Annotated in this window: 54 protein-coding genes, 2 tRNA genes, 1 pseudogene and 2 other annotated features (1 of these 59 running past the window's edge); of the genes and pseudogenes, 6 read left to right on the top strand and 51 right to left on the bottom strand. The window is 37.1% G+C overall.

Features of this window, described 5'->3' with window-relative positions:
• The 4 genes and pseudogenes from exsA to nadB all read right to left on the bottom strand — a co-directional run.
• Positions 1 to 1,241: pseudogene (gene exsA / locus CQ058_RS12970) on the bottom strand (spore coat assembly protein ExsA); the annotation flags it as partial.
• Between the two features lie 224 nt (positions 1,242 to 1,465).
• Positions 1,466 to 2,572, bottom strand: coding sequence for a quinolinate synthase NadA (gene nadA, locus CQ058_RS12975; RefSeq protein WP_002192476.1), 1,107 nt, complete (start codon positions 2,570 to 2,572; stop codon positions 1,466 to 1,468).
• 30 nt (positions 2,573 to 2,602) lie between these two features.
• A complete protein-coding gene (gene nadC, locus CQ058_RS12980; RefSeq protein ID WP_002034160.1) occupies positions 2,603 to 3,436 on the bottom strand; it encodes a carboxylating nicotinate-nucleotide diphosphorylase in 834 nt (277 codons plus the stop codon).
• 19 nt (positions 3,437 to 3,455) lie between these two features.
• A complete protein-coding gene (gene nadB / locus CQ058_RS12985) occupies positions 3,456 to 4,985 on the bottom strand; it encodes an L-aspartate oxidase (protein WP_002067402.1) in 1,530 nt (509 codons plus the stop codon).
• Positions 4,986 to 5,138: 153 nt separating this feature from the next.
• Between nadB and CQ058_RS12990 the strand changes: the two genes are divergently transcribed.
• The 3 genes from CQ058_RS12990 (at position 5,139) to CQ058_RS13000 (ending at position 7,555) form a co-directional block, all read left to right on the top strand.
• A complete protein-coding gene (locus tag CQ058_RS12990) occupies positions 5,139 to 6,281 on the top strand; it encodes an IscS subfamily cysteine desulfurase (protein ID WP_002192474.1) in 1,143 nt (380 codons plus the stop codon).
• Entirely contained in the window at positions 6,281 to 6,823 is a 543-nt protein-coding gene (locus CQ058_RS12995) for a transcription repressor NadR (protein WP_002034157.1), read from the top strand. The genes CQ058_RS12990 and CQ058_RS12995 overlap by 1 nt, the downstream gene beginning before the upstream one ends.
• A gap of 84 nt (positions 6,824 to 6,907) precedes the next feature.
• The gene (locus CQ058_RS13000) at positions 6,908 to 7,555 is read left to right on the top strand and encodes an MOSC domain-containing protein (protein ID WP_002088802.1); all 648 of its coding nucleotides are present in this window, start codon (positions 6,908 to 6,910) and stop codon (positions 7,553 to 7,555) included.
• 112 nt (positions 7,556 to 7,667) lie between these two features.
• Here CQ058_RS13000 and pheA read toward each other — a convergent pair whose 3' ends face one another.
• From pheA to hemA, 32 genes are all read right to left on the bottom strand, one after another.
• Positions 7,668 to 8,519, bottom strand: a complete 852-nt coding sequence (pheA, locus tag CQ058_RS13005; RefSeq protein WP_002192473.1) for a prephenate dehydratase — start codon at positions 8,517 to 8,519, stop codon at positions 7,668 to 7,670.
• Between the two features lie 97 nt (positions 8,520 to 8,616).
• Positions 8,617 to 10,530 (bottom strand): ABC transporter permease, encoded by a 1,914-nt coding sequence (locus CQ058_RS13010; protein ID WP_002192472.1) that lies wholly within the window; start codon positions 10,528 to 10,530, stop codon positions 8,617 to 8,619.
• A 49-nt stretch (positions 10,531 to 10,579) separates the two neighbouring features.
• A complete protein-coding gene (locus tag CQ058_RS13015) occupies positions 10,580 to 12,502 on the bottom strand; it encodes an ABC transporter permease (RefSeq protein WP_002192471.1) in 1,923 nt (640 codons plus the stop codon).
• Positions 12,477 to 13,253 (bottom strand): ABC transporter ATP-binding protein, encoded by a 777-nt coding sequence (locus CQ058_RS13020; RefSeq protein ID WP_000114530.1) that lies wholly within the window; start codon positions 13,251 to 13,253, stop codon positions 12,477 to 12,479. Before CQ058_RS13020 ends, CQ058_RS13015 begins: the two co-directional genes overlap by 26 nt.
• A 93-nt stretch (positions 13,254 to 13,346) precedes the next feature.
• Positions 13,347 to 14,429: a HAMP domain-containing histidine kinase gene (locus CQ058_RS13025; RefSeq protein WP_002192470.1), complete on the bottom strand. Its 1,083-nt coding sequence runs from the start codon at positions 14,427 to 14,429 to the stop codon at positions 13,347 to 13,349.
• Positions 14,419 to 15,126 carry a response regulator transcription factor gene (locus tag CQ058_RS13030; RefSeq protein ID WP_002192469.1) on the bottom strand — a complete coding sequence of 236 codons (708 nt, stop codon included), beginning with the start codon at positions 15,124 to 15,126 and terminating at the stop codon, positions 14,419 to 14,421. The genes CQ058_RS13025 and CQ058_RS13030 overlap by 11 nt, the downstream gene beginning before the upstream one ends.
• 171 nt (positions 15,127 to 15,297) lie before the next feature.
• Entirely contained in the window at positions 15,298 to 16,581 is a 1,284-nt protein-coding gene (gene obgE, locus CQ058_RS13035) for a GTPase ObgE (protein ID WP_002015378.1), read from the bottom strand.
• Positions 16,581 to 17,129, bottom strand: a complete 549-nt coding sequence (locus CQ058_RS13040; protein WP_002015377.1) for a sporulation initiation phosphotransferase B — start codon at positions 17,127 to 17,129, stop codon at positions 16,581 to 16,583. Before CQ058_RS13040 ends, obgE begins: the two co-directional genes overlap by 1 nt.
• Positions 17,130 to 17,192: 63 nt before the next feature.
• Positions 17,193 to 17,483, bottom strand: a complete 291-nt coding sequence (rpmA, locus tag CQ058_RS13045; RefSeq protein WP_000944957.1) for a 50S ribosomal protein L27 — start codon at positions 17,481 to 17,483, stop codon at positions 17,193 to 17,195.
• A 3-nt stretch (positions 17,484 to 17,486) separates the two neighbouring features.
• Positions 17,487 to 17,831, bottom strand: a complete 345-nt coding sequence (locus CQ058_RS13050; RefSeq protein WP_002192468.1) for a ribosomal-processing cysteine protease Prp — start codon at positions 17,829 to 17,831, stop codon at positions 17,487 to 17,489.
• Between the two features lie 11 nt (positions 17,832 to 17,842).
• Positions 17,843 to 18,151: a 50S ribosomal protein L21 gene (gene rplU / locus CQ058_RS13055; protein ID WP_000270907.1), complete on the bottom strand. Its 309-nt coding sequence runs from the start codon at positions 18,149 to 18,151 to the stop codon at positions 17,843 to 17,845.
• Between the two features lie 14 nt (positions 18,152 to 18,165).
• Positions 18,166 to 18,244, bottom strand: a sequence feature (ribosomal protein L21 leader region).
• 77 nt (positions 18,245 to 18,321) lie between these two features.
• On the bottom strand, positions 18,322 to 19,731 hold the full coding sequence (locus CQ058_RS13060) for an Rne/Rng family ribonuclease (RefSeq protein ID WP_002034148.1): 1,410 nt from the start codon (positions 19,729 to 19,731) through the stop codon (positions 18,322 to 18,324).
• A gap of 42 nt (positions 19,732 to 19,773) precedes the next feature.
• Complete coding sequence (locus CQ058_RS13065; protein WP_002088816.1) at positions 19,774 to 20,634, bottom strand: M50 family metallopeptidase; 861 nt, start codon at positions 20,632 to 20,634, stop codon at positions 19,774 to 19,776.
• On the bottom strand, positions 20,627 to 21,373 hold the full coding sequence (locus CQ058_RS13070; RefSeq protein WP_105589744.1) for a M23 family metallopeptidase: 747 nt from the start codon (positions 21,371 to 21,373) through the stop codon (positions 20,627 to 20,629). Before CQ058_RS13070 ends, CQ058_RS13065 begins: the two co-directional genes overlap by 8 nt.
• 133 nt (positions 21,374 to 21,506) lie before the next feature.
• Positions 21,507 to 22,304, bottom strand: a complete 798-nt coding sequence (gene minD, locus CQ058_RS13075) for a septum site-determining protein MinD (protein ID WP_000503308.1) — start codon at positions 22,302 to 22,304, stop codon at positions 21,507 to 21,509.
• A gap of 2 nt (positions 22,305 to 22,306) precedes the next feature.
• Entirely contained in the window at positions 22,307 to 22,993 is a 687-nt protein-coding gene (gene minC / locus CQ058_RS13080) for a septum site-determining protein MinC (RefSeq protein ID WP_002015372.1), read from the bottom strand.
• 35 nt (positions 22,994 to 23,028) lie between these two features.
• Positions 23,029 to 23,574: a rod shape-determining protein MreD gene (gene mreD, locus CQ058_RS13085; RefSeq protein WP_002015371.1), complete on the bottom strand. Its 546-nt coding sequence runs from the start codon at positions 23,572 to 23,574 to the stop codon at positions 23,029 to 23,031.
• Positions 23,575 to 23,588: 14 nt separating this feature from the next.
• Complete coding sequence (gene mreC / locus CQ058_RS13090; RefSeq protein ID WP_002190778.1) at positions 23,589 to 24,440, bottom strand: rod shape-determining protein MreC; 852 nt, start codon at positions 24,438 to 24,440, stop codon at positions 23,589 to 23,591.
• Positions 24,441 to 24,481: 41 nt separating this feature from the next.
• On the bottom strand, positions 24,482 to 25,501 hold the full coding sequence (mreB, locus tag CQ058_RS13095; protein WP_002015369.1) for a cell shape-determining protein MreB: 1,020 nt from the start codon (positions 25,499 to 25,501) through the stop codon (positions 24,482 to 24,484).
• A 158-nt stretch (positions 25,502 to 25,659) separates the two neighbouring features.
• Positions 25,660 to 26,337, bottom strand: a complete 678-nt coding sequence (gene radC, locus CQ058_RS13100; RefSeq protein WP_105589745.1) for a DNA repair protein RadC — start codon at positions 26,335 to 26,337, stop codon at positions 25,660 to 25,662.
• Positions 26,338 to 26,387: 50 nt separating this feature from the next.
• Positions 26,388 to 26,963 carry a Maf family protein gene (locus CQ058_RS13105; protein WP_002190779.1) on the bottom strand — a complete coding sequence of 192 codons (576 nt, stop codon included), beginning with the start codon at positions 26,961 to 26,963 and terminating at the stop codon, positions 26,388 to 26,390.
• A gap of 219 nt (positions 26,964 to 27,182) precedes the next feature.
• On the bottom strand, positions 27,183 to 28,145 hold the full coding sequence (locus CQ058_RS13115; RefSeq protein WP_002129259.1) for a hypothetical protein: 963 nt from the start codon (positions 28,143 to 28,145) through the stop codon (positions 27,183 to 27,185).
• A gap of 164 nt (positions 28,146 to 28,309) precedes the next feature.
• Positions 28,310 to 29,611 carry a bifunctional folylpolyglutamate synthase/dihydrofolate synthase gene (locus tag CQ058_RS13120; RefSeq protein WP_002190781.1) on the bottom strand — a complete coding sequence of 434 codons (1,302 nt, stop codon included), beginning with the start codon at positions 29,609 to 29,611 and terminating at the stop codon, positions 28,310 to 28,312.
• A 94-nt stretch (positions 29,612 to 29,705) separates the two neighbouring features.
• Entirely contained in the window at positions 29,706 to 32,351 is a 2,646-nt protein-coding gene (locus tag CQ058_RS13125; RefSeq protein ID WP_002192465.1) for a valine--tRNA ligase, read from the bottom strand.
• 38 nt (positions 32,352 to 32,389) lie between these two features.
• Positions 32,390 to 32,621, bottom strand: a binding site (T-box leader).
• Positions 32,622 to 32,755: 134 nt separating this feature from the next.
• On the bottom strand, positions 32,756 to 33,781 hold the full coding sequence (ysxE, locus tag CQ058_RS13130) for a spore coat protein YsxE (RefSeq protein ID WP_002190786.1): 1,026 nt from the start codon (positions 33,779 to 33,781) through the stop codon (positions 32,756 to 32,758).
• A gap of 72 nt (positions 33,782 to 33,853) precedes the next feature.
• Positions 33,854 to 34,861, bottom strand: a complete 1,008-nt coding sequence (gene spoVID / locus CQ058_RS13135) for a stage VI sporulation protein D (protein WP_181150764.1) — start codon at positions 34,859 to 34,861, stop codon at positions 33,854 to 33,856.
• A gap of 79 nt (positions 34,862 to 34,940) precedes the next feature.
• A complete protein-coding gene (gene hemL / locus CQ058_RS13140) occupies positions 34,941 to 36,230 on the bottom strand; it encodes a glutamate-1-semialdehyde 2,1-aminomutase (RefSeq protein ID WP_002034163.1) in 1,290 nt (429 codons plus the stop codon).
• Entirely contained in the window at positions 36,230 to 37,219 is a 990-nt protein-coding gene (gene hemB / locus CQ058_RS13145; RefSeq protein WP_002015358.1) for a porphobilinogen synthase, read from the bottom strand. The genes hemL and hemB overlap by 1 nt, the downstream gene beginning before the upstream one ends.
• A gap of 173 nt (positions 37,220 to 37,392) precedes the next feature.
• Positions 37,393 to 38,145 carry a uroporphyrinogen-III synthase gene (gene hemD / locus CQ058_RS13155; protein ID WP_002015357.1) on the bottom strand — a complete coding sequence of 251 codons (753 nt, stop codon included), beginning with the start codon at positions 38,143 to 38,145 and terminating at the stop codon, positions 37,393 to 37,395.
• A 2-nt stretch (positions 38,146 to 38,147) separates the two neighbouring features.
• Positions 38,148 to 39,077: a hydroxymethylbilane synthase gene (gene hemC / locus CQ058_RS13160; RefSeq protein ID WP_002034194.1), complete on the bottom strand. Its 930-nt coding sequence runs from the start codon at positions 39,075 to 39,077 to the stop codon at positions 38,148 to 38,150.
• A gap of 15 nt (positions 39,078 to 39,092) precedes the next feature.
• Positions 39,093 to 39,926, bottom strand: a complete 834-nt coding sequence (locus tag CQ058_RS13165; RefSeq protein WP_002015354.1) for a cytochrome c biogenesis protein — start codon at positions 39,924 to 39,926, stop codon at positions 39,093 to 39,095.
• Between the two features lie 17 nt (positions 39,927 to 39,943).
• Positions 39,944 to 41,275 (bottom strand): glutamyl-tRNA reductase, encoded by a 1,332-nt coding sequence (hemA, locus tag CQ058_RS13170; RefSeq protein ID WP_002015353.1) that lies wholly within the window; start codon positions 41,273 to 41,275, stop codon positions 39,944 to 39,946.
• Positions 41,276 to 41,693: 418 nt separating this feature from the next.
• Between hemA and CQ058_RS13175 the strand changes: the two genes are divergently transcribed.
• Positions 41,694 to 42,146 (top strand): MarR family winged helix-turn-helix transcriptional regulator, encoded by a 453-nt coding sequence (locus tag CQ058_RS13175; protein ID WP_105589747.1) that lies wholly within the window; start codon positions 41,694 to 41,696, stop codon positions 42,144 to 42,146.
• 2 nt (positions 42,147 to 42,148) lie between these two features.
• On the top strand, positions 42,149 to 42,565 hold the full coding sequence (locus CQ058_RS13180; protein ID WP_002015349.1) for an organic hydroperoxide resistance protein: 417 nt from the start codon (positions 42,149 to 42,151) through the stop codon (positions 42,563 to 42,565).
• 33 nt (positions 42,566 to 42,598) lie between these two features.
• On the opposite strand, the gene yihA is transcribed toward CQ058_RS13180, so the two are convergent.
• The 7 genes from yihA to CQ058_RS13215 all read right to left on the bottom strand — a co-directional run bounded on the left by yihA (position 42,599) and on the right by CQ058_RS13215 (position 52,042).
• Positions 42,599 to 43,195 carry a ribosome biogenesis GTP-binding protein YihA/YsxC gene (gene yihA / locus CQ058_RS13185; RefSeq protein WP_002088829.1) on the bottom strand — a complete coding sequence of 199 codons (597 nt, stop codon included), beginning with the start codon at positions 43,193 to 43,195 and terminating at the stop codon, positions 42,599 to 42,601.
• Positions 43,192 to 45,522, bottom strand: coding sequence for an endopeptidase La (gene lon / locus CQ058_RS13190; RefSeq protein WP_002192456.1), 2,331 nt, complete (start codon positions 45,520 to 45,522; stop codon positions 43,192 to 43,194). The genes yihA and lon overlap by 4 nt, the downstream gene beginning before the upstream one ends.
• Positions 45,523 to 45,707: 185 nt before the next feature.
• Positions 45,708 to 47,378: an ATP-dependent protease LonB gene (gene lonB, locus CQ058_RS13195; protein ID WP_142396346.1), complete on the bottom strand. Its 1,671-nt coding sequence runs from the start codon at positions 47,376 to 47,378 to the stop codon at positions 45,708 to 45,710.
• Positions 47,379 to 47,484: 106 nt separating this feature from the next.
• Positions 47,485 to 48,744, bottom strand: coding sequence for an ATP-dependent protease ATP-binding subunit ClpX (gene clpX, locus CQ058_RS13200; RefSeq protein WP_000472285.1), 1,260 nt, complete (start codon positions 48,742 to 48,744; stop codon positions 47,485 to 47,487).
• Between the two features lie 264 nt (positions 48,745 to 49,008).
• Positions 49,009 to 50,286 carry a trigger factor gene (gene tig / locus CQ058_RS13205; protein ID WP_002015345.1) on the bottom strand — a complete coding sequence of 426 codons (1,278 nt, stop codon included), beginning with the start codon at positions 50,284 to 50,286 and terminating at the stop codon, positions 49,009 to 49,011.
• 310 nt (positions 50,287 to 50,596) lie between these two features.
• A complete protein-coding gene (locus CQ058_RS13210; protein ID WP_002034206.1) occupies positions 50,597 to 51,595 on the bottom strand; it encodes a hypothetical protein in 999 nt (332 codons plus the stop codon).
• 198 nt (positions 51,596 to 51,793) lie between these two features.
• Positions 51,794 to 52,042 (bottom strand): hypothetical protein, encoded by a 249-nt coding sequence (locus CQ058_RS13215; RefSeq protein WP_001983650.1) that lies wholly within the window; start codon positions 52,040 to 52,042, stop codon positions 51,794 to 51,796.
• 315 nt (positions 52,043 to 52,357) lie between these two features.
• On the opposite strand from CQ058_RS13215, the gene CQ058_RS13220 reads away from it, so the two are divergent.
• Positions 52,358 to 52,972: a PH domain-containing protein gene (locus CQ058_RS13220; protein WP_105589749.1), complete on the top strand. Its 615-nt coding sequence runs from the start codon at positions 52,358 to 52,360 to the stop codon at positions 52,970 to 52,972.
• A 51-nt stretch (positions 52,973 to 53,023) separates the two neighbouring features.
• Here CQ058_RS13220 and CQ058_RS13225 read toward each other — a convergent pair.
• The 8 genes from CQ058_RS13225 to CQ058_RS13265 form a co-directional block, all read right to left on the bottom strand.
• A tRNA-Arg gene (locus CQ058_RS13225) sits at positions 53,024 to 53,097 on the bottom strand.
• 1 nt (position 53,098) lies between these two features.
• A tRNA-Gly gene (locus tag CQ058_RS13230) sits at positions 53,099 to 53,172 on the bottom strand.
• Positions 53,173 to 53,280: 108 nt separating this feature from the next.
• On the bottom strand, positions 53,281 to 53,784 hold the full coding sequence (locus CQ058_RS13240) for a metallophosphoesterase (protein ID WP_105589750.1): 504 nt from the start codon (positions 53,782 to 53,784) through the stop codon (positions 53,281 to 53,283).
• A 13-nt stretch (positions 53,785 to 53,797) separates the two neighbouring features.
• The gene (locus tag CQ058_RS13245) at positions 53,798 to 54,406 is read right to left on the bottom strand and encodes an XTP/dITP diphosphatase (RefSeq protein WP_002165027.1); all 609 of its coding nucleotides are present in this window, start codon (positions 54,404 to 54,406) and stop codon (positions 53,798 to 53,800) included.
• Between the two features lie 11 nt (positions 54,407 to 54,417).
• A complete protein-coding gene (rph, locus tag CQ058_RS13250) occupies positions 54,418 to 55,155 on the bottom strand; it encodes a ribonuclease PH (RefSeq protein WP_002015340.1) in 738 nt (245 codons plus the stop codon).
• A 131-nt stretch (positions 55,156 to 55,286) separates the two neighbouring features.
• Positions 55,287 to 56,336, bottom strand: a complete 1,050-nt coding sequence (locus tag CQ058_RS13255) for a GerMN domain-containing protein (protein WP_105589751.1) — start codon at positions 56,334 to 56,336, stop codon at positions 55,287 to 55,289.
• 130 nt (positions 56,337 to 56,466) lie between these two features.
• Positions 56,467 to 57,279, bottom strand: a complete 813-nt coding sequence (racE, locus tag CQ058_RS13260) for a glutamate racemase (RefSeq protein WP_002015338.1) — start codon at positions 57,277 to 57,279, stop codon at positions 56,467 to 56,469.
• A 360-nt stretch (positions 57,280 to 57,639) separates the two neighbouring features.
• Positions 57,640 to 57,671: the 3' end of an MFS transporter gene (locus tag CQ058_RS13265; protein WP_105589752.1), read on the bottom strand. Its footprint extends 1,294 nt past the window's final position; the window shows 32 of its 1,326 coding nt (coding positions 1,295–1,326); its start codon lies beyond the right edge, outside the window; it ends in the stop codon at positions 57,640 to 57,642.

Genomic DNA, 57,671 nt, shown 5'->3' on the forward strand with positions numbered 1-57,671 from the left:
TTGTTATCCATTATCGGCATCATGTTTGGCATTTGGTTGTTATCCATTATCGGCATCATATTTGGTGGTTGATTGTTATCCATTATTGGCATTATATTTGGTGGTTGATTGTTATCCATTATTGGCATTATATTTGGTGGTTGATTGTTATCCATTATTGGCATTATATTTGGTGGTTGATTGTTATCCATTATTGGCATTATATTTGGTGGTTGATTGTTATCCATTATTGGCATTATATTTGGTGGTTGATTGTTATCCATTATTGGCATTATATTCGGCACTTGAATATTAGGCGGTATTACTTGCGGGATAATAACACTTTCTTTTGATACGTTTGGTGAGACTATGCTTCCTATATTGTCTTTCTTCACTTGTGGCGACACTATATTCCCTACATTTTCTTTCTTCACTTGCGGCGACACTATATTCCCTACATTCTCTTTCTTCACTTGCGGCGACACTATATTCCCTACATTTTCTTTCTTCACTTGCGGTGACACTATATTCCCTATATTGTCTTTTTTCACTTGCGGTGACACTATGTTTCCTATATTGTCTTTTTTCGTTTGCGGAGAAATGACATTGTTAGGTTTCATTTTATTAATTTGAGGAGCAATTAACTCGCTTCCCTTTTTTATTACGTCTGAAATTTTATATTCTTTTTTCGCTTTAATTGGTGGTTGCGGCGGCTGCGGTAATACATTGATAGAAAATTTAGTGTTTTCTTTCGTAGTAGGTTTTAGTTTTTCTACTTTCTCTACAACAGGTGGTTTTTGAATGACAGGCGGCTTTTCAACTGGCTTCTCTTTTTGAATCGGAATTTCTTTTTGCACTTCTTTTTGTGGCTTCACTTGCACTTCCTTTTGCGGCTTCACCTGTATTTCTTTTTGCGGTTTTATCTGCATTTCTTTTTGCGTTTGTTGCATAGCTGGTTGTTGTGTAATAGGTGTTGATTGATACGTGATCTCATCTTCATCTTCTATTGCAAGTGGCGTTGGTGTTGATGCAAACTCTTTTTGCTGCACCTCTTTTACATATTGTTTCGGGGGCGCTGAACCCGATCCAGTTTGTTGTTTCACATGAACGCTATGCGATGGCACTTTAATTTTCATCCCTGGCATAATTAGGTCTGGATTGCTAAGCTGTGTATTTGTTTTTTTTAGCGTTTCAAAATCCACTCCGTACTTTTTTGCAATTTTCCAAAGGGTCTCCCCTTTTTGCACGATATGAATTTTCAAATTTTCCCCCTCCTGTATAACTTATCTATAAGTAAAAACACTTTGAAGTAACACTTTCTAAACAACATTAACTTCTTTTACTTTTATCACTTCTTCTATTTTCAATATGATTCGAAGTGGAATAAGCATAGAAAAACCGCAATGATTTCCTCAACACAATGTATGCCTATTTCATCCTTGTTATGATTATATGTACGAAAAAAAGCAACGGAAATCCCGCTGCTTTAAACGCGCTCTAACATACGATTTAATGCAAGAACTGCCTCTTCTGTTACTTGTTTCTCTACACGAATAACGTTAATTTGTTCTCCTCTTTCTATGTTCTCAAGTGCCCATAACAGGTGAGGTAAGTCAATTCGGTTCATCGTTAAGCAAGGACACATAAACGGATTTAGCGAAATAATTTCTTTATCTGGATGTTGCTGAATAATTCGGTTCACTAAATTCATCTCTGTACCAATCGCCCACTTACTTCCCGCCGGAGCTGCTTCAATCATATCAATAATATATTTCGTTGATCCTGCATAATCAGAAGCAGCAACCACTTCATAACAACATTCAGGGTGAACAATAATATTCATATCCGGATGATTTTTTCGCACATTTTCAATATTTTTCACAGTGAAGTTTTGATGAACAGAACAATGGCCTTTCCATAAAATCACTTGAATTTCTTCTATATCTCCATCGTACTCTAATGAATCTGTATGCGGGTTCCACACTGCCATTTTTTCTAACGGAATACCTAAATCATACGCTGTATTTCTTCCTAAATGTTGGTCTGGTAAAAAGACGAGACGCTCTTTTTGTGTAAACGCCCAAGACACCATTTGTTTTGCATTAGAAGAGGTTACTGTTGCCCCTCCATTACGACCACAAAACGCTTTGATCGCAGCTGTTGAATTTACATACGTTAATGGAATCATCGTATCCCCAAATAATTTCGCGAGCTCTTTCCACGCTCTTTCTGTTTGTTCAATATCTGCCATATCTGCCATAGAACAGCCGGCACGCATATCTGGTAAGATGACAATTTGATCATCTGTCGTTAACATATCTGCCGTTTCTGCCATAAAGTGCACACCACAAAACACAATATATTTCGCCTCTTTATTATTCGCTGCAACTTGTGCGAGTTGAAGTGAGTCCCCTGCTGCATCTGAAAATTGCACCACTTCATCTTTTTGATAATGATGTCCTGGAATAAATAGTAATGCCCCCATTTTTTCTTTAATTTCACGGACACGCTCTTCCATCTCTAATATAGACATCGTTTGATAACGCTCTGGTAACATTACTTCGATTGGCTGAACTTTCTCTAAAATACCCATTTATGATTCTCCCCCTCTAAACCACTCTCATTAGGCCTCAATATTAAAACTAATATCAAGTGCTTTCACTGAATGTGTTAACGCTCCAAGTGAAATATAATCTACCCCTGTTTTTCCGTATTTTGATAAATCTTCAATTGTAATACCACCTGAAGCCTCCGTAACGATGGCACTTGGTACAATTTTTGAAAACTCACGAATCTCTTCTGGCGTACGATTATCGAACATAATAACATCTGCGCCGGCCTCTACTGCTTCTCTTACTTGCGCCTCTGTCTCTGTTTCGACTTCTACTTTCACCATATGTCCCAATCTTTCTTTCACCGATGTAACAGCTTTTGTAATCGAGCCAGCAAAAGCAATATGATTGTCTTTAATCATGACACCATCATATAAACCGAATCTGTGGTTAAATCCGCCCCCGCATACTACAGCATATTTATCAAACATACGTAGTCCTGGCATCGTTTTTCTCGTATCACAAATGCGTGTATGACTGCTATCTAAAGCAAAAACCGCCTTACGTGTCATCGTCGCTATCCCGCTCATACGCTGAATAACGTTTAATATAACGCGCTCTGCCGTTAATAATGATGCGATTGGGCCTTGCACGGTTGCAATTATTTCGCCTTTTTCTACAAGATCCCCATCTTTTTTATGAAGTTCAACTCCAATTCTCTGATCAATTAATTTAAATCCTTCTTCAATTACTAAGCACCCTGCAAATACCCCTGTATCCTTTACAAGAAACGTTCCTTTCGCAAGTGCATTATCGGGAAAGATAAGCTGAGATGTTACATCTCTTTCTCCTATATCTTCTAGAAAAAATCGATTTAATGCTTCCTTAACTTTTAACGTATTCATAAAACCCCTCTTCCCCTTATTAAACAAGTTGTAGTTTTCTTCTCACTCGGATAATCTCTTTTTTCACGCTATTTCTTTCTGGATAATCAATGCGATAATGACCACCAATACTGTCTTCTCTTTGCAAAGCTGATACTGTTATAAGCTCACAAACTGTTAACATATTAATAAGCGTTATCTCTTCATTTGTAAGTGCATCATATTGTAAGATCATATTTCGCACACCGTACCTACTAAACCATCTCTGAGCATATGATAAATTTTTCTCAGTTCGCACAATCCCAACATATTTCATCATGCATTCTTGTATTTCTTCTTTCAACGGTAAATCATTAAGAGCTATAAAACTTTTCCCTCTCTCTTCCGGCACATTTTTTCTTTCCTCTGCTGGCTTAGCTAAAATGTGTTTTCCTATTCGTCTTCCAAACACAAGACCTTCTAATAATGAATTACTCGCCAATCTATTCGCACCATGAACTCCATTACAAGCCACTTCACCGACCGCATATAAGTTTGAAATGGACGTCTCTCCGTCACAATTCGTCTTCACGCCGCCCATATGAAAATGAGCGCCCGGTACGACCGGAATAGAATTTTCTTTTAAATCAATACCATTCTTTTTACATAATGATGAGACGGTCGGAAAACGTTGTTCAAAGTTTTGAATGGTTTCGATGTTTAAGTACACTTTTTCACCTGCAAGAAGTTGTTCATGAATTGCCCTTGCCACTACATCACGCGGTGCGAGATCTTTCCCGGGATGTATATCCATCATAAAACGCTGTCCTTTTCCATTTATAAGGACAGCTCCTTCACCACGGACTGCTTCAGAAACGAGACCACAACATCGCCCGTCCACGTATAACATCGTCGGATGAAATTGTACAAATTCTAAATCAACAAGTTCCCCCCCAGCTCGATATATCATCGCAAGTCCATCGCCTGTAATTGTCTCATCATTCGATGTAAAGGCGTACAAACCACCTATTCCTCCTGATGCTAACACCGTATTATCAGCATAGTAACGCTTCAGCTTCCCTTCACTATTTCGCGTTAAAGCTCCTATGCATTTATTATTTTCTATAATGAAATCGAGCACCATTTCATGCTCAACGACAGTAACGTTCGGAACTACTTCTTGTATTAAATGCTCTAATAGATTTTTACCAGTTGCATCTCCTCCGGCATGTAAAATGCGCCGTTTTCGATGCGCCCCTTCTTTACCAAGGTGGATCCCTTTTTCATCCCCATCAAATTTCATTCCATTCGTAATAAGCTTACTTATTTCTTTCGGTCCCTCTTCAACTAAATAACGAACTGCTTCTTCGTTGTTATAATGGCAACCTGCCACTAATGTATCTTCAAAATGCCCACTCGGATCGTCATATGTAGCAACAGCTGCTGCAATTCCTCCTTGAGCTAAATGTGTATTATTATTACGTCCTGTTTTTTTTGTGATAATTATCACATTCTTTTCGTGACAAAGCTCTTTCGCAACACGAAGCGCCGCAACGCCACTTCCAATAATCAAGACATCTGCACTTGGCATAATTGTTGCCTCCCACTTTACACTTTCCAACTGTCTTGACACCTATATTTACATAGTTTTAAAATAATGACAAGAGTTTTTTTACAATTCTTATTTTCACTACCATTCTAAAAACGAAAACAAATGTCACTCTTACTGAAGAGAGGAAATTACATGATGATATATCTAGATTATGCAGCGACAACACCTATGAGCGAAGAAGCTTTAGAAACATATATAGCAGCGGCAAAAACATATTTCGGAAATGAACAAAGTTTACACGATATCGGCGGAAGTGCATCATCTTTATTACAAGTTTGTAGAGAAACATTTGCAGAAATGATTGGGGGTAAGGAACAAGGTGTATTCTTTACAAGCGGCGGTTCAGAATCTAACTACCTTGCGATTCAATCCCTTCTAAATGCTAGAAATGGAAAGCACATTATTACGACACCTATGGAACACGCATCGATTCGAAGTTATTTTCAATCCTTACAATCGCAAGGTTATACTATTACTGAGATTCCTGTTGATAAAAGTGGGATAATTCATTTAGTAGATTTAGAAGCAGCTATTACAGAAGATACTGCTCTAGCAAGTATACAGCACGGAAACTCTGAAATCGGGACCGTTCAAAACATTGCAGAGATCGGAGCACTTTTAAAAAAATATAATGTTTTATTTCATTCGGATTGTGTTCAAACGTTTGGTAAACTTCCAATAGACGTTAAAGCGATGGAGATTGATAGTCTTTCTGTTTCAGCCCATAAAATATACGGACCAAAAGGAGTTGGAGCTTGCTATATAAATCCGCAAGTTCGCTGGGAACAAGTATTTCCGGGAACTTCTCATGAAAAAGGCTTTCGCCCTGGTACAGTGAACGTTCCTGGAATCGCTGCTTTTTTAACAGCCGCAGAGCATATATTAAAGAATCAAAAAGAAGAGAGCTTTCGTTTTCAACAATTACGATCTTATTTTTTAGAGCAATTACAAACACTTCCTCTAGAAATTGAAGTGAAAGGACATTCTACTTCTTGTTTACCACATATTATTGGGGTTACAATAAAAGGAATAGAAGGTCAGTATACAATGTTAGAATGTAACCGTCATGGTATAGCCATTTCAACTGGAAGTGCTTGCCAAGTAGGTAAACAAGACCCTTCAAAAACAATGCTTGCAATTGGAAAAACGTATGAAGAGGCAAAACAATATGTCCGCTTTTCTTTCGGACATCACACAACGAAAGAACAAATTGATACAACTATTCATGCACTACACACAATTGGAAATCAATTTTATAGAGGTGTTAAATCATAATGAAACAAAATGATCAAAAAAAGATTTTAGGCGAAGAAAGACGACAACTCATCCTTGAGTGGCTTCTTGCTGCAAATGAACCGTTATCAGGGAATGAACTATCTAAAAAGACAAACGTAAGTAGGCAAGTTATCGTTCAAGACATTTCCTTACTAAAAGCACGAAATGAACCAATTATTGCGACTGCACAAGGATATTTATATTTAAAGCCACAAACAAGACAACAAGCTTTCGAACGCGTAATCGTATGCCAACATAAACCGGCAGAAGTACGTCAAGAACTTACTATGTTAGTTGACCACGGCGTTACGATTAAAGACGTAAAAGTTGAGCATCCTGTATACGGCGACTTAACAGCATCGATTATGGTAAGTAATCGCTTCGATGTAGAACAATATTTACAAAAAATCGAAAACACAAACGCTTCCTATCTTTCGCAACTAACAGATGGTATTCACTTACATACAATCGAAGCAGATTCTAAAGAGAAATTAGATGCTGCCTGTGAGGCACTAGATCGAGCTGGATTTCTCGTTTATTAATTAATGTACAGCACAGAGTTTTTCATCATTCTCTGTGCTTTTTTAGTGATATAATATTGAAATCAATTGTAAAGGAGATCCACTATGGGAATTGAACTCGTTCACTTTAGCACTGGTAAACCGAAACAAATGAAATATGGCGAAGATAAAGAAATGATAACAGGTATATGTAAAGATCCTACAGAAGAGGCCTTCCTCTCAAAAGACGGATTCCGTGGTGATGATGTAGCGGATTTAAAACACCACGGGGGACCTGATCGCGCAGTTTGTGTGTACCCACACGAGCATTACGCACTATGGGAAGAGGAATTTCAAACTACACTTCCAGCTTCCACATTTGGCGAAAACATTACCGTAACAAATATGTTAGAGCGTGATGTATGCATCGGAGATACATATCAACTAGGCGAAGCAATCATTCAAGTTACACAAGCGAGAGTACCTTGTAGCACAATTTCAAAACGTCTCGGTATTCCTGGCATTTTGCCACGCATTGTAGCAACTGGGTATACTGGTTATTTATGCCGCGTTCTTCAAGAAGGTACTGTACGTCAAGATTCTAAAATTACATTATTAGAGCGTCCATCAAACAATGTATCTGTTTTGTTCTCTAACGAAATTTATTTTCATAATAGGAAAGATAAAGATGGCATTGAGAAGGTTCTTGCTGTTCCAGAACTAGCCGAGATTTGGCGTGGTCAGTTAGAGGATCGTCTTGCGAAGTTAAAATAAATAGAATCCCACCATTTATAGGTGGGATTCTATTTATCTATCACAAAATGTATTATCCGATAAAATTATATCAGCGATTAGAAGGGAAATATCGACAGTTCATCCACCTCTCTTACAACCAATAAGAAGAATAACTCCCCAGCACTGTAACAGAAAAACCGAGTGCTTCAAGTTCCATCATTACGCCTGGCAATAATACGTCATCATATGCTTTATCTACGTCGATTAAGAAAAAGTAATTTCCAAGACCTGTTTTCATCGGGCGAGATTCGATTTTTGATAAGTTTAATTTTCTCCATGCGAAAGCTGATAACACTTGATATAGTGCCCCTGCGTAATCAGCGGGTAACGTTATCATAAGCGTCGTTTTCTCTCCTCGGTTTTCTCCGTTATTTGGGAGTACTGCTTTCTTTTTCTTATGGAGAACAAGGAAACGTGTATGATTGTTTTTATGCGTATGAATATCACGCCTTACAATTGTTAATCCGTATTTTTCTGCCGCTGCTTCATTTGCAATAGCTGCAATTTTTTCTTCAGGATGTTCTTTCACATATTGTGCAGCAGCGCTTGTTGATGTCATATCGCGAACGGTTACCCCTTTTAATTCCTCATTTAAAAATTTATGGCACTGTGCAATGGCATGCGGATGAGAATGTACAGCGTATACTTCTTTCCACACTCCTTCGTACTGCGGGTGTACGAGTAAATGTTGCTGAATTGGCACTGTAATTTCTCCTACAATGGAAAGTGGCTGCTCATGTACGAGATAATCAACCGTTATATTAACTGAACCTTCTATGGCGTTCTCTAACGGTACAACTGCGAAATCTACGTTTTCATTTGCGGCTGCATCAATACAATCTGGAATCGTTCGATACGGTACATGCTCTGCTTCCGGAAAAAAACGACTCACCGCCATATTTGTAAATGTTGCCTCTGGTCCTAAATATCCTACTCGAATCATCGTCTTTTCCCTCTCTCTTTCGTTTTCTTACTGTTATACCATACTTTTTTATATTCTTCTATGTAAATTTCGAATATTTAAAAAAGACTAGCATTCGCTAGTCTAAATGTTTCTTGTATTCTCTTTGAGCGAAGAAGAAATAAATGATACATGCAGCGATATAAAACAGAATAAACAAACCTACTTTTCTTAATGAACCGTCCATAAAGAGAGTATTATGAAACGTATATAACGCAACTGCACTATGCATACTTCCTACTATAATTGGCGCAAAAAATAGCATACACAATTGCCAACGGGAAATCTTCCAAACTTCTTCCTTCGTCATCCCAAGTTTAGAGAGTGCCCCGTACTGTTTACGATCCGATGCAATATTATGAAACCATTTAAAATATACGATACTACATGAAGTAAGGAAGAATAATATACTAATGAATGAGCCTACAAATAGAGTAATATCACCGCCTTCTTTCATATTCACATATAACTCCATATTACTTCGAAATGCATCATTTGCATCTTGTTTCATATGTTTCCGTAAAGCTTCGTTTAATTCCTTCGTATTTTCGATATTTGGTAATGTGTAACCTCTATATACCATTTTTTCAGAATCCGGAATTGTATTTGCTATACTGTTAAAATCTTCATCATTCATGACAAAAAACAGACCATTAATGTATGAACGGTGATAGTTAAATTGTACCCCTTCTTTCTGACCGTTAAATGCGAATGGATACGCTTGATTCATTACTTGCAATTGAATCTCTTTTTGATTATATACATTTGGATAATTGCGTTTATTATAATAGACAAGTGTAACTGTTCCTTTTTTAGGATAATACATTTTCTGTTTTTGTTTTCTTGCCTCTTGATTGTATTCACTTTCCTTTATAAGCGGTGCTACCTCTGTTTCTCCCTTATTGGACTGAAAGGATGCATACACTCCAACAAAACTCATATATTGAAAATTATCATATCCATATTGATGTAATAAGTTTTCAACCTTGTCTTTCTCGAAAACTTCATGAGCAGAAGTACCTTTTTCTATGTATGAAAATGAGTGTACTCCTCCGCCACGCCACATATCTTGCATGCTAGAAAAATATAAGAACACCGTACCTGTCGCCGTAACGACAAACGTTGTTGCCATAGACAACAGAAAGAAAAAGCGACTATTTTCCTTCATTCGATGTGACAATTGATTCACTATAAATAAATACGGATATGTATACATAATCTTTTTATTTCGTTTTATCACTTCTAACAATTGGCTAACAGCATGTGTAAAAGAAAAATACGTTCCAAAAAAAATAAGTATAGACACAGGGAAAAAGTATAATGCTATCGTTGGCATCGTCACTTGTAGCGCTAGCGCATATCCCGTTCCTAAACAAACAAAGCCGAATAAACAAAGCCACTTTGATGTTTTCCTCTCTCGTTTATCTGTTCGAAATTCTTTTAATAACCGTATGATTTTTATATTCCATATACGTAAAGCACTTATAAAAGATAACAGAACAAAGACGAGCATATATATAACAAACGTTACACCAATCGCTCTCATGTCAAATATGACAGGGAGTTCTTTCGGAAGGCGAAGTAACATGCTAAACACCATAAAAAAGAGTTTTAAAAAAATCATGCCAAGCCCGATACCGAAAATATTAGCGAAAATTCCGATCAATATTTGCTCGGTCATAATCACTCCTATTACGTTAGACTTCGTCGCTCCCATTAACATATATAACCCTAATTCTTTCTTACGTGCTTCTATGAAAATAGAAGTAGAGTACAAAATAAATATGACGAAAAAAGAAATAATTATAACGTTACATATGATAAGTCCCCAGCGTACATTTTGATACCACATCGTCTCTTGCATATACGGATGTACAATGACAGACATGTATGCATAAGAAGCAAATATGGCAAAACAACTACTTAAGAAAAACACTTTATAATTACGCCAATTTCCCTTTATATTTTGTAGCGCCAGTTGCCGAATGTTCATCTATCGTCCTCCTGTACCTTACTACATAGGCAAAAAGCTAGAGGTTTCCCTAGCTTTTCACGTGTTTTAAATATCCTCTTTGCGCGATCATAAAGTAAATGGCAGAAGCTAAAATATATGCTCCAATTACAATCGCACCTGATTTCCATAAATCGATATAAAGCATTTTCCCTAACGTATGAAGAGCAAACCCACTATGAATTGTACCGATTAAAATTGGGATAAAGAAGATAACACCCATTTGTCGAATTGCAATTTTACGAATTTCTTTATCTGTCATACCGATTCTCTTTAACGATTTAAATTGAATACGATCTTGTTCTTTATCGTTAAACCATTTAAAGTATGTCATACTACAAGCGAAGAAGAAGAACAGTACAGCTACAAAGAAACCGATAAACATCGTAATTGCTCCTGATTCTCTTATATTTTTATAAGCGAGCACCGAGTTATTTAATTCCTCTTGCTTATCTGGTGCAACTTCCTTTTTCAAATCTAACACAAGGTCTTCCGTACTTTTCCAGTCTTCTATATAATAACCGTAATATTTCGTCTTTTCTTCATCTGGTACGAGCTTTGCGTATTTCTCAAAATCTTGATCATTCACAATGAGATATTCACTATCATTAAAAACAGAAAATGGAGTTGGCTCATTTAATTGAACAGACTGCGTTTGTCCGTTAATTTTAAATTCATATGGTTTTGCAAGATCTACCTTCATCATATCTTTCGCCATATCCATTATGACCATCGTTGCACTACCTGGTGCATTATGAACTTCTCTAACTTGCTCCCTCTTTTGTTTACGTGCTTCAGCATTATATTCTTTTTCTGAAACAATCGCCATCGGTACTTCATGTTCACTGTTAAACATCGTGATTTTTTGAGTTCCAGGAAGTTTTACATACGTTACTTCTCGCGCTTCTTCAAATCCATGTTTTTTTATTAATTCTTTTGTTTTCCCTTCTTTTATGACATTATGCGTATGAATGCCTTTTTCCTCATACGAAATAGCATGCGGGGTACTAGTTACTGCCTTATAACTCATATCCTCAAAAAATACGTACAGTGTACCAACTGCCGAAGATACAACCGCCGTAATGATAGAAATTACAAATAGAAAACGAGCATTATCTTTCATTTTATAAATAAGATTGCTAAGTACGAACATGTTTGGATATGTATAAAAAGATCTTTTTCTTTTTTGCAGTGCTTTTAATACGACTGTACTACCTTGTGTAAACAGTAAATAAGTTCCGCCTATCGTCAGCCCTACAATCGGTAAAAACAGTATGATAAAATTCATAAATGTCACTTGGAAGCTAAGTACATATGCAACAATAATACATCCTATACCAACTACACATAACGATGTAAATGCAAAAGGTCCTACTTTTTGTTTTCTTGCTTCTCTTAATAAATCAATAATTTGCAAGCGCCCTACTGTCCAAACACTAAACAATGATAGGATTAAAAATAGAATAAAGTATACACCAGCTGTAATAAGAATTGCTTTACTATTCCATACGAGTGGAAGTGTTTTATCTATTTTCAATATTACGCTTAATGCTTGGAAAAATAATTTTGAACAAAGCATGCCAAGCCCAATACCTACTACAATTGCAATACTACCTAACATAAGCTGTTCTAATATAATCATTCGGCCAAGTTGAGATTTTGTTCCGCCTATTAATGTTAATAGACCAAACTCTTTTTTTCTTGCTCGTAAAAATGTTGAATTTGCATATAAAATAAAGAGTGCTGAGAAGATGACTACAATATAATTCATCGATTCTAGCCCTTTTGAGATCATATCCCTCATACTAATATTACCGCTTACGACATCTGGATGATAAATGAAGGAAGCATACATGAAAAATACGACAATCGATAAACAGCTACTAATAAGAAACGCTTTATAATTACGCCAATTTCCTTTTACGTTATTAAGCGCGAGCTGGCGAAAGTTCATGATATTCTCCTCCTAGCATCGCAAGTACATCCAGAATTTCTTGGAAAAAGGCTTGTTTCGTTCTTCCCTTATGTATTTCTGAGAAAATTTCTCCGTCGCGAATGAAAAGAATACGTTCGCAATAACTCGCCGCTACTGGATCATGCGTTACCATTGCAATTGTCACTTTCTTTTGTTCATGTAAATCTTGCAACGCGCTCATTAATGATTTTGCTGACTTCGAATCTAAGTTTCCAGTTGGCTCATCCGCTAAAATTAGCGTAGGTTCATGAATGATTGCTCTCGCTGCTGCTGCACGTTGTTGTTGTCCGCCTGACACTTCATATACTTTTTTATTTAAAATTTCTTCGATGTTTAAAAACTTTGCAATCTCAAGCACTTTCGCATCGATTTCATTTACAGATTTCTTCGCCATTACAAGTGGTAAAATGATATTTTCTTTAATCGATAACGTATCAAGTAAGTTAAAATCCTGGAAGATGAATCCTAAATGTGTACGACGAAACTCCGCTAATTTTGCAGCACGCATTTGATTAATTTCTTCACCATTTACAAGCACATGACCTGAAGTTTGCTTATCAATTGTTGCTAATAAATTTAAAAGCGTTGTTTTTCCGCTTCCTGAAGGCCCCATAATCCCTACAAACTCGCCTTCTTCAATTTTAAAATTTATATCATTTAAAGCAGTCGTCGCTACTGAACCTTTTGATTGGTACACCTTTGTTAACCCTTTTACTTCAAGAACACTCATTTCTAATCCCCCTACGTGTTTTCTTCTTACATTTACTATAAGAAAAATAAGAAAAAGAAACGAGTGATTTCCCTTACAAAACGTTTTGTTATCTTACAGTTTTGTCATTTTTCTCATTAATGTATGATATTCTTCATCTTTTGCAAATTGGAACGTAACTGTTGTTCCTTCCCCTTCAGTTGATTGTACATACACTCCATGATGTAAATTACCGCAGATTTCCTTCGTAATATATAAACCCATACCTGTCGCTTCCCTTGTTTTACGGCCGTTTATTCCCGTAAAGAACGGATCAAATATACGCTTTACATCTTGCTCTGGAATACCGATTCCATTGTCCTTAATATGTAATAGCACCTTTTGATCTTTCTCTTCAATTTGAAATTGAATTTCTTTTTTCCCTGCTTCTGAAATTTTTGTATACTTAATTGCATTCACAACAATTTGGCTCATCGCGATACTAAGCCACTTTCTATCAGACGCAATCATACAAGTCTCTTCTTCAAACATCATTTTCGGAAATACAGAAGATTGAATGAACGACTTTCGATTTTCATTAATAATATCTCGAATGACCTCTATAACATTTACTACTTCTACTTTATAATCTTTCGAAAACTGATCTAACCTTGCCATATGTAACGCTAAATCTAACCCATTTAAAATACGGTTATTTTCTTCACGAATACTTTCAATCGTTCCCCTTGCTTCACGGTGTTCCTTACCATATTTCTGTAACAATAATTCAATAACGGATACTGGTGTTTTCATTTGATGGATCCATTGATTCATAAAAATCATTTGCTGTTGCTCTTTTGCATGCTGTTTATGAACTTCATTCATATATTGCTGCCTTAATAGCGTAAACGCTTCAACAACCAGTTCTTGCTCTGACGTATAAGAAGTATCGATAAGTAAAGAGTCATGTAATGTATGTCCACCGGCAATATACTGTTCTATTCTCTTTAAAAACACACTTCGTTTTCGGTAATCGTAAATAAGGTATACACTAAACACAACTGTCCCTAATAACAGTCCGTATAGCCATGTACTCCAGTCCAGCGAACGCTTTTCTAAAAGGCTTTGCAACTGCAATACGAGCCCAAATAAACAAAGGCTTATAATATAAGAAAGGATTAAGGAAAAACGGTCTATGAGGTAGCTTTTAATCTTCATGCCCTTCGCCCCACTCAGTAAGAAGAGCATAACCGTACCCACGCTTTGTGACAATTGCATTTTTAATGCCTAACTCCTCAAGTTTCTTCCTTACACGCTTTACATTCACGGTTAATGTATTATCATCAACAAAAGCTACTTCATCCCATAAAGCCTCTAACAGCTCTTCACGTGTCACGTATTGATTTGATTGTTTCATTAAACATTCTAATAAATAAAACTCATTTTTTGTAAGTTCCGTTTGTTGACCTTTCCACTCTACTGTGTGCTGTGATGGGAATAATAACAATCCATTAACACCTAAGCAGTCACTTTCCGCGGCCAAAGCATACTCACCATACCCGCGGCGGAGTGCACTTTTCACCTTTGCCATTACGATATCTAAATGGAATGGCTTTGTAATGTAATCATCTCCGCCATTTTCAATCGCCATTACTTGATCCATTTCCCCTGTTCTTGCAGAAACAAAAATAATCGGCGCATTCGATACAGTGCGGATTTGGCGGCACCAGTAGAAGCCATCAAAGTATGGTAAATTAATATCAAGTAACACAAGATGAGGACTTACTTTTACAAACTCATCTTTTATATGCCGTAAATCGCTCACTCTGAAAGATTGATATCCATACCTTTCTAAATGCTCCTCTAATATCTCTGCAATTTTTTCATCATCTTCTACAATTAATATTTTATACATATTCCTTTTCTCCCCATAAAATATTCTTCTAAAATCACTCCTTTTTCTATTATAAATTGAAACTTTAATCAATGGGGATTTTTTCCTATATCGACTTATGGTTCACCTATATGAATTGGGTTTTCACTGGACTCAAATAACGAAAAAAAAGACCGCCATATTTCGGCAGTCTTAATCGATAAATTCAAATTGATATTCAAGAATTTTCACAATATCTCCGTCTGTTGCACCACGTGCACGAAGGGCTTCATCAATACCCATTCCACGCATTTGACGAGCAAATCGGCGTACAGATTCATCACGTGAGAAGTCTGTCATCTTGAATGTTTTCTCAATGTCATAACCAGAAATAACAAATGTGCCATCACTTTCGCGTGTAATTTCAAAATTAGATTCAGATTCAAATTTGTACATTACACTTGCTTCAGATTCTTCTACATCATCGTACATTGGGAATTCTGGTGTTGTTTCTAATAAGTTCGCTACTTCAAATAGTAAGTCACGAACACCTTGTTTCGTTACAGCTGAGATTGGGAAAATTTTCACTTCGTCTCCCAATTTCTCTTTAAATGCTTGTAAGTTTTCTTCTGCATCTGGCATATCCATTTTGTTTGCAACAACAACTTGTGGACGCTCAGTTAAACGCATATTGTATTCTTTTAGTTCATTATTGATTGTGACATAATCTTCATATGGCTCACGTCCTTCTAAACCAGACATATCGATAACGTGTACAATTACACGTGTACGTTCGATATGACGTAAGAATTGGTGTCCAAGTCCAACGCCGGAGTGTGCGCCTTCAATTAGTCCAGGAAGGTCAGCCATAACGAAGCTGCGGTTATCACCAGTTTCAACAACACCAAGATTCGGAACGATTGTTGTAAAGTGATATTCTGCAATTTTCGGACGCGCTGATGATACAACAGATAATAATGTAGATTTACCTACACTTGGGAATCCAACAAGTCCAACATCTGCTAGCACTTTAAGTTCTAGCGTGACATCACGTTCTTGACCTGGTTCCCCGTTCTCAGCGATTTCTGGCGCTGGGTTCGTCGCTGTTGCGAAACGTGAATTACCACGGCCACCACGGCCACCTCTTGCGATTACAGCTGTTTGTTCATGCGTTACTAAATCGGCAAGAATTTCACCTGTTTTTTCATCTTTCACTATTGTTCCTGGTGGAACCTTTACGATTAAATCTTCAGATTTACGACCGTGCTGACCTTTACTCATTCCGTGCTGACCGCGATCAGCTTTGAAATGACGTTGGTAGCGGAAGTCCATTAATGTACGTAAGCCTTCCTCAACAACAAAAACAACATCTGCACCTTTACCACCGTCGCCACCTGCTGGGCCACCTTTAGGTACATACTTCTCACGACGATACGCAACCATTCCGTTACCACCGTCGCCGCCTTTTACATATATCTTGACCTGATCTACAAACATTATTTCACCACACTTTTTTCGATTAGTTGTAATATAACTGAGACTTCTTCGTCTCGTACTGTATAAGAAATGGAATACCATTTATTGTTTTCGTTCGCAAGCCACGTTTGTAGTTCTTCTACATTCGTTAGCTTTCCACGAAAATCAAAAAAGAAACGAGCATTCTCCGCGTCACTTTCAATTGTGATACAAACATAATTTTCAACATATACGTCTAAACTATGCTGAAGCATTAAGAAAAACTGATTCGTCCATGTACATACAGTCTCATCTAGATGAGATAAGTTATGTAATTTCCCTAATACTTCGTACTCCAATAAGCACGGTTGCTGTTTCCAATTATATGTTAAAATCCACTCTGAAAATAAAGGCATTGATAGCCCCATCAGATTGGATTCTTGTCTCGCTTCTTGGACAAAACGATCGATGAGCCTATGAATCTCTTCCACTTTTCCAAGGGAAAGATTTCCTTTAACCATCTGCAAACGATTGAGCCAATCATGTCTCGAGTGGCTCAACGCATCTATAATTGTCCATTTTTCATTCATTTAGATACCCCTTAATATAGAAAAACTCTAACCTGCACTCAGGTTAGAGTTTTCCGTGAGTTCTTATGCTTCTTGAGCAACAGGATATACGCTCACTTGTTTGCGGTCACGACCAAGACGCTCAAAGCGTACTACGCCGTCAACTTTCGCGTATAAAGTGTCATCGCCACCACGACCAACGTTAACACCTGGATAAATTTTTGTACCGCGTTGACGGTAAAGAATTGAACCACCTGAAACCGTTTGACCATCTGCGCGTTTAGCACCAAGACGTTTTGACTGAGAGTCACGACCGTTCTTTGTACTACCTACACCTTTCTTAGATGCGAAAAACTGAAGATCTAATCTTAACATACGTTACACCTCCTGCACTTTTTCTATTAAACGGATATACTTTCCGTAATCAAGTTCAATCGTCTTAAGTGAAACAACCAATCCTTCTAAAAGTATTTGTGCTTTTTCTGCTGTATGAAGGTCTAAATCATTAGGCAATTCATACGTCAAGAATCCGCCATCACTTCCGAGTTCAATAGTTGCCTGCACATTACAAAGTTCTTCCACTGCATTTATAGAACCAAACACAACCGCTGTAGTTCCAGCACAGACAAGATCTTGTCCATGTGGCGCATAATTGGCATGTCCAGTCATTTTAAATGATCGGATACTTCCTAATTTCGTGCGACTTATCGTAATCTTAATCATCTTAACCAGAATTAAGCGTTGATAGCTTCAACTACTAGCTTAGTGTAAGGTTGACGATGACCTTGTTTCTTACGATTGTTCTTTTTCGCTTTGTATTTGAAAACGATGATTTTCTTAGCGCGACCTTGTTTTTCAACTTTCGCAGTAACTGTTGCACCCTCTACAACTGGGCTACCAACTTTCACGTTTTCGCCACCAACGAAAAGAACTTTGTCAAAAGTAACAGTTTCACCAGCTTCAACATCTAATTTTTCAATGTAGATTGCTTGACCAGCTTCAACTTTAATTTGTTTTCCACCTGTTTCGATAATTGCGTACATACTTGCACCTCCTCTTAATTACTAAGACTCGCCAAAAACGAGGTAGACATAAAATGTCTTTAGGGAACCTGTCTTGTGCGGTTGTAGCATATAGCAGTTTAGGTGCTATAAACTATAACATAAAAATATTACCATGACTCATTGACTATTGTCAATGAATGTTCTGCTAACTATTTTTTCCGTTCTACAATTTCTTTCTTACTTCCAAAACGGATAATAGCGTACTTTTCGATAATATCATCTTTGAAATAAATTTCAAATGGAATATTTTTTTGTAATTCTTTTTGTGAAAAATGTTTTTGTACTTTTTTTGAAGCACCAATCAATACAGCTTCATCCTCTATATTACCATAAGTAATAAGCTCTCTCTCTAGCTCATACGCAATTGTTTCATTAGATATAACGTAACCTGTCGCTTTACAAGGCGCACACTCTTCTAATAATACGTCACGTAACGAATGTTTCTTGCGCTTACGCGTCATCTCTAAAATACCTAACTCTGTAAACCCAAGCACTCTTGTATATGTGCGATCATCTTGTAAAGCTATCATTAAACGCTCTCTTACCTTCTCTTTATCTTCCCGTCTTTTCATATTAATAAAATCAATTAATATCATCCCGCCAATATCACGAAGTCTTAATTGACGAGCAATCTCTTCAGCAGCCATTTCATTTGTGCGAAATACGGTATCTTGTAAATTTTGTTTTCCAGTAAATTTACCTGTATTCACATCAATTACAGTCATCGTCTCCATTTGTTCTACAATTAGATAGGCACCATTTGGTAGCCACACAATTTTTTGAAGTGCTTTCTCGATTTCACGATCTATTCCAAAATGGTTAAACATCGAAGATTTTTCATTATAAAAGGATACTCTTTCTTTCCCTACTTTTTCTTCTAATTCTTTTACTATACTTCTCGTATCTACAACTATTTTTTCAATTGTTTCAATTGGGTTCTCCTGAAATACACGATCTAAAAACGTCGCTGGTTGATGAAGTAGTAAGGGCGCCTTCCCTTGATCTTCTTTTCTTTTTAACTCTTCATATAACTGCTGCAATCCTTGCATTTCAGCTTGTATTTCATCGATCGTTCCTTTTTCAGAAGCAGAACGGAAAATGTATCCACCTGTTCCTTCTACTTCAATTCCCAGTAACTGTTGTCTTCTTTTATTATTTTTTATTTTCCGAGAAACAGCGCGCATTTCATCATAGGGCATGTAAACGACATATTTCCCGGTAAATTCTATCTTCGCCGTTAATTTTGGCCCCTTCGTATCAATTGCCTCTTTCACAACTTGTACAAGTATCGCCTGTCCTTCATGTATGCGATATGAAGATGGTACATCATCAAATGAAAGATATGCATGTTTTTCTAATCCGATATTTACAAAGGCTGCGTTCATTCCAGCAATTGTTCTTACGATACGCCCAACATAAATATGTCCGACAATCTCCTGCTCTTCATTCCGTTTCCATAAAAGCTCTACAATTTTTTGTTTCTCTTCTATCGCAACACGCTTTTCCGAACCAGTGTAGTTAATATATAACGTCTTCAAAATTCTTTCCTCACTTTTCATTTCTTTTCCTTACAATATAAAAGGTTAGTGTCGTCGTCAACACTAACCAATTAATTCTTCAACAGATGAGGTTGTTCGTTTTTCAGCAAAATACGCATACAACAATTCATTTTCGTCCAATGTGTAATGCTCTTTATATTTTCCATGGACGATAATAGAGTGTTTATATCCTCTGCGAAATTTTGTGAAAATCGTATATAAATGATCTTCCGTTTTCACCTCAATAGGTGCTATTTTTTCAATATCTCTTTTATTCCCATAATAACGCTCTAATAAAAAACGCATAAATGCGTACCGTCTTTGTTTCCATTCTTGATATAAAGAAATCGCTAGAAAAACGAGTAATACCCACATCATAATGTTATTACTATTCCAAAGTAACTGCCATCCTAATATTACACTAAAAAAAACACATGACAATTTCATCATCTTTTCATGTGCTTGTAAATAGGGAAAACGATATGATAATACATTAAATAATACTTTTCCACCATCAAGTGGCCAAATAGGCAATAAATTAAACCCTAAAATAATGACATTATTCCATACAAAGAAATGGTACAAATCGTCAGTTACCCAGCCCGCTTTATACAAAATGTAAGCGACTGCAATCATCCATATATGCTGAATTGGCCCCGCCATAACGACAATTAATTCTTCTTTTAACGATTTGTTCCCATGTTCTTCCATCTCAACTACACCACCAAACGGCAAAAGCTGAATTTGTTTAATACGCCAATTATAATACGCTGCGGCAAAAGCATGCCCAAGTTCATGAACTAAAACGATACAAAATAGTAATAGTAACTCTTTAAAACGTGCTGTAAAAATACCAATGACAATAATAACCCAAAACAACGGATGCACAGAAATTTTCGTGAAAACATCCCTATATTTAATCAAATGAAATCACCTGAACTGGATCAATAAATTTTTCATTCTTTTTTATTGCAAAATAAAATTTGCCATTTTTATTATTTTCATCATTACTCACTATTCCAATTTTTTGTTTCTTTGAAACGTAATCATATAATTTTACTGACATATCATTTAAATTTGCATACCATGACTCCGTACCATCAGCGTGCTGAATTTGAACTGTATTTCCAAGTTCCTCTTTCTTGCCCGCAAAAACAACTATACCTTCATTTACTGACTCCACCGTTGCATTTGTAGCCGTTTGAACAAATACACCCTGGCCGTTTTTTTGAAATCCTTGCATCACCTTTCCAGAGGCAGGAATCGCATAATCCTTTTGCTGAATAGCCTCTTCTTTTTTCTCATTTGGAGAAAAGAACACGAGAGGTTTTCCAAACTGATTTTCATACCATTTTGATATAGTAGCAAATTGAAATTCTTCTTGCATAACTTTTTCTGTAACAGCTCTAGTACCATCAAAAGAAGAAGGTGCGTTCTTAAATAAAATAGCAACCGAAAGAACTAATATTGCTGATAGCAAAACTTTGAAGAGAAAAACTTCTTTTCGAAATAGAGGATGAATTTCCTTCTCCCCCTCTTCAATAAAGACCGTTTCGCTATCAAAATCTCCTCCCGCAAAATACTGCTCTTCTTCTAGCAATTCTTGCTCTGCTTTCCTTTTCGCAATCCGCTTTTTAATTTCTTCCACACGTCTATTCTTCATACTGTCTCCTTTCTTTCGTTAGCCTTATTCAAATAGAAACAGTTATATACAGTTTGTACATATGTATGAGTTATAGAAGGAAGATATTCATGCGAAGAAAAAAGAAAGCACTCCGCATTTATGCGAAGTGCTTTTAACGGATTCCAAAGAAATTTTTCATCTTTGTAAATACCGATACTTTTTCTTGTTCAAATGCTTGTAATGGTACATTCTCACCTAACAAGCGTCTTGCAATATTACGATAAGCTATTGCTGCTTTCCCGCTAGGTTGCAGCGCTACAGGTTCACCTGTATTCGTAGCACGAATAACTTCATCATCATCCTCGACAACTCCAAGAAGCTCGATTGACAGTGTACGTACGATTTCATCAACGTCTAACATATCCTGTTCATGAAGCATATGACTACGCACACGGTTAATGACAAGTTTCGGTGGTTCAATATCCTCTTTCTCTAAAAGCCCGATAATACGATCCGCATCACGCATTGAGGATACTTCTGGTGTTGTTACAACGATTGCTTTATCCGCACCTGCTACTGCATTTTTAAACCCCTGCTCAATCCCCGCAGGACAATCAATTAATATGTAATCATAATCTTGACGTAATACTTGTATTAATTCATCCATTTGTTCAGGTGTTACCGCCGACTTATCGCTCGTTTGTGCTGCAGGTAATAAATAAAGATCATCAAAACGCTTATCTTTAATAAGAGCCTGAGGTAAACGACAACGCCCTTCAACGACATCAACAAGATCAAATACAATACGATTTTCTAGCCCCATTACTACGTCTAAATTGCGTAAACCGATATCTGTATCAATTAAACACACTTTTTTTCCAGATAACGCAAGGGCTGTACCAATGTTCGCAGACGTTGTAGTTTTACCTACTCCGCCTTTTCCAGATGTAATTACTATTGCCTCTCCCACAGCTATACAATTCCCCTTTCTAACTTTGTTAAATTAGGTCTAAGATGAGTGAGAAGTTGCAGGCGATCGACAACAATGTGATTGTTCTCATTAATGTACGCACATTCTGCCGCCTCTGCTCCGTCTTCTTTCTCTTCCGGAGCCCGCATTGTCACATCACTAATTCGGAGTTGCATAGGGTTCATAATAGATGCAGCAATAACAGCTTCTGAATCTCCATCATACCCCGCATGTGCAATTCCTCTTAATGATCCCAAGACAAAAATATTCCCCCCAGCGATAACCGTTCCGCCTGGATTAACATCTCCAATTAATAATAAATTGCCTTTTACATGTAACACTTGTCCAGAGCGAACAATTTTGGAAATAGGGACAATTTCTGTTTCTTCTTTCCAAGCTATTGCTTCTGCTTTTGTTATAACATCACTTTCGATTGATTCTACAACAAGGTTCTTCTTATTGCGAATTAACGTACGAATCTCTTCTTGTTGTACTTCTGTTAAATAGCGATTTCCTACTTTAACACGCACTTCAATTAAAGAACGTCCGTCACTCTCATAGTAATGTGTAGAAAGCTTTTCATCCAATTCTTTTAGTAGCTCAGAGAATGAACAGCAATCATCTAAATGAAGTGTTATTCCATCTTTTGTCCCTTTTATCGTTACATTTTGTTGCTTTTTTTCTTCCACTAAAGTTCACCCCACCGATTCAATTCGACATAAAATTAGAAAATCCTTTTTTCTTTTTCTTCTATCGCTTTTGAAAGACGCACTAAATATCGTCTCAGTGGGAAACAAACTATTAATAAGAAAATTCCATTTAGCAATAAAGTAGCAAGGAGACGATCTGTGAAAAAGACAGATGCTGACATGTGAGTACGTCCTAACAAAGTTAAAAACCCATACACATAATACTCTAATGCTGCAATGCCAGCCAGTACGATAGAAGCGACAATAAATAAATTCAATTGTAATACTTTCATCACACTATAAACTAAATAAGCTAAAATCGGATAAGCAAATATATATATACCGACAAGTTCCGTGTATACGGTATCAAATAAGAAACCAAATAATAGTCCGTAGTAAATCCCTTGAACCGGACTATAGTACACTGTAATAAAACATAACACAATTATAAAGAAATGCGGTGCTGCTATACTGCCTTTCCAAAAGACGTCTGTTGGAACAACAGTAGAGAACATATTTTCAAATAAAAAAACAAAAAGGAGCAAAAGAGGAAGAGCTGCTCTTTTTAAAATCGTCATCATCTCTTCTCTCCCTCCTATTCTAACGACGCTGTAGGCATATCACGTTTTGCAACTATAATATGCTCTACATCATTCAAATCAGCGGATGGTTTTACATAAGCCGTTTTTGTTAAACCGTATGGATCTGGCTGAACATCAACAATTTTCCCAATCGCAAGACCTTTAGGGAAGATATCACCAAGTCCAGATGTTACAACTAGTTGATCTTTTTTCACCTCTGCATCAGAGCTAATCTTTGTGAAAAGAAGTAGTTGTTTTTCTTTATCGTAACCTTCAATTAATCCAAAGATATTTTCTTCTCCTTGTACAATAGCAGAAACACGGTTTGTTCGGCTCATCGAACTTAACAACTCTACTGAAGATGTAAACTGAGATACACTTTTTACGCGTCCAACTAAACCTTTCGGAGTTACAACAGCCATATCTTTTTTGATCCCTTGCTGTGCTCCTTTATCAATTCCAACTAAATCGTACCATTTATCGGGATTACGAGAAACCACACTAGCTTGTACTTCCGTATAATCACCACGGGACTTTTCTTTACCAGTTAATTCTCGTAGTTTTTTATTCTCATCGTCTAAATTTTTCACTACTGCAGATAAATCTGCGGTAGAATCTAATTTTGCTTTCAGCTTTTTATTCTCTTCATACGTGCGCTTTACATCTTCTACGTTCTCGAAGAATCCGGCAACATAATTCGCTGGCTTTTGGAATACACGTTCTACAACACCGACAGTATCTTTTATAAACTGCTCTGGCCATGATAAACTGTTCCGTTCTTTCAATGAGATTCCAATCAATGCCACGAGAAGAATAATACTAACTAACAAAACAATTAATCTTTTGTTTAAGAAAAACTGTGGCACGTTCACACCCTCTTAATTTCATTGATTTTTATTTTGCAATATTATCGAGCAGCAGTTTTGAAAAGGTCGATATTGTCTAATGCTTTACCCGTTCCAATTGCTACGCAATCTAATGGATCCTCTGCAACAAGAACTGGCATATTTGTTTCTTCACTAATAACTTTATCTAAGTTACGTAGTAATGCCCCGCCACCCGTTAATACGATACCACGGTCCATAATATCCGCTGCTAATTCAGGTGGAGTTTTTTCTAACGTATTTTTAACTGATTCTACAATTGCATCTACTGTATCTTTTAATGCATCTGCAATTTCTTCTGGTTGAATTAGTACTGTTTTCGGTAAACCACTTACTAAATCACGCCCGCGAATTTCCATAGGCTCGATACCTTCTGGCTCGCCTGCAGAACCGATTTCTAATTTTAGTGCTTCTGCTGTTCTTTCACCGATCATTAAGTTGTAGCTTTTCTTAATGTACTGAATGATTGAATCGTCCATATCATCACCAGCAACACGAACTGATTGACTTGTTACAATACCACCTAAAGAAATAATTGCAACTTCTGTTGTACCACCACCGATATCAACAACCATACTACCAGTCGGCTCCCAAACAGGTAAGTTTGCACCAATTGCTGCTGCAAATGGCTCTTCGATTGGATAAGCATCACGAGCACCAGCTTGACGAGTCGCATCGATTACTGCACGTCTTTCTACAGCTGTAATACCAGATGGTACACATACCATTACGTATGGTTTACGTGAGAAGAATCCATTTGATTTTTGAGCTTGTTGAATGTAGTATTTCATCATAATTGCTGTTGTTTCGTAATCAGCAATTACACCATCTTTCATAGGACGAAGTGCCACTACGTTTCCTGGTGTACGACCAATCATTTGTTTTGCATCGCTACCTACCGCAACGATTTGTTTCGTATCAGTTTGTAATGCTACTACTGAAGGTTCACGTAAAACTACACCTTTCCCTTTCACATATACAAGCGTATTCGCTGTTCCTAAGTCTATTCCAAGATCGCGAGTAAATCCACCAAATCCAAACATATCATTTATCTTCCCTTCTTATTTTCACGGACTCATTTTTCTTACTTTATATTTATAAAAACAGTACGTTTTTTTATATCTGCATCCTTTTTGTAGATAATTTTCTACAAAAAACTCATAAATCACATTATAAAACAAAATAAGTAAAAAGAATAGTCTTAAATATGACCTTTTTCCTTTAAACTCACGAATTTATGGTCACCTATTATGATATGATCAAGTACTTCAATTCCGATAATTCGACCACATTCTACTAATCGTTTTGTAACTTCAATATCTTCACGGCTCGGCGCCGGATCTCCTGAGGGATGGTTATGAAGACATATAATAGAGGCTGCTGACCGACGGAACGCTTCTTTAAAAACTTCCCTTGGGTGCACAATCGACGTATTTAAACTTCCAATAAAAATAGTTTGCCTATGTATAACTTGATTTTTCGTATTCAAATATAAACAAACAAAATGCTCCTGTTGCAAAAAACGCATCTCTTCCATCATATAACTCGCACAATCTTCTGGACTTCGAATACTATATCTATTTTGATATTCTAAACGTACCATTCTTCTACCTAATTCAAAAGCAGCCATAAGCTGCGACGCCTTTGCAATCCCAACACCATGAATACTCATCATCTCTTCTAACGTTGCATCCTTTAACATTCGTAAGCCGTCAAAATGATGGAGAATATTATCTGATAACGTTAACACCGTTTCTTCTTTAGAACCCGTTCTGAGTAAAACTGCAAGAAGTTCTCGATTCGATAAACTTCCTGCTCCTTCTAACAATAAACGCTCCCGTGGCTGTTCTTCTCTCACAACATCACGAATACCGTTCATCTCTCCACCCCTTTTTTTACGATTTCTCCTAAAGAAAACCTCATGCAATTTTACGCATGGGTTACATCGCTATCAAACTGTTTTAATTCACGGACAAGACGCGCAATTGGCAAGCCAACTACACTGTAGTAGTCCCCTTGAATATGTTGAACAAAAATAGCCCCTTTACCTTGAATTCCATAGCTCCCTGCTTTATCAAGTGGTTCCTTCGATGCAACGTATACGTCTATTTCCTCTTCTGTTAATCCCCAAAATGTTACTTCTGTACGTTCATAAAAAGTTACCGTTTTTTCTTTCGATATAATTGCAACACCTGTGTATACTTCGTGTGTTTTCCCCGATAATAATCGTAACATTTCTTTCGCCTCAGCCTCATTAGACGGCTTTCCAAGAATACGCGAATCATATGTAACAATTGTATCTGCACCTAGTACAACTTGATTACTATGGTTTTCTGCCACAGCAGATGCTTTTTGCAAAGCAAGCGACATAACAATATCAGAAGGTGATGAATATGCACCAATCGTCTCTTCTACTTCACTAACAACGATTTCAAATGGCACATCTGCTAATTCAAGCAGTTCCTTCCTCCTAGGTGACCCTGAAGCTAAAATAATTTTCCTCATATTTTCTCCTTCCCTTCTCACATGAAGCAGAATAATTTAAATCAATCGTATCAAAGGAATAGTTTCCCCACAAATTCTAGAAATATCATTTTCTCTAAACAAAATAATAGTTCTTTTTAAATACGATTATACGCTGCCCATACAGAAAGCACTTTGTTCTAAATTCAAAAGAAAAGAAAGAAGTATATGTACTTCTTTCTTCGTCATTTCATTATCCTATTATTTCACTTTTTGTGAAACCATTTTTTCATACGAAAGTATACCATCAATAATAACTTGATTTAATTTAGCTACAGATTCCTTATCGCTCTTCCCTTCCTTAATCGTTTGCACCGCTATGGACGTATACGTATAAAGCTTCTTTGCATCTTCACGCTTCATACTCTTCCCTTCCTTTTCCATAGCTTTCCACTCTTTTTGAATCGCTTCTATATCTTTTGGATTACTTTTTCCACTAGTTTGTACGCTGGACACATATTTTGCTAAATGAGTATATAATGGCTGCACTTTCGCTAAAAACATTCCTACTTCTTTATCATTTTTGAGCAATGCTTTATCTGTAATATCCCAATTTTTTTTCAAAACTGAAACACCATCTTGCTTATACTGATCTATTAATTGATTAACAGCCTGTTCATCGCTCGTAATAGCAACAACTAACGCATACTTATCACCACTCGGTTTCAAAGTAGCCACGCCCCCATTACTTTTCCACTCTTCAATAGCAGCCTGTCCTTTTTCTTCAGAGGAATAAAGCCCTCCTTGAACGAAAAATAGTTTCATTGGTTCTAATGACGTTCCTACCTGTGCTTTTGGTTTTTCCTCTTTCGGTGTTGGTGTTTGTTCTGCCGTTCCACCCACCTTTTGTTCCTCATTACCTGTCTGCTTCGAAGCCGTTACCTTACCTTCTCCTGTCGTCCCTTGTCCAGTTAATAAATGAATCATACCCATCCCAAATGCAGTACCGATAATTATTGCAGTTGCAACGATTGCGATTATTGTATTGCTCCACTTCTTTCGATATTTTTCCATAGATACTGATTTCGCTTTTTGAAACGGAACGACATTTTTCGGTCTCTCACTTTCTGCTATCATCCAGTCAAACTCATCCTTCTTTTTTTCCTCATACTTCGCTTCTGTTCCATTTACTTTCACCGAGATCGTTCGTGATTGCTTGTCCATACACTCACACCTCACCTCTTGTCATTGTCCGCATCATATCATATTCATTCCACAAAAAAACGAGATATTTGTCAGAGGAATTCGTCAAATAACCCTATATTATTATCTTATATGTATGCATTTGACTTCATTTGTAGAACAAAAAACTAGATAGCAAAGACTATCTAGTTTTTCTCGCGAATATATTTTCTAACTTCGGAAATGAAATACAAAGAACCTGTTATGATAAAAACATCATGTTCTCCTATCATGTCAACCTTTGTATCAATTGCCTCTTTCCAATCTTCAAAAACTAATTTTGACTCTTGTTGTGAATACGATGCAAGCTTGTCAGCAGAAATGGCACGATCAAAGGCAAACGTCGTAAATATTATTTCATCAGCAACTTTTTCTAATTGCCCTACCATGTTATGTAACTGTTTGTCACCAAGAGCAGTAAATAAAACTATTACATTCTTCTTTTTATAATGTGCCTCTACTGTTTTTACAAGACTTTCAATACCTTCTGGATTATGAGCACCATCTATTATAATATCTGGATTACTTTGTAACTTTTCAAATCGACCAATCCAGTATGCTTCTTGTAAGCCAACTTTCATCTCCTCTTCATTAATTAAAAATGATAAATATGTTTTTAAATACATTACTGCCATAAGCGCTAGCGCTGCATTGCCTACTTGATGAATACCTTTCATTGAAATTCGAACATTTTCAAACGAGGCAAATGGACAATCAAAATCAAAATGTTCCCCATCTTCATTAGAATGTTTATGTAATGTTGTAAACTGTTTTCCAAGTTCATATAAGCTTGCATGGTTTTCCTTAGCAACCTTTTGAATTACTTGCAATGCTTCTTCATTTTTCACACCAGTAATAACTGGAACACCAGACTTAATAATCCCTGCCTTTTCATATGCAATTTCTCCTAGTGTATTGCCTAAAATATGCATATGATCGTGGCCGATATTCGTAATAATCGTGAGAACCGGATGAATAACATTTGTAGAATCAAATCTTCCCCCAAGCCCCGTTTCAAATAAAACAACATCACAGAAATTAACTTTACCGAAATAATAAATTGCCATTACTGTAATGATTTCAAACTCAGTCGCTTCTCCTAAGTCCGTCTCATCTAATTTTTCAACGACTGGCTTTACCATATTTACAAGTTCCGCAATCTCTTCATCTGCAATCGGTATTCCGTTTACACTAATACGTTCATTGAATGTTTCTATGTAAGGCGATGTAAACGTTCCTACTTTATATTTCGCGCCTTCTAACATGTAGCGCATATATGTTAAAGTTGAACCTTTTCCATTTGTGCCGGCAAGATGAACACATTTTATATGACGCTCTGGATTTCCGAGTTCTTCTAACATCCATTGCATTCTTTCTAGTCCTGGTTTTATCCCAAATTTCAATCGGCTATGAATCCAGCCTATCGCTTCTTCGTATGTATGTATCACGTTTGCTATTCCCCTTTCAAAAGACAAACTTCGTAATTCTATTATACGCAAAGAAAAGAGACTCACCAATATAGTGAGTCTCTGAAAAACATTTTTATTTCTCAAGATCAGCTAGACGTTGACGAACCGCTTCGCGTTTCTCTAGATAATCTTGTTCTTTCGCACGCTCTCCGTCAATAACTTCTGCAGGAGCTTTCGCTACGAATCCTTGGTTTGAAAGTTTCTTCTGTACACGTTCTACTTCTTTATCGAACTTCTCAAGTTCTTTTTCAAGACGCGCTTTCTCTTCATCAAGATTGATAAGATCAGCTAACGGTAAGAATAACTCTGCACCTGATACGATTGCAGTCATCGCTTTTTCTGGCGCTTGTAAATCAATCTTAATTGTTAGTTCACTTGGGTTACAGAAACGCTCAATGTAAGAACTGTTTTTCGTAAGCTGAGCTAGTACTGCCTCATCTTTTGCTTTAATTTGCATTTGAACTTTTTTGCTCATTGGTGTATTTACTTCCGCACGGATGTTACGAACAGAGCGAATGATATCAACTAGAAGGTGCATTTCTGCTGCCGCTTCTTTATCTTGTAAATCTTCGCGAACTGTTGGCCATGCTGCTACTGTAATAGACTCGCCTTCATGCGGTAAATGCTGCCAAATTTTCTCTGTTACGAACGGCATGAATGGATGTAATAGACGCATTGTTTGGTCTAATACGTAAGCTAAAATCGAACGAGTTGTTTTCTTAGCTGCTTCATCTTCACCGTATAGTGGAAGTTTCGCCATCTCAATGTACCAGTCACAGAAATCATCCCAAATGAAGTTGTATAATGAACGACCAGCTTCACCGAACTCATATTTATCCATGTTACGTGTTACACTTTCGATTGTTTCGTTTAAGCGAGTTAAAATCCACTTATCTGCAACTGATTTTTCACCAGTTAAATCGATTTCTTCATACTTCATGTCATCCATGTTCATTAATACGAAACGTGATGCGTTCCAAATTTTATTAATGAAGTTCCAAGTAGATTCTACTTTTTCCATGCTGAAACGTAAATCTTGACCTGGTGCACTTCCTGTTGATAAGAAGTAACGCATTGCATCTGCACCGTACTTCTCGATAACATCCATCGGATCAATACCGTTACCAAGAGATTTACTCATTTTACGTCCTTGCTCATCACGAACTAAACCGTGAATTAATACATCTTTAAATGGACGCTCTCCTGTAAACTCTAAACCTTGGAAAATCATACGAGATACCCAGAAGAAGATGATGTCATAACCAGTTACTAAAGCATCTGTTGAATAGAACTTTTTAAAGTCTGCTGCATCTTCATTCGGCCAGCCAAGTGTTGAGAATGGCCATAATGCTGAACTGAACCATGTATCAAGCACGTCATTATCTTGATTCCAGTTTTCAAGATCTGCTGGCGCTTCTGTACCTACGTATACTTCACCAGTTTCTTTATGATACCAAGCTGGAATGCGGTGTCCCCACCATAATTGACGAGAAATACACCAGTCATGAATGTTTTCCATCCAGCGTAAGTATGTGTTTTCAAAACGCTCTGGTACGAACGTTACTTTTTCTTCTTCTTTTTGTTGAAGTTCTACCGCTTTTTCTGCAAGTGGAGCCATTTTTACGAACCATTGTGTTGATAAATAAGGCTCAACAACTGCACCGCTACGCTCACTATGACCTACTGAGTGCATATGAGGCTCGATTTCTACTAATACGCCAGCTTCTTGTAAGTCTTTCACTAACTCTTTACGGCATTCGAAACGATCCATACCGTTATACTTACCAGCTTTTTCGTTCATCGTTCCATCTTCGTTCATTACTAAAATACGTGGTAAGTCATGACGGTTACCTACTTCAAAGTCATTCGGGTCATGAGCTGGTGTAATTTTCACAACGCCTGTTCCGAAGTCTTTTTCTACGTATTCATCAGCAATAATCGGAATCTCTCGGCCTACGATTGGAAGTGTAACTGTTTTTCCGATTAAATGTTTGTAGCGATCATCTTCTGGATGAACTGCTACCGCTGTATCACCAAGCATTGTTTCTGGACGAGTAGTTGCAAGGCGAATGTGACCAGAACCGTCTGTTAACGGATAGTTCATATGGTAGAATGCACCTTGAACTTCTTTATGAATTACTTCAATATCAGAAAGAGCTGTGCGTGTTGCTGGATCCCAGTTGATGATATACTCACCGCGGTAAATTAAGTCTTTTTCATATAATTGAACGAATACTTTATTAACAGCGTTAGATAAGCCTTCGTCTAATGTGAAGCGTTCACGAGAATAGTCTAGTCCTAAACCAACTTTCCCCCATTGTTGACGAATGTGAGAAGCGTATTCTTCTTTCCATTCCCAAGCTTTTTCAAGGAATTTCTCACGACCAAGATCGTAACGTGAAATACCTTCTTCACGAAGTTTTCCTTCTACTTTCGCTTGCGTTGCGATACCAGCATGGTCCATTCCTGGAAGCCATAATACATCGTAACCTTGCATACGCTTTGTACGAGTTAAAATATCTTGAAGCGTCGTATCCCAAGCGTGACCTAAGTGTAACTTACCAGTTACGTTCGGAGGTGGAATTACAATTGTATATGGTTGTTTCTTCTCATCTCCTGTTGCTTCGAAATATTTGCCTTCAAGCCACCACTTGTAAAGGCCTTCTTCAACGGACATATGATCATATTTAGTTGGTAAATTATTTTCCGTGTTTGACATTATTTTCCCTCCTTAAAATAAAAAATGCCCCTCATCCAAAAAAGGACGAGGGACATCGCGGTACCACCTTTATTTACAAACAAATTCAGAATTTGCTTATACTCTTAATTTGATAACGGACAAATCCGTCTTTTCCTAATAAGAATCATTCCGTTCAGAAAAGATGCTCCAGGGCTACCTTCTAACATAACTATCTAGAGAACCTCCCAGCCAATAGTTCCCCTCTCTGAAGACGTTTCATGTTATACTCTTCCCCTTCAATGCATTTATGTGATTGTTAATTATTATATACAATAGTGTAAAAAACGAAACCTTATTCGTCAAGATAAATTTGAAACTACGGCTTTTATCTCTTTATGAAACTAATAAAAAAAGATAAGCAGGGTTCTCCCTACTTATCTTCTTTATCCGTTCCCTTGCTGGGCAGCTTGTAATTGCGAAAGGAAATATTCTGTATTACTAATGAGCCAATGCGATTGCTGCAGAATTTTTACCCCGCGAAGCTCATTTTCTTCATTACGACTCTTTCTTCTTTTCGTATACGACTGAATTTGCCGAATAAAATGCGACGGGTACGTCATATACGCAAACATAAGAAGCTGCTCCTCTTTCGTAAATGGAAAATTTTTTTGATACATTTGATACCATTCAAAGCGGTCGCTCCGCGCAATTGGATATGTGTTCAAAGACCTTGAATAAAAGCTGACGATATCCTGTACCGGTGTAGCAAACTGAGACTTTTCTAAACTAATAAAATAACCGTTTCGTTCATAATCAAATAAAAAGTGATTAAGCGATACATTTCCATGAACGAAAGTAGTACGTGTTTTTTCCTTTTCTTTCATTGCATCATGCCATTCACTTAATTGTTTCGTTGCGAACTCACGTGCTCTCATAACGTGGTGATAATACGTACAATATTGTAATTCAAATGGAGACATATACCACTTCGCTTCAGATTCTATGAGAAACTCTTCTAATATCTCGCCATCATTTTCCCAACGGCCGGATATATTTGTATAATGTTTTTCTAAATCTTCTTCTGTATAAGTCTCCTCTTTCACCGTTTTTTGATGCAACGTCCCGAGCGTTTGAAACATCTTATGGTATTGATCATTATCTTCGCCATTTCCTTCCGCACGTTCTAACCAAGGCATTAAATAATAGCTATACGCCCCATCACTTAAAACATAATTCCCGTCCGTCGTGTGATATATAGGTACATAATTCGAAAAACCTTTCTCCTTCAAATATTGAATATGGTGTAAAAAATTATTCCGCTCTAATTTTCTATCTTGTATTTTCTTTAACGCATACGGACCTTGATTCGTATAAATTTTCATTACACTTCCGTGCTCTTCCATATGCTGAGTGTCCAATCTATATTGCCTCACAATGGGTTCATAGCGATTTCGTAATTCAATATCCATACGAATAACCCTTTCTTATTCAAAACATAGCTTCTAGGAAAAGAAAAGAGGTGAGTGAAAAAACTCACTCACTTATTTCACTGTTGCTTTTGAAACAGGAATATATATAATTTGCCCTGTAGTTAAATATATATCTTCTGATTGATTTACACGATATAAGCTTTGTACAGTCGTTTCATAACGTTCTGCAACCGATTCAATTGTATCTCCTTCTTGTACGAAGTACATTCTTACCTTCGTAAATTCTTCTTCTGGTTCTTTCGTAAATAATTTCGTTAAATAAAGTGCATTTTCATCTCGCTGTGAATATGCTTCTTCCTCTGGCTCTTCCTGCTTTTTCGCTTTTTCTTTCTTGAAATTTTTCCGCCCGAACAATTCAAATTGTGGCGTCTTTTCTTGCTCCTCTTCACGCTCCACAAGTTCATGTTCTTCTAATTCCTCTTCTTCTATTTCTTGCTCTTTTCTTTCTTCTAACTGAAACGGCTCAAATGCATAATCTTCCCATCCATCTGATTCTTTATAGGCTGGTACCTCTTCGTGTGGCGCAGGTCTACTTTCATCTTCTTCAGCTGAATCAGCTTCCAACTCGGCATACACCATCTCTTCCTCTTCATCCTCGGTTCTTTCTTCGTCACATAAACCTGTAATAGATATATCCGCTAATAGTTGTAAGCAACCATTTTCCTTTAATTCATAATCAAATTCCTCGATTGATACATATAATTCTTCAATTACTTTCACTCGATTTCTTGGAATTGATATTTCGAGCGGAAAGGAATGGACAAGCTCATTAACCCCGTCTGCCCTTGTTTCTACATAATCAATTGCCTTTGCTGGTGATAGCTCTCTTAATGAATAAGCTGAATCATCTTGCCTTGCAACGTACTCTCCCGTTAAATCTAATTGCCCCCTCACGATAACTTCATGATCGAGCTCCTCTATCTCAACGTCTGGATCTAACGAAATTGACAAAAGTTCTTCGACTTCCTGTCCCTTCTGGAACCAAACAGATTCTTTTAATGAAAATCGTAATGAATGATCTGTTGCCACTTCTTTTCCCCCTCCCAAACTATATGTCATTACAGATTTATGTTCCCTAAGGCTACTTTATGAATAAAAAAAATCGCTCCCCTAATGGAAAGCGATTTTCTCTAAGAAATTATGCTTTTAATTTTGACATTGCAATTTCGGCCGCCGCAATTGTCGCCTCAATATCTGCATCACTATGTGCTGTCGATAAGAATAAACCTTCAAATTGAGAAGGTGGTAAAAATACACCTTGTTCTACCATTTCACGATAGTAAGCTGCAAAGAATTCTAAGTTTGAAGATTTTGCTGCATCATAATTAATAACTTGCTCATCTGTAAAGAAAATACCAATCATAGAACCTGCACGATTAATGTGATGCGGGATATTATGCTTTTCAGCTGCCTTACGTAGTCCAGCCTCTAACATTTCTGCTTTACGCTCAAATTCCACATATGATTCTGGCGTTAACTGCACTAACGTTTCATAACCTGCTGTCATTGCAAGTGGATTACCCGATAATGTTCCAGCTTGGTAAATCGGTCCGCTTGGTGCAACTTGACGCATAATCTCTGCCTTCCCACCGTATGCTCCTACCGGCAAGCCACCACCGATTACTTTACCTAAACAAGTTAAGTCAGGAGTTACACCGTAGTAACCTTGTCCACAATTATAAGCAACACGGAATCCTGTCATTACTTCATCAAAAATAAGTAGTGCACCGTTTTGCTCTGTCACTTCACGAAGTCCTTCTAAAAACCCTGGTTGCGGGGGAACAACACCCATATTCCCTGCCACTGGTTCTACAATTATACAAGCGATGTCATCACCGAATTGTTCGAAAGCATATTTTACACTTTCTAAATCGTTATATGCTACGGTAATCGTATTTTTCGCTACACCTTCTGGTACACCAGGGCTATCTGGTAAACCTAGCGTTGCTACACCCGAACCTGCTTTAATCAATAAAGAATCACCATGACCGTGATAACAACCAATGAATTTTAAAATTTTGTTACGTCCAGTGTAACCACGAGCTAAACGTAGTGCACTCATTGTCGCCTCTGTTCCAGAGTTAACCATACGCACAATCTCAATTGATGGTACACGCTCGATAACAAGCTGCGCTAATTTATTTTCAATTTCTGTTGGTGCACCAAAGCTTGTTCCTTTTTCAGCAACAGCTTTTAAAGCCTCAACAACACGATCATTCGCATGACCATGAATTAAAGGTCCCCACGATAATACGTAATCGATGTATTCATTCCCATCGATATCATATACTTTAGAGCCTTTTCCGCGCTCCATAAACAGCGGATTCATACCAACAGACTTAAAAGCACGAACAGGGCTGTTTACGCCTCCAGGCATTAAATTTTGAGCTTCTTCAAACGCCGCAATCGACTTATCAAATTTTTTCATTATTTAGCGCCTCCTTCTTGTAACCATCTTGCTGCATCTTTTGCATGATACGTAATAATCAAGTCTGCTCCTGCGCGTTTCATGCTAATTAATTTCTCAAGTACAACTTCTTTTTCATTAATCCAACCATTTTGTGCTGCTGCTTTAATCATCGAATATTCACCACTTACGTTATAAGCAACGACTGGTAAGTTAAAGTTATTTTTCACATCACGAACGATATCTAGATAAGAAAGAGCTGGCTTTACAATTAAGAAGTCGGCCCCTTCCATTACATCTGATTCTGCTTCACGGAATGCTTCCATACGGTTCGCTGGGTCCATTTGATATGTTTTACGGTCACCAAACTGCGGTGCACCGTGTGCTGCATCACGGAACGGTCCGTAAAATGCTGATGAATATTTCACAGCGTACGACATAACTGGTACGTGCGCGAAACCATTTTCATCTAATGCATGGCGAATTGCTGTTACAAATCCGTCCATCATGTTAGATGGTGCAATAATGTCTGCCCCTGCTTTCGCTTGACTTACAGCTGTTTTTGCAAGAGCTGCAAGAGACTCATCATTTAAAATAACGCCATCTTCAATAACACCGCAATGACCATGGCTTGTGAATTGACATAAACATGTATCTGCAACTACTACTAGCTCTGGGAACTCATCTTTAATTTGCTTAATTGCACGCTGTACAATTCCATGCTCACAATATGCCGATGATCCAACTTCGTCCTTTTCAGCAGGTAAACCAAATACAATAACAGAACGAATACCTAAATCAACGACCTCTTGCATTTCAGCTTGCAATAAATCTAAAGACATTTGATATACGCCTGGCATAGAAGGAACTTCATTACGAGTATTTTCTCCTTCTAATACAAAAATAGGGTAAATAAAATCTTCTGTATGTAAAAATGTTTCACGTACAAGCGCACGCATGCCCCCGCTTTGTCTTAAACGACGATGACGATTAAATTGTAAAGAATTCATAGATTTCTATCCCCATTCTTTTATTTTATCCCGCTATTTGCGGGTAGTAAGACCCCCACCTCAAAATTCGGCTGGAGCAAAGAAGTTAGGTGGGAGATCAACTGCCCGTAAACGCCCGATTGGTTCAACTAATAATCAGTGGGGGATGAACAAAACCCCCACTGATTAAAGTTTCACTTTATAGATTCACAAATGCATTGTAGTAATGCTTCTACAGTGTACTCTTTTGGCACAATAACATGTGGAAAATAGAGGTTCGCCTCTTTTTCCGTAATAGGCCCTATACAAGCAATTGTACATTTTTTCGTCCATTCTCTCCAGTTTGTACCCTCAAGTAAACGAACAAAACTATCAACAGTTGAAGGGCTCGTAAATGTAATAATATTTACTTCCCCTAATTTCAATGCTGTTATAAGTTCTTGTTTTTTCTCTACATTCACCTTCGTACCATATACAATTAACTCATCTAGAAAAACACCAAACTCCCTAAGTTTAACCGGGATTACATCTCTTGCTAAATTCCCTTTCGGAAATAAAATACGCTCGTTTCCACTTAATTCTTTTAGAAACTCTTCGGCAAATGTTTCTGCAACAAATGCAGTGGGAACAAACTCTACTTGATAGCCTCGCTTTTCTAACTCTAACTTTGTTTTCACGCCTACTGCAGCAATTTTAATCGGTCCGGGGAGCTTCTTTCTCAAACTATCTAGAAAAAAAGCTACACCATTTTTACTCGTGAAAATAACCCAGTCATACGAATGTAGCTGCCCTGCTATATGTTGAATTTGCCTATGAGACGTACCTTCCATACGCAAAAGCGGAATTTCCAATGGAATTCCGCTCCTTTCTTTCACTGCTACACTCATTTGTTTCGCTTGGTGCTGGGCACGTGTAATCAATACTGTTTTGCCAGCGAGAGCGTTCATATTTATTGTTGCTCCTTATTTGCAGCAAGGATGAGCTCTTTTGCTCCTTGTTTAATTAAACGGTCCGCAGCCTCTAATCCAACTTGCTTCGGATCATTACCTACTACTATCTCTTTCAATAAAACAGAACCGTCCATAGAACCGACAAGCGCTGTTAATTCGATTGCATCATTTTCTTTAAGAGTTGCATATCCAGCGATTGGAACTTGGCATCCACCTTCAAGTTTATGAAGAAATACTCGTTCAGCAGCCACTGTTCTTTCTGTTACTGCATCATTAATATGCGCTAACAACTGAAGTAAATCCGTATCATCCTCACGACATTCAATCGCTAATGCACCTTGTCCTACGGCTGGTACACATAACGTTTCATCTAAATGTTCTGTAATAACTTCTCCGTCCCAGCCCATTCTCTGTAATCCAGCTGTCGCTAAAATAATTGCATCGTAATCTTCATCTTTTAACTTACGTAAGCGTGTATCGATATTCCCGCGAATCCATTTCACTTGTAAATCTGGTCTCGCAGCTAGTAGTTGTGCACTACGTCTCAAACTACTCGTTCCTAAGATCGCACCTTCTGCTAAGTCTTTAAACGATTCTCCGTTTTTAGAAATAAAAGCATCACGAGGGTCAACGCGCTTTGGCGTACAACCAATCGTTAATCCATCTGGAAGTACAGCTGGCATATCTTTCATACTATGTACAGCCATATCAATTTCTTTCGTAAGTAACGCATGTTCAATTTCCTTTACAAATAAACCTTTTCCGCCTACTTTTGAAAGAGTAACATCTAAAATAACATCACCTTTTGTGACGATTTCTTTCACTTCAAATTCATATGGTAAACCAAGCGCTTTTAATTGATCAATAAACCAATTAGTTTGTGTTAATGCTAGTTTACTCTTTCGTGAACCTACAATAATTTTGCGCATAATTCTCTCTCCTCATTATAAATACCAAAAGTGGAAATTAGATAAACTGCTTAATAGAAAAATGTTAACTAGCATTACGAGAAATGCCCCGATATTCCACTGCACAATTTTCTTACCTTGCAACACATCTGCTGCTCGTAAATATAAGCCCACGCAATATACAAATAGAACGACAAAAGACCCAATTACTTTCGTATCATACCAATGGAAATTATCCAATTTTGTATATCCCCATATGCATCCTAATATAATTGCTAATAAGAAAAACGGAACAGAAAATAAATTTAATCCGTAAGACATAGATTCAAGCTTCGGCAAATTTCCTAATCTTCTTAATCTCGCATTCCACTTTTTCTTTTTTAATAGTCGGTATTGCAATAAATACATAATAGAAAAAATAAACGATACAGTAAACGTTGCATAAGAAATAATCGCCATACCGACATGCACGTATACAAGTTCTGAAACTAATTGCTCTGCAAGTACTGGCGACATCTTCCCGAGCGGTGTAAAAATAGAAAAAGCGCTTACGCCAAATGCTACAACATTTGTAAAAAAGACTAAAAAGTCAATACGCATAAATCGATTAATGACTAATGACATCGTAATCAATAACCAAACATAAAAATAAATCCCTGATAATAAAGTTAAAATAGGATTCGTTTCTGAATCTGTAGCCCTAAGCAACATAAAGATAGACTGCAGAACCCATACAATCGAAAGTAACCAAAAAGCAAAGCGGTTCGCCTTTCGGTTACTTTGGAAATAATCTATAAAATATAAACTAATGCTACAAGCATATAAAATAATTGCAATATGATAAATAATACTGTTATTTAAAAAACTCATCCGATCATCCTTCCAAGTTATAAAGATGGAACGGATGGTGTCCACGCTCTTTTATGTTCTACTTCTTCCGTATTTCCCGCTTCTTCCACTTCTAAATCAAAAATCTTCGCAAATAAAGCTAATTTTTCGCCAGCTCCCTCTTCAACAGCTAATTCTTTAGCTACTAAAATTGGGTCTTTTAACAATTGGTTAATAATACTTTTCGTATGTTTACTAATTACTTTTTTCTCACGATCACTAAGGTTTGGTATTTTTCGCTCAAGACTTTCCATCGTATCACTTTGAATTGCTAGCGCTTTATCACGAAGAGCTGATATTAACGGTACAACACCAAGCGTACTTAACCACGTTTTAAATAAAACCATTTCTTCTTCAATCATAAATTGAATTTTCTCTGCTTCTTTTAAACGTTCAGCACGGTTTGCTTCAACTACACCTTGCAGATCGTCGATATCATATAAGAAAGAGCCTTCTAATTCATCAATCGCCGGATCAATATCACGTGGTACTGCAATATCAACCATAAATAACGGACGACCAGAGCGCATTCTCTCTACTTTTGTCATCATTTCTTTCGTAATGACATATTCTGATGCACCCGTTGAACTAATTAAAATATCCGCTTCTAATAATGCACATTGCAATTCACTTAAAGGCTTTGCATGTCCCATATATTTCTCAGCCATCACTTCCGCTTTCGTAAGCGTCCTATTCATAACCGTTACTTTACGAGCTCCACTTCCGTATAAGTTTTGCAGTGCAAGTTCACCCATCTTACCCGCACCAAGAATAAGTACATGACAATCTGTTAAATCGCCAAATATTTTCTTTCCGAGCTCAACAGCAGCATAACTAACAGACATCGCACTTTCACCAATCGTTGTTTCTGAGTGCGCACGTTTTGCTAACGTAACCACTTGCTTAAACAACTCATTAAAAATTGTACCTGTCGCTTTTACTTGTTGTGCTTCTAAAAAGCTATCTTTTATTTGACCTAAAATTTGCGTCTCTCCAACAACCATAGAATCCAAACCGCACGTTACGCGGAATAAATGATCTATTGCGCCATCTTGTTCAAAAATAGACAAGTATGGTGCGACTTCTTCTATTTCAAGCTGAAACCAATCAGCTAAAAACTTCTTAATGTAATACCGTCCCGTGTGTAATTGATCGACAACAGCGTAAATCTCAGTGCGATTACAAGTTGATACAATGACATTTTCTAGCACGCTCTTTTGGTTTTGTAATATAGTCATTGCTTGCTCTAGCTCTGCTGCCTGAAATGTGAGTTTCTCACGAAATTCTACAGGGGCTGTTCGATAATTTACACTAACAACAAGAATATGCACGCAGCATGTCCCCCTTCACCCGTTTTATCACTTTATCTACTATCATAATACAACTTTCCTCTTATGAATCTGACAATCGTGTGAACAACTGATTATTTTTTATTTATTCTCCATATGTAATAAAGGAGCTTCAGTAAGATTAATAAAGAACTTTCTACTTTATAATAATTATAAAATAACAACTCTATTTGTACGTTACCAAAAAAAGTCCTCATAATCAAGTGATGGAAACTATTCCATATTAATTATAACATCATCTTTTCTATCTTCTTTCATCATGAAGGAAAATATGTATGATTGTTCCAAAATATAGTACTCACTTTCTCGATGCAATGCATTTGACATTGTATTTCTTTTTCGTTATATTGGTTTTACAAAATTAAATTGTGCACAATTTAAAAATTACAAGGAGTTGCCTATGAAAGAAAATCCTTTGCATCTAGATAACCAACTTTGTTTTTCTATTTACGCTTGTTCTAGAGAGGTTACCCGTTTTTACCGCCCCTATTTAGAAGAAATGGGCATTACGTATCCCCAGTACATTACTTTACTCGTACTCTGGGAACAAGACGGACTAACAGTAAAAGAAATTGGAGAACGTCTACTTTTAGATTCTGGTACTTTAACACCTATGTTAAAACGTATGGAATCATTAAAACTTGTACAACGTGTTCGTTCAAAAGAAGACGAGCGAAAAGTTTGTATTGAATTAACAGAACAAGGTAAAGATTTAAAAGAAATAGCTTGTTCATTACCAACAACGATGGCTACAAATTTAGGCATTAGAGAGCAAGAATATCATTCTTTATTAATCCAATTAAACACATTAATTGAAACAATGAAAAAAATTAATGACAGAAAAGGGGAATAAACATGGATAAATTATATACTGCTTCAGTAACAGCAACAGGTGGAAGAAACGGTAAGGTAGTTTCAGATGATGGCATATTAAATCTTGATGTAAAAATGCCAAAAGCACTAGGTGGCGCAGGCGGAGAAGCAACAAATCCAGAACAATTATTTGCAGCTGGTTATGCAGCTTGCTTTGATAGTGCATTGCAACTTGTAATTCGTACAAAACGTATGAAGGTGGAAAGTACAGAAGTGACTGCACACGTTTCTATCGGTAAAGATACAGATGGTGGTTTCGGACTATCTGCTGTACTTGACGTACATGTTGCTGGTGTTTCTCATGCCGAAGCACAAGAACTTGTAGAAGCCGCTCACGGTGTATGTCCTTACTCTAAAGCAACAAGAGGAAATATTGAAGTTACATTAAACGTACGCTAAAAGTTTAGTAAATAAAAAAACGCGCGACATTCGTCACGCGTTTTTTGTTTTTGTCATTTTATGAATTGCTTTCCATGCTTCTTCTTTTCCAAGTCCTGTTTCAGAAGAGAATAGAACGATTTCATCGCCAATTTCAACAGCAAGCGTTTCTTTTACAACTTTTAAATGCTTTTGCCATTTCCCTTTCGGAATTTTATCGGCTTTCGTTGCAATAATAATTGTTGGGATTTCATAATGCTTTAAGAAATCATACATCATAATGTCATCTTTTGTTGGTTGGTGACGTAAATCAACTACTAATACAGCTGCGTCTAATTGCGTACGTGTTGTAAAGTAAGTTTCAATCATTCTGCCCCATGCCGCGCGCTCTGTTTTAGATACTTTCGCATATCCATAACCTGGAACGTCAACAAAATGCATCATTTCATTGATTAAGAAAAAGTTCAGCGTTTGCGTTTTTCCTGGTTTAGAAGAAATACGTACTAACTTTTTACGATTTAAAATTTTATTAATAAAGGAAGACTTCCCGACATTAGAACGACCTGCTAAGGCAATTTCTGGTAAATCACTGTCTGGATATTGTTCCGGTTTAACGGCACTAATTACAATATCTGCTTTTGTTACTTTCATTGTTTCACTCCTACTAATGCGTGCTCCAATACTTCGTCTAAATGAGATGCAAGCACAAACGTAAGGTTTTCTTTTACGCTCTCTGGAATATCATCTAAATCTTTCTCATTTTCCGCCGGTAAAATAATTTTTGTTAATCCCGCGCGGTGAGCACTTAATGTTTTTTCTTTCAAACCACCAATCGGTAATACACGACCACGAAGTGTAATTTCACCTGTCATACCAACTTCTTTACTTACAGGAATACCTGTTAGTGCAGAAATAAGTGCCGTTGCCATCGTAATACCTGCTGACGGTCCATCTTTTGGAACTGCTCCTTCTGGAACATGAATATGAATATCGTTTTTCTCATGGAAATCCGGATCAATATGAAGTTCTTCTGCACGAGAACGAATATAGCTAAACGCGGCTTGTGCGGATTCTTTCATAACATCCCCAAGTTTCCCTGTTAAAATTAATTTCCCTTTTCCTGGCGCTACAGACACTTCAATTGCAAGTGTATCGCCGCCCGCTGCTGTGTAAGCTAAACCTGTTGCCATACCAACTTGGTCTGTTTTTTCAGCTTGACCATAACGGAATATATGCTTACCAAGTAAATCAACAATATTTTTCTCTGTTACAACAATGCGCTTGCGTTCTGCTGTAACGATAATTTTTGCTGCTTTACGGCAAACTTTTGCAATTTGACGCTCTAACGTACGAACACCAGCCTCGCGTGTATAATAACGAATAATTTCAAGAAGCGCTTCATCACGTACTTGCAAATTACCTTTTCGCAAACCGTGCTCTTTTAATTGTTTCGGCAATAAATGCTCACGAGCAATGTGCACCTTTTCAAGTTCTGTATAACCAGCAATTGAAATGATTTCCATACGGTCAAGCAATGGACCCGGAACACTTGCAAGTGTATTAGCAGTTGCAACGAACATAACTTTCGATAAATCATATGGCTCTTCAATGTAATGATCACTGAAGTTATGGTTTTGTTCTGGATCTAACACTTCAAGTAACGCTGCTGATGGGTCTCCCCTGAAATCGTTAGACATTTTATCAATCTCATCTAATAAGAAGACTGGATTAACTGTTTTCGCCTTTTTCATACCTTGAATAATACGTCCTGGCATCGCTCCTACATACGTACGACGGTGACCACGAATTTCAGATTCATCACGCACACCACCAAGAGAAACACGTACAAAATTACGGTTTAACGATGTTGCAATAGAACGTGCTAACGAAGTTTTCCCAACCCCAGGAGGTCCTACTAGACAAAGAATTGGCCCTTTTAATGAATTCGTTAACTTCTGTACAGCTAAATATTCAAGTACTCGCTCTTTCACTTTTTCAAGACCGTAATGATCTTTATTTAAAATTTCTTCCGAATGAGTGAGGTCAATCATATCCTCTGTTGCTGTTGTCCAAGGGAGAGCTAATAACCAATCAATATAATTATGAATGACACCACTCTCAGCAGAACTTACAGGTAATTTTTCATAACGATCTAATTCTTTCAGTGCAGCCTTCATTGTTTCTTCAGGCATTCCCGACTGTTCAATTTTCTCACGAAGTTCTTCAACTTCCCCGCCCTTGCCTTCTTTATCACCAAGTTCAGTTTGAATCGCCTTCATTTGCTCACGTAAGAAATATTCTTTTTGCGTGCGCTCCATTGAACGTTTCACTTTTTGTCCAATTTTCTTTTCTAGGCTAAGTAACTCTTGTTCATCTTGAATAATTGAAATAAGTGTATGTAGTCGCTCTTTCACAGATACAATCTCTAAAATCTCTTGTTTCTGCTTCGTTTTAATCGGTAAGTGAGAAGCAATTAAATCAGCTAGTCTTCCCGGTTCTTCTACATCAGCTACCGTTGCAAATGTTTCATTTGAAACTTTTTTCGAAACTTTAATATATTGTTCGAAATGCTCCAGTAACGTACGCATAAGAGCCTTCTCTTCCAAATCATCTTCTACTTCTTCAGTTACTGTTCTAATAGAAACTTGTACCACATTTTCTTCTTCGATAAACTCTACTACTTCTGCTCTATGTAAACCTTCTACAAGGACACGAAGCGTACCGTTCGGCAATTTTAACATTTGCTTCACTTTCGCCACTGTACCTACACTATATATGTCATCTTCTTTCGGATCGTCGATATTCATTTCTTTTTGCATTGCTAAAAAGATGATATTTTCATCCATTGCCGCCTGCTCTAGTGCTTGTATCGATTTATCACGTCCTACATCAAGATGCAGAACCATCGTTGGATATACGAGAATGCCTCTTAATGGTAGGAGGGGCACAATTCTTTCATTCGTATTCATACTAGACATAGCACCTCCATAATAAATTAAACTCCTGTTCAACTATTTTATATTACAATACATCTAGATGCAATTGCAGAGATTCTTCGCAATTGTTAATCCCCTGTTTTTTTGTGCCTCACGAAAAGAAAAAAGACTCCGCTTAAGCATACAAACTTAAACGAAGTCTGGCAAATTTTTATTATTGTATATTCTCACATTGATTGTGCATCTGTTTCGCCCAAATCATTATGTGCATCAAGCTCACGATGCACATTTTCCTGCATAAATGTTAATTCAAATACTTCTTTTAATTTGCGAACAGGAATGATCTCAATTCCCTTTATTGTATACAAAAATGGTTGCATGTTTTCAGCCGGAATGATGACTTTCTTAGCTCCCGCTTTTTTCGCAGCTTTTATTTTTGCGTACACACCACCAATAGGCTTCACTTCTCCGTGGATACTTATCTCACCTGTCATCGCTACTTCATTATTCACATACGTACGATGCACTGCTGAATAGACACCTGTTGCCATAGCAATACCTGCTGAAGGACCATCAATCGGGATACCACCAGGAAAATTAATATGTATATCATACCCTTCTGGCAACACATCTAGAGAACGAAGTACTGTTAACACATTATCAACAGAAGCTTTCGCCATACTTTTACGGCGGATTGATTTCGTTTGATTTCCAATACTTTCCTCTTCTACAATTCCAGTGACATTTACTGATCCTTTATCTTTCGCAGGAATAGCTGTTACCTCAATTTCTAATAACGCACCTGTATTCGGCCCATATACAGCAAGCCCGTTCACAAGACCGATTCTCGGAATTGGATAAATACGTTTTTCGTACTTTGGTGTAAGCTGACTAGAATGAACTACCCACTCAATATCTTCATCTTTAATGAAAGGTCGTTCTTCATTTATCGCCATACCAGCAGAAATTTGCACGAGATTAATTGCTTCTCGCCCATTTCTTGCATACATTCCAATCATTTCGATACCGTTCTCACCTACTTGCATCTCCACTTTGTCAGCTGCATTTTTCGCTACTTTTTGAATTTCTTCTGTATCTAACTCACGGAAGAACACTTCTAAACAACGCGACCTAATTGCAGGAGGAATTTCCTCTGGTGAACGTGTCGTTGCACCAACTAAGCGAAAATCTGCAGGTAAACCTTTTTGAAAAATATCATGTATATACGTTGGAATCATCGAATTTTCTTCACTATAATACGCACTTTCCAAAAACACTTTCCGATCTTCTAACACTTTTAGCATTTTATTCATTTGAATTGGATGTAATTCACCAATCTCATCAATGAACAAAATACCACCATGCGCATCTGTTACAGCCCCTTTTTTCGGTTGCGGGATACCCGCTTGTCCCATTGCACCTGCTCCTTGATAAATAGGATCATGCACTGAACCAATTAATGGATCCGCAATACCACGCTCATCAAACCTAGCTGTCGTCGCATCAAGTTCGATAAATGTTGCATTTGTACGAAATGGAGATTTCGGATTTCGTTTCGCTTCTTCTAATACAAGGCGTGCTGCCGCTGTCTTTCCGACACCTGGCGGACCGTATATGATCACATGTTGCGGATTAGGACCACAAAGAGCCGCTTTTAACGACTTAATCCCGTCTTCTTGCCCTACAATGTCTATAAAGGATGTAGGACGTACCTTTTCCGCAAGCGGCTCTGTTAAAGAAACCTCACGCATTTTACGAAGCTGCTCTAATTCTTTTTTCGATTCTCGATCAATTGAAACTTTTTGTGTTCGCTGATTTCGAAGTAAATGCCAAAAATACAATCCGACAATTACGCCAAAAACAAGTTGAACAAGTAAAAATATATTTGTCCAGCTCATAATTCATTTCCTCCCGCTATGTTTTACCTTTTAGTATTTCCTGGGAGGAATAGTGCTAAACATAAAGAAAAACAGCAATTATAAAAATTGCTGTTTCTTCTTCGCATTATGCAGATGTTTTTGTATCAAGTACAGTACCGTCTTGTAACACCAATTTCGGCGGTTCATTATCAGCTACTGTTTCTTTCGTAAGAATACACTTCTCGATATCTTTGCGAGATGGAAGTTCGAACATTACATCAAGCATCAAGCCTTCAATAATAGAACGAAGTCCACGAGCACCTGTTTTACGTTCAATTGCTTTTTTCGCAATCTCAACTAGTGCACCTTCTTCAAACTCTAACTCAACATCGTCAAGCTCCAATAATTTTTGGAATTGCTTAACAAGTGCATTTTTCGGTTTAGTTAAAATATCTACAAGAGCATCTTCATCAAGCGGCTCTAGGTTCGCAATAACTGGAAGACGACCGATAAACTCCGGAATTAAACCGAATCTTAAAAGATCCTCTGGTAAAACGTGAGATAAAACATGCTTCTCATTTACATCAGCATTTTTCTTCTCAGCACCAAATCCAATTACTTTCTCACCAAGGCGACGTTTAATAATAGGCTCGATGCCATCAAACGCTCCACCACAAATGAATAGGATGTTCGTTGTATCAATTTGAATAAACTCTTGATGCGGGTGCTTACGACCACCTTGAGGTGGAACGCTCGCTACAGTACCTTCTAAAATTTTCAGAAGTGCCTGCTGTACACCTTCACCAGATACATCACGTGTAATTGATGGATTTTCGGACTTACGTGCCACTTTATCAATCTCATCAATATAAATAATTCCTTTTTCCGCTTTTTCTACATCGTAATCAGCCGCTTGAATTAGTTTTAGTAAGATGTTTTCTACATCTTCCCCAACGTATCCAGCTTCTGTTAAAGATGTTGCGTCCGCGATTGCAAATGGAACATTTAAAATACGCGCTAATGTTTGTGCCAATAATGTTTTACCACTACCAGTTGGCCCAATAAGTGAAATATTACTCTTCGCTAATTCTACATCATCAATTTTGCTGTTAGAATTAATGCGTTTGTAATGGTTATATACCGCTACCGCTAGTGCTTTTTTCGCGTTATCTTGTCCGATGACATACTCATCTAAGATTTCACGAATTTCTACCGGTTTCGGTACATCTTTGAATTCTACTTCTTCGTCCTTCGCAAGCTCCTCTTGTACAATTTCAGTACAAAGCTCGATACACTCGTCACAAATGTAAACACCTGGACCTGCAACTAACTTTCGAACTTGCGTTTGTGTTTTACCACAGAAAGAACATTTTAATTGACCTTTTTCATCATTAAATTTAAACATATTTTCACACCCCTTACAAAGTGCTAACCTCTTGCCTTCGTATGTACACGATAAATGTATCGTATGTAAATACATATTATGTCACTACGTAGCGAGAAATACAAATAATATGACTAGTTATGTACAAATAAAAAAATTTTAAAACTTTTGAAATATGTATATTCGACTTACAAAGGCTCTTTTCCTTCTTCATCGAAAAGTTTTATAAATATATTTCTATATTTATAAAACAAGGCACGATTAAAATCGCGCCTTGTTATTTTATTATGCAGCGTTGTCTACTAAGAAGTCTACAGCTTTACGCACTTTAAGATCTTCAGATAAAGCGTCTACGCTTCCAAGAGCTTGCTTGATAGCGTCTACTGGCATACCGTACATTTCAGCCATTTTTTCAACTTCTGCAGTTACTTCTTCTTCAGTAACTTCGATGTTTTCAGCTTCAATGATAGCTTCAAGAACAAGATTGATTCTTACACGTTTTTGTGCATCCTCTTTCATTTGCTCTTTTAATTTGTCAGCGTCAGTACCTGTGAATTGGTAGTAAAGCTCAAGGTTCATACCTTGTTGGCTTAAACGTTGCTCGAATTCACGAACCATACGATCTAACTCAGTGTCGATCATAGCTTCTGGAATGTCGATTTCAGCGTTAGCAGCAGCTAATTCTACTACTTCGTCACGTACTTTGTGCTCAGCTTCGTGCTTTTTGCCTTCTTCTAAGTTTGTACGAAGTTTTGTTTTTAATTCATCAAGAGTTGCAACTTCTTCGTCAGCATCTTTAGCGAACTCGTCGTTTAACTCAGGAAGTTCTTTTGTTTTGATTTCGTGAATTGTTACTTTGAATGTTGCTGGTTTACCAGCTAATTCAGCAGCATGGTACTCTTCTGGGAATGATACTTCAACTTCTTTAGAATCACCAGATTTAAGACCAATTACTTGCTCTTCGAAACCTGGGATGAAAGTACCAGAACCGATTGCAAGAGAATAGTTTTCGCCTTTTCCGCCTTCAAATGCTTCGCCATCAACGAAACCTTCGAAGTCGATTACAGCTGTATCACCATCTGCAGCAGTTCCGTCTTCTTTAACAACTAGTTCAGCTTGACGCTCTTGTAAAGCTTTTACTTCGTTCTCTACATCCTCGTCAGTTACAGTTGTTTCAACTTTTTCTACTGCTAAACCTTTGTAATCACCTAATTTAACTTCAGGTTTTACAGTAACTTTTGCAGTGAAAATTAAGTTTTGGCCTTTTTCGAATTTCTCGATGTCAATCTCAGGATGAGCAACTGGGAAGATACCAGCTTCATCGATTGCTTCACCGTATGCTTTTGGTAAGATGATATCTAAAGCATCTTGGTATAAAGATTCAATACCAAAGCGTTGTTCGAATAATGGACGAGGCATTTTTCCTTTACGGAAACCTGGTACATTAATTGTTTTTACTACTTTTTTGAATGCAGCGTCGATAGAGTTATTTACTTCTTTAGCATCAACTTCGATTGTTAAAACGCCAACGTTACCTTCTAATTTTTCCCATTTTGTAGACATTTATTCTTTCCCTCCAACTATAATAATGTATGCACATACCTCTATAGATCAAAATTTTTATTATCTCTTTCTTGAAATAACAAATGTACAAATAACCCTCTAGCAAAAAGCTTTCAGATACAATGTTCCAATCTACTAATTGTCTAAAAGACAACTACGGTATATTTTGTTCGAGACTAATATGAAACATATTAAGTAAGAGAATTATACTCCTCTTCTCTTACAAACAGGCAGATTTCTGCCTTTTGCAACCCTTACATTATAACATAGAATGTGCTCGTTTCAATAACTGAACGATTCTTTTTCATAATTATACGGGCAAATACCCTTCTCTTTCAATGCGCAGTAACCATTGATAGGCAATATGAAATTCCTCAAACTCAATATTGTATGCTGTCATAAGTTCTTCTTCATCAATAGCCAATCCGAAACGCTTTCTTCCAATTCTCTCTAAGACAGCAGCCCAAATTTCTACTTTATCCATTAATAGAGGGAACGGAAAAATGCTAATTTGTAATTCTTTCCAGTATGTAACCATCGTACTAAATATATCTGGATAATTTTGCTCTAATCGGTTTGAGAATTTATGTATAATTTTATCGGATTGCTCCTCATTATGACCTGTAAATGCTGGAATCACCTTTATCGTATTTCCAAACTTCTCTACTTCTATCTCTTCTTCTATTTGATTTTCTACCATTTTATACAAAATAGAAGTTTTTAAATACGGGTGCTGATCTTCGTCTATTAAAAATTTCTTTAAAGTAGGAAGTGCGAGATCCAGGTCTTTTAACGAAAGTTTCTGGATCACTCTTAGCTTTTGACCAAAGTTTTCTCCAAAAAGCCCATCGGTAAATTCTTCTAATTCAAAATTCGAATCCACTAGCGGTGTATCTTCTTCATTCAGCATCCCTTGCGCAAACAAAGCAAGCTGCGCCAATTTTTCCTTTTGCTCAGGAATTATATCTTTCGTTTGCAAAACTTCCTCAACAGTTTCAATGACACCTTCATAATCATTTGTTTGAACTAAAATAGTTACATACGTTTCAAGAATATCACCAAATAATACAGCTCCTGTTTCAAGCAACTGCTCACATTTTTCTTTCGCTTCTTCCATACGTTTTAATTCTAGCAAACAAATAACGGAAGCTAATTCTGTTTGTTCCGTTTCTGCATTATACTGACGTAATATTTCAAAGCAGCGCAATGCATCTTCGAATTCCCGCTCTTTCAACGCTAAAAAACCTTTATCAATATAGCGTTCTGATAGTTGCGGAAACAATACGACCGTATTTTCTTTTTTATCCATACGTCCGCCTCTTTTTCTAGATTTTAATGATCTTCAAAGTAAATATATCAAATGCGTAATGAGAACACAACATTCCAAAATTATTTATTTGAAATATAGGAATATTCTATTTTCATAACAAAAAAGCAACAAACTTCTAAATGAAATTCATTTTTCACAAACAAAAACCCTCAGCAACAGACGGCAGAGGGTTCATCATTAATGGAAAGCTTTTATAATTGTGGGGTATATAACAAGGGTAATAATTTGGAGAACAATAATTGCCATAACAATCATGCTAAAATAGAAGATTGGTTTACTTCGCTTCATTAAAAACATAATAATAAGCATCGTACAAGCAAACAAACTTAAAAAGAACAAACTCGTTGTCGAACTAAGTATACCACTCGGGACAAAGAACAATAAAACTACACTACAAGTACCTATAATTCCAAATAACCATTCCATTCATTCACTCATTCCCTTTCCCTCTCATGGCAGTTTTTTCTACGCTACTAAATGTTTTACAACATCAATTACATATGTTAACTTTTCATACGCCACAAACCCAAAAGCTACTGTTAAACCCGTTACGATTAATCCTTTCATCATCTCTTCCTCCTCATTTATCGTTGTTATCTTCATTATATAAGATTAGTAATTTGTTACCATCGAACTTCCTTACACTTACCTTACAGAGTTGTAAGATTTCAAAAATAAGTTTAAAATCATGTTAATATATTTTTGTACAATTAAGAATTTAATTTACAAGGGGGATTATATATGTTCAAAAAAATGGCTGCTGATGTTTTAGGATTAAGCGATGTAGGTTCTGTCATTACACCAAAAGATTATGATAAGGTTGATGCTGATGATTACGTGATGCATGAAGATGGGGAGAAAATTTACTTTCTTATTAAATCAAAATCAGATGAATATTGCTTTACAAACAAAGGATTAATTCACCTAGATGGTACAAGTGCCACAAGCAAAAAACGTACATTACGCCGCTTTAGCTATAGTAAATATCAAATTAAAAACGTAGCACTTGAAACTGCAGGAACGATTGATTTAGATGTAGAAATTAAATTTCAAATGGGAGATGAGCATTACTCAATTGATGTTCATAAAAAACATATTGAAGAATTAAAAGATTTATATAAGGCTCTTCTTAAAATCGAAGAAATTTCATACGACAACGACATTACATTGCAGTATGCACATAAAAGTTTAGATATGGCATCTAACGCTTTCAGCTGTATTTCAAATGCACAAGTAAATTTAGCAGAACAGTTTAAAGAGATGAACGAGATCGCCTTTAACTGGCTCGTTGATACGAAGAAACAATATAACGTGAAAGATTACGGTTTTGTCTTTGAAAAATTTATTAATAACTAATTTAAAACAAACAAAAAACCTTGTTATCAAAAGATAACAAGGTTTTTTTAGCGTCCCAGGAGAGATTCGAACTCCCGACCGTACGCTTAGAAGGCGTATGCTCTATCCGGCTGAGCTACTGGGACATGGAGCGGGTGAAGAGAATCGAACTCTCGACCAGAGCTTGGAAGGCTCTTGTTTTACCACTAAACTACACCCGCATATGTTATTTTATTTTTCTTCGTTAGCGCCGTTGCCCTATCGACAATATTTATTATATTCATAACTACTTATAAAGTCAACACTTTTTTAAAAGAGGATAATTTTCCTTATCCTCTTTTAAAAATTGCTTGTTCCACCAGCTGTCCATCTAATGTTTCAAAACGAACTTCTATATGATTTTCATCCATTTCTAATAAAGCGAATGTTTTTTCCACACGAGAGCGTGGGAGCAACATACTTCCTGGATTAATAAATAAAATCCCATCAATTAATTCTGCCCCTAATATATGAGAATGTCCAAAGCATGCTACTTGCGCTCCTACTTCTCCTGCATAATACGCTAACGTTTGTAACGTCATTTTCACATTATGACGATGACCGTGTACAACTAAGAAACGAATTCCATCTACATCAGTTACAATTTCATCTTGAAAGTTAGCATAATCACAATTCCCTTTTACAACTTGGAAACCTTGTAGCTCTTCTTGAGCAGGCGTTAGCTCTGAATCACCACAATGAATCATGACATCTACTTTCCCTTCGTAATTCTCTTTTAACTGCTGTAATTCCTTCACAGAGCTATGACTATCGCTTACGATTAAAGCTTTCATCAATCTCTCTCCCTTATTCTTCTAAAAACCATTCTGGGATTTTTTTTTCTAATTTACGAAGAGCGCGTCCGCGGTGACTAATCGCATTTTTCTCATCCGAATTTAGCTCAGCCATCGCTTTTTTATATTCTTCTACATAAAAAATCGGATCGTATCCGAAACCATTTTCCCCGCGGCGCTGTTCTAGAATTTTCCCTTCGCACGTTCCGTTTACAATAACCGGCTCTTTATCCACTTCAGGGAAAGCAACTGCTAGCGCACAGTAAAAACGAGCTGTACGTTTTTCTAAATCGACGTCAGTTAACCCTTGTAACACCTTATCTATATTCGCCTGATCATCTTTCGGCTCTCCAGCAAAACGAGCTGAATACACACCTGGTTTCCCGTTTAAGGCATCTACAATAAGACCAGAGTCATCTGCAATTACGATGGAATTCAACTGTCTACTAAGACTGTCCGCCTTTAAAATCGCATTTTCTTCAAATGTTTCACCAGTTTCTTCAACTTCTTCAATATGAGGAAAATCGTGTAAAGATTTCACTTCTAAGTCAAATCTCTCAAATAACTCAGCAAACTCACGTACTTTCCCAAGATTTTTCGTCGCTACAACAACTTGCTTCATATTTTCCACCTCTACTCTATATGAGATACGATGTCACCTAACGCTTCTTTTTGCTTTTCAACAAGTTGGAAAATCCCTTGTTCAGCAGCATCAAGTAATTCATTTAATTCAGCTCTGCTAAACGTCGCTTCTTCTCCAGTTCCTTGCACTTCAACAAACTGACCTTTTCCAGTCATAATAACGTTCATATCAACGTCTGCTTTAGAATCTTCAGCATAATTTAAATCTAAAACAACACCTTGTTCTTCAACAACACCTACTGACGTTGCCGCTAAATAATCTTTCACCGGAATTTTAGATACTTTTTCTGCTTGCAATAATTTTTCAAAAGCTAATACCATCGCTACATAAGCACCTGTAATAGAAGCTGTTCTCGTTCCGCCATCCGCTTGAATTACATCACAGTCAATCCAAACTGTTCTTTCGCCAAGCGCTTCTAAATCAACAACCGCACGTAATGCTCGTCCAATTAAACGCTGGATTTCCATTGTGCGCCCTGTTACTTTCCCTTTACTTGACTCTCTGATTGTACGTTGCTCTGTCGCACGTGGAATCATTGAGTATTCTGCTGTTACCCAGCCTTTTCCTTCTCCGCGCATAAACGGCGGTACACGCTCTTCAATTGTCGCTGAACAAATTACCTTTGTATCCCCAACTTCAATTAGTACTGATCCCTCTGGATGTTTTAAATAATTTGTATGAATATGTATATGGCGTAGCTCTGCTTTTCCTCTACCATCTACTCGCATAAAAATAACCCCCTCATAAATACTCTCATTAGTATAGCCAAATTTAAATGTACGCTATGTATAACAATAAAAGAAGGGGAACTCAAAAAGCAATTCCCCTTTCTTACATAAGTATATCAAATTATTCACGATTAAAAACTACCTGTATTCACGTTTTGTGGACGATCAACAGGTTTTATTAACTTTTCACCTTTCTCATCCATAAGATTTGCTTTCCCATTCACTTCAATAGAAACATTTTTCACACCTTGTTTTTCCGTTAAAGATAAGACTAACGATTTCAACACATAATTTGAAATCATATTTTTGTCTGGGTTCACAAATATATTTTCATTAAAGTTTAATGTAATATTTCCGTTCTCCACTTTTGGATTCGTAATAAGCTTAGCTCCTGGATTAAAATCATTTAGTAGCGATCCTTGAATCGGACCTTTTACAAGCTCATCCACAATTGCCGAGTAATCATTTTCTTTTCCTTCTGCAACGCGCCTTGTTACCGGTACGTAATATTGCTGCTTATTATTATTTTGTGCCATAAAGTAAAGTGTAACCGGTTTTGTATGCGTCACATCTGCTACTTGTTCATCATCAAAGTTAATTCCATTCGCACGACTTACACCTTCACCAAGCGGTGTACCCGCAACAGGCATCTTCGCTAACTTTTCACCATTTATTTGGAACTGCACTTGTTTTATTTCTGTAAATTGAGTCAAAGTCCACGCTACTGATTCAACAATTTGACGTTCTTCTTCTTTTGAATAATTTTTCATTTCTTTAGAGAAATCAATTACTGCTGTCCCGCCTTTTTTCAAATTCAAGGTCATCGTCGTATTCGCTGGAAGGACTGCTCGAAATCCATTTGGTAATAAATTTGTGACTGGTCCATCTTTCACAAGATACTCTAACGTTTGCTGTACAACTTCATTCGCTTTCGGAGTAGGCATTGCAATAGTTTGCGGTACGACATATCCATTTTTATCAACGAGGTATAACTCTCTATTTACTGTTTGCCCTTGTTTATCTTTTTTAGCAGTTTCTTTCTTTTCACCTTCTGTATACGTAACTTTTTTTGGCGGATCAATTTGTACTGTCGCTTTCTCTTGATTTAACAAGCCACACCCTGATAATAAAATCGCACTCACAGTAGCACCAACAACCCATTTAAAAGTGGATTTAGGCATGCCATTCCCCCCTAAAATCTAAGTTTGTACTATTATGTATACGAGCTGTTTCATATTTTAGAACAAGCTATGGCTACTTATACAGAAAAAACCCCTGATTTCTCAGGAGTTCTCTTATATGAATCTACTATTATTCTGTTTCTAAATTGATATGCTTCACATTTTCAATCGGCTGACCGAACCACTTTGATGCAATTTCTTTGAACAGACCTATTTTACCAGTCGTTAAGAAGAGGTGGTCACTTTGTTCTTCTCCCTCATTTAACATCTTACTATGGTATAAAATCGTGCTTACCTCACGCGCTGTTTCATCACCCGAACTAATTAATTGTACTTGATCCCCCATTACCTTTTTAATAACAGGACCTAAAATCGGATAATGCGTACATCCTAGAATAAGCGTATCAATGTCAGTACTTTTCAACGGTTGCAATGTTTCTCTTACAACTTCATACGCCATTTCACTTTCGAAATTCCCACTCTCTACAAGCTCAACGAAAGGTGGGCAAGCTAAACTTTCTACCATAACACGGTTATTAATAGACTTTAACGCCTCTTCATAGGCGCCACTTTTTACTGTTCCAATCGTTCCAATAATCCCAACATGATACGTATTTGTCACTTTTAAAGCTGTACGTGATCCTGGATGAATAACTCCAACTACTGGAATTGGTAATTGTTTCTGCATTTCTTCTAATACAACCGCAGTTGCTGTATTACACGCAATAACTAACATTTTGATATTTAAATCTAATAAATGCTCCGTCATTTCCCACGTAAATTGACGCACTTCTTCACGAGAACGCGGACCATAAGGGCAACGTGCTGTATCCCCTAAATATATAATACGCTCTTTCGGCAACTGACGAATTAATTCCTTCGCTACTGTTAAACCGCCCACTCCTGAATCAATAACACCGATCGCTCTATTCAACTTAATCACCCGTTTTCTCATTCATCATCTTTTATGTTTATCAGTATATTTTACACACTTTAAGTTCGCTAACTTAAAGTGCCCCTGTATAAAAATTTTCATTTGTACCTATATAGATCAGGGCCTTTTTTATTTTGCTCCTTTTTTTCATAATTTGCAAGACAGAAAAATAACCGACCTTCTATATGAAAGTCGGTTTCTTCTATATAAAATACGCATTTACCCCACTCTTTGCCGGACAGTAAGACCCCCACCTCAAAATTCAGCGAAAGCAAAGAAGTTATATAGGGGATCGTGCTACCCGTAAAAGCCCGATTGGTGGGGGCTAATAATTAGTGGGGGATGCCCCCCACTAATTAAAGTTTCACTTTATTGCTCCATCTTTTTTCGGAAAGAAGACA

Origin of the sequence: Bacillus sp. MYb56 (assembly GCF_002976445.1) — a bacterium.
Classification (GTDB): domain Bacteria; phylum Bacillota; class Bacilli; order Bacillales; family Bacillaceae_G; genus Bacillus_A; species Bacillus_A mycoides.

Excerpts from the sequence above, each read along its gene's own strand:
- nadA (WP_002192476.1), bottom strand. The coding sequence starts at position 2,572 with ATGGGTATTTTAGAGAAAGTTCAGCCAATCGAAGTAATGTTACCAGAG.
- nadC (WP_002034160.1), bottom strand. The coding sequence starts at position 3,436 with ATGAATACGTTAAAAGTTAAGGAAGCATTAAATCGATTTTTTCTAGAA.
- nadB (WP_002067402.1), bottom strand. The coding sequence starts at position 4,985 with ATGCCAAGTGCAGATGTCTTGATTATTGGAAGTGGCGTTGCGGCGCTT.
- CQ058_RS12990 (WP_002192474.1), top strand. The coding sequence starts at position 5,139 with ATGATGATATATCTAGATTATGCAGCGACAACACCTATGAGCGAAGAA.
- CQ058_RS12995 (WP_002034157.1), top strand. The coding sequence starts at position 6,281 with ATGAAACAAAATGATCAAAAAAAGATTTTAGGCGAAGAAAGACGACAA.
- CQ058_RS13000 (WP_002088802.1), top strand. The coding sequence starts at position 6,908 with ATGGGAATTGAACTCGTTCACTTTAGCACTGGTAAACCGAAACAAATG.
- pheA (WP_002192473.1), bottom strand. The coding sequence starts at position 8,519 with ATGATTCGAGTAGGATATTTAGGACCAGAGGCAACATTTACAAATATG.
- CQ058_RS13010 (WP_002192472.1), bottom strand. The coding sequence starts at position 10,530 with ATGAACATTCGGCAACTGGCGCTACAAAATATAAAGGGAAATTGGCGT.
- CQ058_RS13015 (WP_002192471.1), bottom strand. The coding sequence starts at position 12,502 with ATGAACTTTCGCCAGCTCGCGCTTAATAACGTAAAAGGAAATTGGCGT.
- CQ058_RS13020 (WP_000114530.1), bottom strand. The coding sequence starts at position 13,253 with ATGAGTGTTCTTGAAGTAAAAGGGTTAACAAAGGTGTACCAATCAAAA.
- CQ058_RS13025 (WP_002192470.1), bottom strand. The coding sequence starts at position 14,429 with ATGAAGATTAAAAGCTACCTCATAGACCGTTTTTCCTTAATCCTTTCT.
- CQ058_RS13030 (WP_002192469.1), bottom strand. The coding sequence starts at position 15,126 with ATGTATAAAATATTAATTGTAGAAGATGATGAAAAAATTGCAGAGATA.
- obgE (WP_002015378.1), bottom strand. The coding sequence starts at position 16,581 with ATGTTTGTAGATCAGGTCAAGATATATGTAAAAGGCGGCGACGGTGGT.
- CQ058_RS13040 (WP_002015377.1), bottom strand. The coding sequence starts at position 17,129 with ATGAATGAAAAATGGACAATTATAGATGCGTTGAGCCACTCGAGACAT.
- rpmA (WP_000944957.1), bottom strand. The coding sequence starts at position 17,483 with ATGTTAAGATTAGATCTTCAGTTTTTCGCATCTAAGAAAGGTGTAGGT.
- CQ058_RS13050 (WP_002192468.1), bottom strand. The coding sequence starts at position 17,831 with ATGATTAAGATTACGATAAGTCGCACGAAATTAGGAAGTATCCGATCA.
- rplU (WP_000270907.1), bottom strand. The coding sequence starts at position 18,151 with ATGTACGCAATTATCGAAACAGGTGGAAAACAAATTAAAGTTGAAGCT.
- CQ058_RS13060 (WP_002034148.1), bottom strand. The coding sequence starts at position 19,731 with ATGAAAAGTGAGGAAAGAATTTTGAAGACGTTATATATTAACTACACT.
- CQ058_RS13070 (WP_105589744.1), bottom strand. The coding sequence starts at position 21,373 with ATGAAGAATAGACGTGTGGAAGAAATTAAAAAGCGGATTGCGAAAAGG.
- mreD (WP_002015371.1), bottom strand. The coding sequence starts at position 23,574 with ATGATGACGATTTTAAAAAGAGCAGCTCTTCCTCTTTTGCTCCTTTTT.
- mreB (WP_002015369.1), bottom strand. The coding sequence starts at position 25,501 with ATGTTTGGATTTGGTGGATTTACTCGCGATCTTGGAATAGACTTAGGA.
- radC (WP_105589745.1), bottom strand. The coding sequence starts at position 26,337 with ATGAACGGTATTCGTGATGTTGTGAGAGAAGAACAGCCACGGGAGCGT.
- CQ058_RS13105 (WP_002190779.1), bottom strand. The coding sequence starts at position 26,963 with ATGAGGAAAATTATTTTAGCTTCAGGGTCACCTAGGAGGAAGGAACTG.
- CQ058_RS13115 (WP_002129259.1), bottom strand. The coding sequence starts at position 28,145 with ATGGACAAGCAATCACGAACGATCTCGGTGAAAGTAAATGGAACAGAA.
- CQ058_RS13125 (WP_002192465.1), bottom strand. The coding sequence starts at position 32,351 with ATGTCAAACACGGAAAATAATTTACCAACTAAATATGATCATATGTCC.
- ysxE (WP_002190786.1), bottom strand. The coding sequence starts at position 33,781 with ATGGATATTGAATTACGAAATCGCTATGAACCCATTGTGAGGCAATAT.
- spoVID (WP_181150764.1), bottom strand. The coding sequence starts at position 34,861 with ATGACATATAGTTTGGGAGGGGGAAAAGAAGTGGCAACAGATCATTCA.
- hemL (WP_002034163.1), bottom strand. The coding sequence starts at position 36,230 with ATGAAAAAATTTGATAAGTCGATTGCGGCGTTTGAAGAAGCTCAAAAT.
- hemB (WP_002015358.1), bottom strand. The coding sequence starts at position 37,219 with ATGAATTCTTTACAATTTAATCGTCATCGTCGTTTAAGACAAAGCGGG.
- hemD (WP_002015357.1), bottom strand. The coding sequence starts at position 38,145 with ATGAACGCTCTCGCTGGCAAAACAGTATTGATTACACGTGCCCAGCAC.
- hemC (WP_002034194.1), bottom strand. The coding sequence starts at position 39,077 with ATGCGCAAAATTATTGTAGGTTCACGAAAGAGTAAACTAGCATTAACA.
- CQ058_RS13165 (WP_002015354.1), bottom strand. The coding sequence starts at position 39,926 with ATGAGTTTTTTAAATAACAGTATTATTTATCATATTGCAATTATTTTA.
- CQ058_RS13175 (WP_105589747.1), top strand. The coding sequence starts at position 41,694 with ATGAAAGAAAATCCTTTGCATCTAGATAACCAACTTTGTTTTTCTATT.
- CQ058_RS13180 (WP_002015349.1), top strand. The coding sequence starts at position 42,149 with ATGGATAAATTATATACTGCTTCAGTAACAGCAACAGGTGGAAGAAAC.
- yihA (WP_002088829.1), bottom strand. The coding sequence starts at position 43,195 with ATGAAAGTAACAAAAGCAGATATTGTAATTAGTGCCGTTAAACCGGAA.
- lon (WP_002192456.1), bottom strand. The coding sequence starts at position 45,522 with ATGTCTAGTATGAATACGAATGAAAGAATTGTGCCCCTCCTACCATTA.
- lonB (WP_142396346.1), bottom strand. The coding sequence starts at position 47,378 with ATGAGCTGGACAAATATATTTTTACTTGTTCAACTTGTTTTTGGCGTA.
- clpX (WP_000472285.1), bottom strand. The coding sequence starts at position 48,744 with ATGTTTAAATTTAATGATGAAAAAGGTCAATTAAAATGTTCTTTCTGT.
- tig (WP_002015345.1), bottom strand. The coding sequence starts at position 50,286 with ATGTCTACAAAATGGGAAAAATTAGAAGGTAACGTTGGCGTTTTAACA.
- CQ058_RS13210 (WP_002034206.1), bottom strand. The coding sequence starts at position 51,595 with ATGGATAAAAAAGAAAATACGGTCGTATTGTTTCCGCAACTATCAGAA.
- CQ058_RS13215 (WP_001983650.1), bottom strand. The coding sequence starts at position 52,042 with ATGGAATGGTTATTTGGAATTATAGGTACTTGTAGTGTAGTTTTATTG.
- CQ058_RS13220 (WP_105589749.1), top strand. The coding sequence starts at position 52,358 with ATGTTCAAAAAAATGGCTGCTGATGTTTTAGGATTAAGCGATGTAGGT.
- CQ058_RS13240 (WP_105589750.1), bottom strand. The coding sequence starts at position 53,784 with ATGAAAGCTTTAATCGTAAGCGATAGTCATAGCTCTGTGAAGGAATTA.
- CQ058_RS13245 (WP_002165027.1), bottom strand. The coding sequence starts at position 54,406 with ATGAAGCAAGTTGTTGTAGCGACGAAAAATCTTGGGAAAGTACGTGAG.
- rph (WP_002015340.1), bottom strand. The coding sequence starts at position 55,155 with ATGCGAGTAGATGGTAGAGGAAAAGCAGAGCTACGCCATATACATATT.
- CQ058_RS13255 (WP_105589751.1), bottom strand. The coding sequence starts at position 56,336 with ATGCCTAAATCCACTTTTAAATGGGTTGTTGGTGCTACTGTGAGTGCG.